This is a genomic window from Ochrobactrum sp. Q0168 (assembly GCF_016427605.1).
Taxonomy (GTDB): Bacteria; Pseudomonadota; Alphaproteobacteria; order Rhizobiales; family Rhizobiaceae; genus Brucella.
On sequence record NZ_JAELXQ010000005.1, the window covers coordinates 230687 to 285919 of the forward strand.

The window sequence follows — 55233 nt, forward strand, 5'->3', positions numbered from 1 at the left end:
ACCGACCGGTCGGTCCAGCGCCCCGGATCGGTATCGGCACTAACGCCTGAACTCACATTGGGTCACGGCATCGACAATATGCGCACTCGCGCGCGGCTGATTTCAGCAGGTTTCGCCATCCGAAAAAATGCTACAGGCCCGGGAACCAGTGTAACGGTGCTTTTGCCACCGGAAATGTGCAAACCGATGAATGGAGAGAGTGATGCAGGTTCTGATCGTTGAGGATGACCCGCTGCATCGCACTTATCTGGGCGAGGCGGTGCGCGCGGCACTGCCGGAATGCAGCGATATATTCGAGGCTGGAAACGGAACGGCGGGCGAGAAGCTGGCGCGCCAGCATCGCGACGCGCATATCGTGATGGATTTGCAGATGAACGGTCGCAACGGTATCGAGGCGGCGCGTACCATCTGGAAGGAAAATCCCGAAACCCGCATCCTGTTCTGGTCGAACTATGCCGATGAGGCCTATGTGCGCGGCGTGTCGCGCATCGTGCCGGAAGGTGCGGCCTATGGCTATGTGCTGAAATCGGCTTCCGACGACAAGCTACGGCTGGCGCTGCGCAGTATTTTCGTCGAGGCGCAATGCGTCGTCGACCGGGAAGTGCGCGGCCTGCAGCAGAAGAGCCTCAGCCATGCCAGTGGCTTCACCGAGAGCGAATATGAAATCCTGATCGATATCGCGCTCGGCCTGACGGACAAGGTGATTGCGCGCCGCCGCAATCTGTCGCTGCGCAGCGTGCAGAACCGCCTGCAGCAGCTTTATGAAAAGCTCGGCGTCTATCAGGAAAAAAGCGATACCGACGAGGGACGGTTTAATTTTCGCGCCCGCGCCGTGACCGTGGCGCTGTTGCGCAAATTGTTGAATTACAGCGCGCTGGAGCGCGCGGAAGCGGAGCTCAACGAATGGCTGAGCCGGCAATCTGCTTAGCGTGAGTTACGTCCAGAAATAACGTACGAAGTGGAAGAACACTGGCGCTGAAAAGACCAGGCTATCGGCGCGGTCGAGCATGCCGCCATGGCCTTCGATCATATGGCCCCAATCCTTGACGCCCCGGTCGCGCTTGATGGCCGAAGCCACCAGCCCACCAAAAAAGCCCATGACGCAAGAGACCGCCGCCAGTGCACCCGCCTGAAGCGGTGAGAAAGGCGTAAGCCAGGCAAGTCCTGCGCCCAGCAGCGATGCACTGGCCACACCGCCGACAAAGCCTTCCCAGGTTTTGGAGGGCGAAATATTCGGCGCGATGCGATGCTTGCCGAACAGTTTGCCGAACACATATTGCAGCACGTCGCTGCCCTGCACCGTCGCAACCAGAAATGCGATCAGCAGCAGTTTTTCGCTGTCATAGCCGGGGATATCCAGCGTCATCAGCGCCGGAACATGGCTGATGCAATAGACCGACAGCATGATGCCCCATTGCTGTTCGCTGATGCGTTCGAGAAAGCGCGATGTATCGCCGGAAAGCGCGGTCAGCACCGGCATGGCGAGGAAGCAATAGACCGGGATGAAGATCGAATAGAGCCCATACCATTCGATCCAGATCAGATAATATTGCACCGGAATGACCAGCAGAAACATGCCGAGCAGGATGCGGTGGTCGCTGCGGCGGGTCTGGGTCAGCGTCACATATTCGCGCAGCGATGCGAAGGAGACGAGCGCGAACAGAATGATCACGCCGCCTTTGCCGAACAGGAAGGCGATGCACAGGGCCGCGACCATGATCCACCAGGCCTTGATGCGGGCATTGAGGTTGACCAGTGTGGATGAAAGCGGCTTCGGCGCGCGCCAGGACAAAATGGCGGCGACGAGGCTCGCCGTTCCCAGAACGCCCATGAGGCCGATGAATAATTGGGTGGTTTCGCTCATGGGCGGTTCCCGTTTATGGGCTGTATATCGAGAAGTTGCTGGCGGGCTCGCGTCAGAAATTCCTTGCGGCCCTCGCCGTCGCCAAGTTGCACCGGCGCACCGAACACGACGCGGCACAGCAATGGCACCGGTAGGGCGGCGCCTTTCGGCAACACGCGCGACATGTTCTCGATCCAGCAAGGGATGAGTTCGACATCGGGCCGTGCCAGCGCGAGATTGTAGAGACCGGAGCGGAAACGCAGCAGCGGCTCGTCCGTCATGTTGCGGGTCCCTTCCGGGAAGATGATCAGCGAATGCCCATCGGCCAGCGCGGTCAGCATCACTTCCATCGGGTCCTGCGTGCGCTCTACCCAGTTGCGTTCAACCAGAACCGTGCGCAGCAGCACTTCCGCCATGAATTGCCGCACGCGATTGGCGCGCCAATAGTCCGCGCCCGCCACGGCGCGGGTGCGCGCCCGTTCTTCCTGATTGAGACAGGAGGCGAGCAGGATGAAATCGCCATGGCTGGTGTGGTTGGCATAATAGATGCGCTGGTTGCGCGATGGCCCCGTGCCGCTCCAGATCGGACGCACGCCGGTGATGCCCCGTGACAGGATGGCGAGCAATGAGCCGAACAATGATTGGACCTGATGGCGAATGATGGTGCGCATGTCAGAACTCCGCGCCCGGCGGCAAAAGCGCCAGCAGGCCGAACAGGACAATAGCCAGTCCGAGAAAAAGACAGAGACGGCGGGCAACCCGGCGCGATCCCGCAATGCGGTCGCAGAGCGGGCGCAGGGTCGGTTGTTTTGCACGCAGGCCCATTCGATCGAGAATGGAATCGACTTCGACAAGGGCTGCCTTTTCATCGTCACCAGCGGCGATCATCCGAAACAAGGCGGCGTCGAACAGAAGATGCGCGGCAATGCCAAGCGCAATCAGGGTGCTTGCCAGCAGCGCCGGCCAGAACAGCCAGAAGGCAAGGTCGTGCTGCGCGCGCACAAACGGCGCGACACCGATCAGAACAATCGCTACGCCAAGCCCGATAAAGGCGCGGCTGCGCAGGGCTTTGGCGACATGGGCGGCTGGAGAGGTCATTCCGGCACCTCATGCGAGTGCAGGCGGAGCGGCCAGCCCTTGGCGCGGATGAGGTTTTCGGCCTCACGGGCGCTGGTCGCCTGTCCAGATTGCACCAGCCAGTCGATAGCGACGGTTGCGCTTCGCTGAAAACCAAGCGCACAGCAGATCAGGACCGGGCCTGTATGACGGGCGGCCTCGACAGCATCGGCTGCAAGCCGAACCTTTTCCGGCGATGGCGGCAGCAGGTCCATGGAGCCGAAGCTTTTCCAGTCTTCCACACCACGCGGCGCGACCAGTTCGGCAGTCAAGTCGATGACGGTTGTGAAGGCGCGGGCTTCGCTCTTCGACGGGAAGCGACCGAGAAACACAGTGTCGGTCACGGCGACATAAGGCGCCAATTTACGCGTCCAGAAACGGATATTGAGCCGTGCAAACAGCCGATACGGCGCGAGCAGCCAGCGGCTTGCAAGGCTGACGGTTCCGTCGGTCCGTTTCTGGAAAACCTCTGGACCGGCACCGAAATAGCCTGCCGCAACGATGGCGAGAGCAAGGGCTGGCCAGAACCAGAAAATCGCATAGCCGGTCAGACTGAGACCATGAATGCCAAGCGCCAGCAACAAAAGCGCGCCCGCCAGATAATAACTGCCGAGACGCCGCGCTTTCGGGTTGTCTGTCAGATGAAACCCGGCAAGCGGCGATGGGCCTGTGCGCGGAAACAGCCAGAGCACGAAAAAGCCAAGCAATGCACCCGCCGGAATATCGACCGCATGGTGCTGATAGGTCGTCAGCACCGATAGGCCGATCAGCAGGCACCAGATATGCCAGACAATACGGACGCCGCTGCTCATGATGCGGCGCATCTGGTCCCAGATGACGATCAACAGCGCGATATGCAGCGAAGGGGCCTGATTGAACGGCTTATCGAAACCGCCCAGCACATCGAACATGAAGCCCGGCAGGCCGGAGGTCTCGGGCTTTACAAAAGTCGCGGTCAGCGGAAAGGCGACGAAGCAGATAATGGCGATGATCTGCGCCGTCAGATAACGCCTTGCCAGACGATCCACCTGTTCGGGGCTTTCATTGACGAAAAGCGCAATGGCATAGAACAGGTTGACCGACCAATAGGGCACGATGCTCCATGCAATGAACGGCACATGGCTTTCCCAGCCAAGCGCCAGATTGGGAACGTCTCCGCGCAGCGAAGCGAGCCAGTTGGCGGTGCCATAGGTCAGGTAGAAAAAGGGACCGAGAAACAACAGCCATAGAACGGCGCGCCGGATAACCGGTCGCCGTGGTGAACCGTCGATTCCCCCCAATGCTGCTGTCACGCTTCCGGCTCTCCGATGCGCTCGGCGATTGAAACGGTGAAAATGCCCCATTGGTCGACGCGCTGTTCCAGCTTGCGATAACCGGCTTTCTCCACAAGCTGGTCCATTTCGCCCTGCGTGCGGCGGCGCATGATCCAGGCTTCACCGCCGCGATGGGAGGTCAGCGCGCGGGCGATCATTTCAAGCTGCGGATGCCATGGCTGGTTGGTATAGATCAGCAATGAGCCGGGCTTTTGCGCCCGCGCCAGTCCCGATAGCGAACGATCAATCAGCGCATTGTCGGCAAAAAGCTCATAGAGGCCCGACACGATAGCCAGATTTGGCCGTGGGTCGAGGTTGGCGAGGCTTTCCGCATCGAAGGCGTCGCCTTCTTCCATGCGGGCAATGGCTTGCAGCCCACGATCGGCGATCAGCTTGCGCCCGGCAACCACATTGATCGGCGAATAATCGCGCAAATGAATGCTGTCGGGCATGATGCCCGCACGCGCCACCGCATCTATCACATAGCGACCATGGCCGCAGGCAATATCGAGGATATTGGTGGGGCGGCCTTCGCTTTTGAGACGAGCCAGCGCCTTGCCGATCAGCTCTTCCAGATGCACCTTGCGCTGGCGGATGCCGCGCCAGCCAATGGCGTCGAGGAACTGCCGGTCGATCAGTTTGCCGCCGGGGCCAAACCCGCGCGTTTCGTTTTCATAGACATAATCGAGCGTGGAACCGGAATCGAAACCGGTGCGCCGCCCCACCTTCAGCCCTTCGGAGAAAAGCGCGCCGAAGGCGATGGATGAGCGGGTCGACGCCCAGTAAAGCCCGCGCGGTGACAACAGCGGCAACGGGCTTGAAAGCCTGTCGGCTTCGTCGCGCGTATAGCCCGCAACATGCGCTTCGGTCAGGTCTGCGCGCTGCGGCTCTTCGGCAAAGCGCTGGTCGATGAAGGTCTTGATCTTGTCGATAGCCTGCTTGCGGTCCTTTTCGCCCAGCGTGTCGTGATAGAAGCCCTTCAGCACATGCCGCTCCTTGATGCGGCTGCCGAGATTTTCAAAGAAGCGATGCTGTGGCGTGGGGCGCACCACGAAATCGCTGCCGGAAATCAGAAGCTGCGTCGGCACGGTGATGGCGCGCGCGTCGTCCACCACGCGCTTTGCCGCTTCATAAAGTTGCAGCAGAATATGCGAGGCGATGGGGCGGGTGATCAGCGGGTCGGTGCGATAGGATTCTATCCGCTCGGGATCATGGGTCAAAAACTGCGGCTTGACGTAGGAATTGACGTAGAACGTGCCCTTCAGCTTCTGCCACAGTGCAATGCCTTCCTTGGCGAAAGGCACGTAGAGCTTGATGTCGAAAGCAGGCGAGGCCAGCACCAGCGCGCGGATATTCGGCGCATAGTCATGCACCCATGCGGCGGCAAGCACCGCGCCAACGCTTTGCGCTACAATCGCGACGTCTTCAATGGCCATGCCGGTTTCTTCGCGTATATGCGCGACGAAGCTGTCGAGATCGCGGATCGACGCGCCGAAGGACGGCGAGAAACCGCGCTCGCCGGGGGACTTTCCGTGGCCGCGCGCATCCCAAGCATAGAAAGCGAAATCATCAAGGCCGAGTTCATCGACCAGATGCGCGACACGTCCGCTATGTTCATGGCCGCGATGCAATAGGACGATCACACCCTTTGGCTTGGCGGAAGCAGCAGGCCAGACACGATAGAACAGCGATGTACCGTCATGGGTTGTAAACTGGGCTTCAGTCGCTTCGCGATGTGCCGTCTTGTGCGTCGGCATTTCAGCGTGCTGGCTCATCCGGTTCCTCCCCAATTGCCGAGAGCGCTTTTCGATCTGATTGGATCAGATCGGCGCTCTAATTCTCTATTTTAACGCGCATCTTTTCCGAAAACCGTTTCACACTTTTCGTGATGCGCTCCAAGCTACCCGCACGCAATTAACCCCAATTAGTATTGAGTGCAGTAGAATGTTTGAATAAACGAGCAAATGCGAACCGCAAATAGCTGTTTGTCCGATATTGTTCATTTCCCAAGAGATTCTCGATGTCCGTCTATCAGCTTAAGTCACAATTCCAGAATTTACTGCGGCCTCTGGTCGTGCGACTTGCCCGTGCCGGAGTAACGGCCAATCAGGTCACGATAGGCGCGGCGTTGGGGTCGATCATACTTGGCGGGCTGCTTTTCTGGAATGGCAGTGCGCTCTGGTTTGCGCTGGTGCCGGTCTGGCTTTTCCTGCGCATGGCGCTCAATGCGGTGGACGGTATGCTGGCGCGGGAACACAACCAGAAGAGTATACTCGGGGCTTATCTGAACGAGGTAGGCGACGTCGTTTCCGATGCCGCACTCTATGCGCCATTCGCTGTTGTCGCGCCATTCTCCGACGGTTGGATGTTCGCCATCGTCCTGCTGGCGGTTCTAACCGAGTTCGTCGGTGTCGCAGGCGCTTCTTTGGGCGCGAGCCGCCGCTATGACGGGCCGATGGGCAAGAGCGACCGCGCCGTGGTATTCGGGGTTCTCGGCGCGTGGATCGCCATTGACGGCGGATTGCCGGGCTGGGCCTTCTGGGTTCAGCCGTTGCTGTGCCTGCTTCTGGCAGTGACAGTCGTCAAGCGCATTCGCGGCGGGCTTGGCGAAGCTAAGCCCTAGGCTCCAGGCCCTTGAAGCCACTCAGCAGCACCAAAGGTTATGATAGCAATCAGAATGCAAAAACCCCGCTTGCGCGGGGTTTATTGTTCAGTCCGCTAGCACGAGAAGATCGTGTGCCGCGAAATGCACGGTCACCTTGTCGCCGCGCTGGGGCGGCGGCTGGGTCGGATCGTTGAACGTGTCGAAGGACAGGCGGTTTTTGCCCAGCATGACGCGTGTGCGGATAACGGAACCGAGAAAATGCACATCTTCGATGGTCGCATCCAGCGATGTGTCATGGCTCTTGCGCGCTTCGAGGCTGACAGCTTCCGGGCGCAGCGCCAGCGTCACCGGCTTGCCCTTCGGATGATGGCCGAGCGTGTCGCGCACGGTGATCATGCGGCCGTCGAGGTCGATGCTGTTCTTCTCCGGTTCGCTGACCGAAGCTTCCAGCATATTGAGCGTGCCCACGAAGGAGGCCACAAAACGCGAGGCAGGACGGTTGTAGATGTCGAAAGGCGAGCCGATCTGGTCGGCGCGGCCTTCATGCATGACCACGATACGGTCGGAAATCGACAGCGCTTCTTCCTGATCATGCGTCACGAAAACCGTGGTGATGCCGAGCTTTTGCTGGATAGTGCGGATTTCCTCACGCAGGCTGATGCGGATCTTGGCATCAAGCGCCGAGAGAGGCTCATCGAGCAGCAGCACCTGCGGCTTGGTGGCGAGCGCGCGGGCCAGCGCCACGCGCTGCTGCTGGCCGCCGGACATCTGATACGGATAGCGGTCGGCCAGATGGTCGAGCCGGATGAGGCCGAGCATTTCCTTCACCGTGGCGTCGATTTCCGCCTTCGGCTTGCCCGCAACGCGCAGGCCGAACGAGACGTTCTGCGCAACCGTCATGTTGGGGAACAGCGCATAGGCCTGAAACACCATGCCGATATTGCGCTGGTTCGGCTTGAGGTCCACCACGTCGGTGCCATTGATCTCGATGGAACCGTTATCCGGGTCTTCGAAACCCGCGATCATGCGCAGCACGGTGGTCTTGCCGCAGCCCGACGGCCCGAGGAAGGAGACGAATTCGCCCTTTTCCACTGCGAGGTTGAAGTCGTGGACGACGGTATTGGCGCCGAAGCTCTTTTTCAGGTTCTTAATATTGAGAAAAGCCATGAAGGTTACCCGGCGTTTGTCTTGAATTTATTGAGGCGCGAAACGAGCTGCAACATGATGATCGCCAGCCACGTAATGCCAAACGAAATGATCGCCAGCGCGGACGGTTCGTAAGCGCGGTTGGCGCCGACCAGCTGGAGATAAGGCCCGAAAGCCGGACGGTTCAAAAGCGAAGCCAGCGTGAACTCGCCGATGACGATGGCAAAGGTGATGAAAGCGCCGCTCATCACGCCCGAAATCACATTCGGGAAGATGACCTTGAACATGATGGTGGGCCAGCTTGCGCCAAGGCTCTGGGCGGCTTCCGTCAGCGTGCGGACATCAATGGTGCGCATGGCGGTATCGACGGCGCGATACATGTAAGGCAGCGACAAGGTCATGTAGCCGAACATCAAAAGCACGTCGGTTGCGCGCGTCGATGCCGTGAACGGCAGCCACGAAGACGAGTTGTAGATGCGCAGATAGCCGAACACGATGACGATGGCCGGGATGACCAGCGGCATCAGCGTGATGAACTCCATCACCGGGCGCAATTGCGGCAGGCGCAGGCGCACCCAATAGGCGGTCGGCACAACCAGCAGCACACCGAAGATGATGGTCAGGATGCCCAGCAGGATTGAATAGCCGAAGGTTGCCTGAAAGTTCGGGTCTGTGAAGACGACACGATAGGCGTCGAAGGAATATTCGCCGCGCCGCATGCGCAGCGAAAACTCGAACGTGCCGACCAACGGCACGAGGAAATAGACCGCGCCGATGAAAAAGGCGATCCATGCTCCGATCTTTTGAGCCGTCGAGCCTTTCATCGCTGCCACCTTTCGGCGCGGATACGCAGCCAGATATAGATCAGGTTGGAAATGCCGGTGATGACGATCATGCCGAGCGCCAGCGCATAGCCGAGATTCTGGTTATGCAGAACATCGCCGCGGATCTGCGCGTAGAGCAGGATCGGCACGATGTTGAGCGAAGAGCCGGTCAGCGCATAGGCGGTTGCAATCGCGCCAAACGCATTGGCGAAAAGCAGCAGCGTCGTGCCGAGCAGGCTTGGCCAGAGGATCGGGAAGGCCACCATGCGCCAGTATTGCGCATTGGTTGCGCCGAGGATCGAGGAGGCCTCGCGCCATTCCTTCTTCAGACCGTCCAGCGCTGGCGTCAGGATGAGCACCATCAGCGGGATCTGGAAGAAGAGATAGGTCAGCGTCAGGCCGAAGAAGCTGAGGAGATTAAAGCCGGTCGAATAGAGATTGAAGCCGAACCACTCGCGCAGCAGGATCGTTACGAAGCCGGTGCGCCCCAGCGTCGCCAGAAAGGCGAAGGCGAGCGGCACGCCCGCAAAGTTGGACGCCACGCCGGAGAAGGTCAGAACGGTCGGGCGCAGCCAGGGCGGCAGATTGCCCAACACCACGGCCCAGGCCAGAAAGAAGCCGATGATCGCGCCGCCAATGGCCGATGCAAGGCTGACCTTGATCGAGATCCAGTAGGCGCTCATGATTTGCGGCTGGAACAGGTCGTGAATGTTCTGGAGCGTGAAATTGCCCGCCGGGTCCTGAAACGCGCCGATGATGAGATACATCGTCGGCCAGATCAGGAAGAGAATGGCAAAGAGGAAAAACGGCGCCACGCCAAGCCATGTCAGCGGTAGTCGGCGTTTGCGAACGCTGCCGACCGGACTGGCTGGGGCTGCTGTATCGGCTACTGAACTCATGCGCTCTTTCTTCGGCTGTTCGTTTCGCACGCGCTGCATGCAAAAACAGGCAAGATACACGACAGATCCGTCGAGTAGAGGCCAACAAAATGGGAAAACCGGAATTGGACCAACCGGAAACGTCCGGCTGGTCCAACACCTTTTTCACAGGTCCATCGTCAAAAACGAACGAAGTCGCTTACTTGACGTTGGCGCCGACGACGCTGTCCCATTCCTTGGTGATCGTTGCCTGCGCGGCGTCAATCTGTTCCAGGGTCGGGAAGATTGCCTTTTCATAGGCGGCGGCGTCCGGCAGCTTGTCGAGCAGTTCCTTCGGGATCTTGCCAGCCTTGCTCATCGCGTTGAAGCGGATCGGGTGGCAGTAGCCCTTCAGATAGCCGATCTGGCCTTCATCCGAATAGATGTGTTCCATCCAGAGCTTGGCCGCGTTTGGATGTGGTGCGTAGGCGCTGATGGCCTGCACATAGACGCCGGCGATCACACCCGTTTTCGGGATGATGGTGTCGACTTCCGGGTTGCCCTTCAGCGTGTCGCGGTCGGCGAGCGCATTATAGTCCCAGCGGATGACGATTGGCGTCGAGCCCTGCGCCAGCGAAGCGGCCTTGCCGATGACCGGAACGAAGTTGCCTTTCGCATTCAGGTCCTTGAAGAATTCCAGGCCCTTCTTGCCAGCGGCTTCGCCCGGCTCTGCGCCAGCTGCGATACCGGCAGCGTGAACGCCGAGAATGGCCTGTGCCGAAACGCGCGGATCGCCAGCGAGCGAAACGGCATTGGCATAATCGCTCTTCAGGAGGTCAGCCCAATCCTGCGGCGCATCCTTGATGATGTCCTTGTTCACTTCGAAGGCCAGAACGCCGTAATAGTCGCCATACCAGTAGCCTTCGGCATCCTTGGCGCTATCGGGAATTTCGTCCCAGGTCGAAACCTTATAAGGCTGGATCAGGCCGTCTTTCTTGGCCGAGGTGCCGAAAGCAAAGCCGACGTCGATCACGTCCGGAGCCTGCGGGCCCTTATTGTCCTTGTTGGCCTTGATGGCTTCGACTTCATCGCCCGAACCGGCGTCCGGGTTCAGTTCGTTGACCTTGAGGCCATACTTGTCCTTGAAGCTCTTGATGATTTCGCCATAGCCGCACCAGTCGTGCGGCAGTGCGATGGTGGTCAGTTCGCCCTCTGCCTTGGCTGCAGCGATCAATTCGGCTGACGGCTCGGCAGCGGCGATGGAAACTCCGGCAACGGCGATAGCGGTCGAAAGCGACAGCAGACGCGCTGTATAGCTAAGCATTGTTTGACTCCCCTAATATAGGTCGACGAAAGCCCCCGGCCAATTCCGGAGCCTGCGCCTACCCGTTACCCGCCCGACATGACGGTTGGATGACAGTTTGCTGCTTGTCACAAATTGCCAACAGCAGAAAGTGAAACACGTTTTCAGTAGCTTAGCAATTCATCCCTGTGGGGAAGGGCCATTTTTATGACAAGAAATGTGACAGACGTTTCGCCGTTGTCACATTTTGAAGGGAAGCTGTTCCCGCTACGACAAGGATTTGCCTGCGCGCGGCGCGGTCCTGTTTTTCTTGCCCGCAAACGAAAAAACCCGAAAGGCTTATGAACCTTTCAGGTTTCGTTTGAAAGCCTGGGAGGATGCTTTCAGGGATCAATGCCCGCCACCGCCACCGCCGGCCATCGGCTTTGGCTTGCGCAACAGGATGGCGCAGACCGCCAGCGCGCAGAACATCACCGTCAGGATGAAGAACACGTCGATGAAAGACAGAAGCGTCGCCTGTCGCCGGACCATGCCGGACAATTTGGCAATTGCGACGGTCGCTCCGTCGAGACCCGCAGCATTGTATTTCGCGGTCAGGTTGGCGACCATTTTCTCGGCTTCCGCATTGCCCCAGCGCACATGTTCGGCAAGCCGGTCATAATGCATGTCACCGCGGCGCGTCAAAATGGTGTTGATGACCGCAAGGCCCACAGCGCCGCCCAGGTTACGCGTCAGGTTGAAGAGACCGGAGGCGTTCTTCAGCAGGGCAGGCGGCAGCGTGCCCAGCGCCAGATTGTTGATCGGCACCATGCAGAGCATCAGCGAACAGCCACGCAGGATCTGCGGGATCAGCAATTCGTAGAAATCCCAGTCGGCGGTCAGGCCGGTGACCATCCACGTTCCGGCGGCAAAGCCGAGGAAGCCGATCATCATCATCAGGCGTGGGTCCATGCGGCTGGACAGGAAACCCGCGACCGGCGCGGTCATGAACATGGCAAGACCGCTGACGAACAGCGCTTCGCCGATCTGCAACGCATCATAGCCGCGCACGCGGGCGAGATAGAGCGGATAGAGATAGGTCAGGCCATAAAGTCCGACGCCCATGACGAAGGAAAACAGCGAGCCGAACGCGAAATTGACATTCTTGAAAGCGCGCAAATCCACGATGGGTTCTTCCGACGTGAAGGCGCGATAGAAGAACAGGATACCGCCGACGGTCATGACGATGGAAAGAATCAGGATGGCTTCATCCTGCAACCAGTCATTACGCGGGCCTTCTTCCAGCACATATTCCATGGAGCCGAGGAAGGCTGCCATGCCGAGAAGACCCCACCAGTCGAACTTGCTGAGAAGCGAGCTGTCGCCTTCGTCGAAATCGATCAGGTTCCAGGCGGCGATGGTGACCAGAATACCGGGGCCGACATTGACCAGAAACAGCCAGTGCCAGGAAAAGGCGTGGCTGAGATAGCCGCCGACCGTCGGGCCAATGGTGGGCGCAAGCGTCGCCACGAGGCCGATCATCGGCGAGACGATGGAACGCTTGGACGGCGGGAAGATGGTGAAGGCGGCCGCGAAGACACTCGGGATCATGCCGCCGCCGATGAAGCCCTGAATGGCGCGATAGACGATCATCTGATCGATATTCGTCGCGGTGGCGCAGAGCATGCTGGCGAGCGTGAAGCCCGCCGCCGAAAGCGTAAACAGCACGCGCGTCGACAAGAGCCGCCCGAGAAAGCCGGACAGCGGGATCATGATGACTTCCGCGATCAGATAGGATGTCTGTACCCACGAGATTTCGTCGGAACTGGCGCTCAGGCCTGCCTGAATTTCGGACAGCGATGCCGAGACGATCTGAATGTCGAGGATCGCCATGAACATGCCGAAGACCATGGCCAGAAAGGCGATAGCCTTTTTGGGGTCGATGCGGTCATCTGCCGGGGTCATAGCCCCCATCGTGGTGTCTGCGGCCATGACGGCGCACTCCGGAATGAAGCATTTCCAGCAAAAGTGCGAAGCGGTTTTGCGTTGGATAATGCGTAAAAATAAAGAGAGCGGTTCCGACGATTCCGTAAAACAGGAACCGCTCTGGAAGAAAAGACGGCGCGGAACACAAAAGCCGCGCCGCTGCTTATTCTTGCGACAGTCCTATCGCCGAACGGTTAGTTCGACTTGTCTTCAGGCGCAGTACGCGTATCGACGTTCACGACAACGCTCAGACCGGCACGGATTTTGCCAGAGTCCAGCGCATCCTGCGGAATGGCGATACGAACCGGCACGCGCTGCACGACCTTGGTGAAGTTGCCGGTCGCGTTTTCGGGCGGCAGAAGCGAGAAGACCGCGCCCGAAGCCGGAGCGACTGAAACAACCTTGCCGTCAAACTTGGCGCCATCGATGGCGTCGACATAGATATGCGCCGTCTCACCGGTCTTGATATGGGCGAGCTGCGTTTCCTTGTAATTGGCGTCGATATAGAGCTGACCGACCGGCACAAGTGCTGCGATCTTCTGACCGGCGGATACGAGGTCGCCCTTCTTGCCGGAAAGATTGCCCACCACGCCATCGAACGGTGCGCGTAATGTCGTGAAAGCCAAATCACGGGCCGCTTTATCACGAGCAAGTTCTAGCGATTTCGTGGCGCTGTCCGTTTCTTTATACTGCGCGTTGAGAACATCGATATTCGCCTTGGCGGAAGCGATCTGCGCATCGGCGCTGGCGACATTCGCGCGCGCCTGGTCGAGTGACGACTGGGCCGTGTCGAGATCGGCCTGCGCGACAAAACGCGTGTCGTGCAGTTTCTGTACGCGCGTCAAGGTGGCTTGTGCATTTGTCAGGACGGCAACCGCCGCCTGTTTCTGTGCTTCGGCCTGCTGTTGGGTTGCCTGTGCAGCAGTCGTCTGCGCGACGATGCGGGCCAGCGTTTGCTTTTGGGTGGAAAGCTTGGCTTCCGCTTCATCAAGGGCGATCTGATAGTCGCCAGAATCAAGCTGGAAGATCACATCGCCAGCCTTGATGTGCTGGTTTGCGACGACCGGAATATTGTCGATATAGCCCGTCACCTTCGGCGCGATGGATGCGATATCGCCCTGTACATAGGCGTCGTCTGTCGAAACCATGAAGCGGCCAACAGTCCAATAATCATAGCCATACCAAAGGCCCGCAGCCACAGCGACGATCAAAACGCCCGGCAGCACAACGCGTTTGCCAAAACCCTTTTTCTCGCCACCTTTCGCGGTGTCCTTATGCGGCGTTTCCTGCGGACGCGCATTGGGTACAGCATGGGGCTGCGTTCTCTCGTTCTGCGGTGCATCGTTTGTCGCCGGAGCTTCGTCCGGCGTGAAGGTTTTGGCCGTCGGAAACTGGCGAATATCGGCCTGATCTACAGACTTCTTGGCAGTCATAGGAGAAACTTTCTGCACATCCAGTGGATTGAACCGCTCGGTTCGATGTTGACATAATCCAATAAGATGCGCATATCAAGCGATATCGAACCGCTCGGTTCGAAAAATAAGTAAGAGTTTTGTGATATGAAACCCGAACGGCATACCGAAGGAAGCCCCGATACGCTCACCGCGCCTGATCTGGATCGGCATGATGCGGGCGAGGTTGCGGCCAATTTCGCCGTGATGGGCAAAAAGACGGAAAAGCTGCCAAAATCCGAAAAGGTGAAAGCCGGTTCGTTTGCATGCGCACCCGAAACCGAATGTGGACGCACAAGGCTTGGCGCTGGGCAGGACCCGGCAAAGCGCCGCCAAATATTGGAAGGCGCGCAAAGCGTGTTCCTGCGTATGGGCTTCGATGCCGCCTGCATGAATGATATTACCCGCGAGGCGGGCGTGTCGAAGGGCACGATCTACGTCTATTTCAACAGCAAGGAAGACCTGTTCGTCGCCCTATGCGAGCATTATCGTCAAACCATGTTCAGCACCCTGATCGGCAAGCTGGACAACGGTTTCTCCAATCGTGAAGAGCTGACGGAGTTTGGCGTCGCACTGGTGACGTTGATTACGTCTTCAACCGCCATTCGTGCCCAGCGCATCGTTCTGGGTGTCAGCGAGCGCAAGCCGGAACTTTCGGCGCGATTCTATGATCGGGGTCCGAAGCGCAGTCTGGTCGCCATGGCCGAATATCTGAAAAAGATGATCGAGAACGGTGTCCTGGAGCCGTTCGAGGTTGACCGGGTGGCCTATCAGCTCTCCGATCTGTTTCTGGCAGGGCTTTATCGCCCGCGTCTGTTCGGCGTCATTGCCGATGAACCAACAGAAGAAGCTATCCGCAAGAATGTGGAAACAGCAGTCGATTTCTTCTTCAGAGCTTACGGCAAGAGAAGCTGACGTCACGTATTTGTTCCGATTGGGAACAAGCTTTTCGAAACTGTGCCTTATTTTCACTCTGTTCTTGTGTGTAACAACTTGCGGCACAATAATTGCGAGTTGCCATGAGGCGTATTTTTTTTGTCACTTATAAACAATTAAGCAGTTTGTCGGGCGCGATTCGAAACATGGTCGCCAGCAGGACATAAGGCGACAGAACGAAAGCTTAAGCGGCTTGATTCTTAAGGATATTTCGCATGACTCTTGACCTGATTCATTTTCCAAATTTCAAGAAAACTTTTTTTGGAGCAGCATTTCAGAGCGATACGCTCGCACTATTAACCCGCATCCGCGATGAAATCGGCTGCCGGCACATCATGCACGCCTATCGTGGCCGCATGAATGAGTGCGCCAAGCTCAATTCCAACGATCTGACGCTGGTGATGACCGTTCCGACCGCTTGGTCGACACGCTATTCGACGAAGAATTACTTCGCCATCGATCCGATCTTCCAGGAAGATGCGCCGTATTTCTCCAACGACGGCAGCGGCATCGTGCGCGATCTGCAAGAAGATGCCAATATCTGCCCCTCGGTTGCGGAACTGCTGCAGGATGCGGAAAAGCACGGGCTGGGCAATATTTTCATTGCCGTTTCCGCCCGCAATCCGAAAGGCGCTTCCGGCTGCACGCTGTTCTCTTTCGAGATCGACAAGGACGAGGATCGCGAACAATTCGTAGCCAAGCTTCGTCCGCGTCTCTTGAGCGTATCGGGCGTTATTCACAACGCTTTATGCGGCCACAAGGACGCCAGTTCGGTGGCAAGCCTGCTCACCCCGCGTGAGGTGGATTGCCTGCGTTGGGCAGCCAATGGCAAGACCGACGGGGAGATTGCTGATATTCTCAGCATCGCCCGCTGGACCGTGGTGACCTATCTGCAAAACGCGAAAATCAAGCTGAATTGCTCCAACCGCACTTCGGCTGTGGCGACAGCTTTGTCACTTGGCATTATCGAAATGCCGGGCACCGAACATCTTATGTAATTCAGTATTTACCGGCTCGGTGACGGGCCGGTCATGATGCTTACGGATAGACCGGAAGCGCAGACTGTTTTGATTTATTCTGTTTTATTGATTGCATTTTCGAACGCGGGGCGTTCAGCCCCGCTGGAAATACACTAGCCGCTTGAACTGCTTGATGGCACCGGAGGCGTTTGCTCGCCTCCGGTGTCATTTTTCAAGCCCGCATTGTCCCGCGCAAAACCGCGTCGCACTTTTGCTGGAAATGCTTTAAGCCCGCTTCTTCAGGGGCAGTCTGGCCTCGCGGAAAGCGTTGCGCAAACGCGCCGTGTTCTTCGCCGGGTCCTGATCGGCTTCCTCGAAGGTGATGTGGTTCAACTCCACGCCAGCCGTCTTGTCGCTGAGGATCAGACGGAAATAGGCGTAGACACCTTGATTACGGAATTCCATGTCCAGCACCACCAAAGGCGGCGATTGCCAGTCGCAGCGATAGTCACCGCCATGGCCGAGCTCCAGCGTGCCGGGAAAGAAGTAAAGCTCAGTCGCGGAGCTCACGACATCGGCAATATTGGCAAACAGCTCGCAGCGGATGAAGGCGATGTAGTCAGCCGGATCGACGAGACGCAGCTCCGCCGCCACCTCGTGCAGGTTCTCGGCGATGATCGCTTCGCGTTCGTTGGAAAATTGCAGACTCTTCATCGCGTCACCATCGAGCTTTGAGAACGGGTCAATAATATTTGGGAATATAATGAAATCATAGTACTACCATTAGGCTCAGGACCTACCAATTTGATGGAAATGGTGTGAGGCCATCCGTTCGGATACGAGGAGAAAAGGCGATGGAAATGTGGTTCATTTTCGAGACTTTTCGACAAAGTAGCCGGGCGGATGGACCACATCCTTCGGACACCGAAATGACCGGCGATCTGCCGCGTCGAGCCGCTTGACCGGGGAACCACCCCGTTCTTCACATCTCTCCTTGCAGCTCTTGTCATTTCAGGTGCCATTTCCATCAAATTTGCAGGTCCTGAGCCTAGTGTACTGCATGCCGCGTATTGATGATGCGGATGAGTTCGGCAACGGCTTTATAGAATTCCGGTGCGATCATCTGGTCGACATTCACCTGCTTATAAAGTGCACGCGCCAGGGGCACGTCCTCGAAGACTGGGATCGAGTGCTGGGCGGCCACTTCTCTTATCTTGAGCGCGATCAGATCCTGCCCCTTTGCAACGACGACCGGTGCGGCGTCTTCATTCGGCTTGTAGCGCAGTGCTACGGAAAAATGCGTCGGATTTGCGACAATCAGCGTGGCGGTCGGCACGGCGCTGATCATACGGCGGCGAGCGCGGTCGCGTCCGAGCGAGCGCAGGCGCGATTTGACCAGCGGATCGCCTTCCGACTGCTTTAGCTCGTCTTTGACTTCCTGTCGCGTCATACGCAGTTCCTGACGCCAGTGAATACGCGACCAGGCAAGGTCGAAGGCTGCGATGGCTGTAATCGCCAGCACATTGGCGACCAGAAGGCGCACCATGTTCTCGCGCAGGAATTCCGGCAGGGCGCTGGGCTCGGTCGCGACCGCGTCCGTGAACAGGCTGTTGCCCTGAAAGAAGACGATGAAAACGATGAGGCTGGCGGCGAGAAACTTCGCGACCGATTTCAGGAATTCCACCTGGCCGCTACGCCCGAAAATGCGCTGCCAGCCCTTGAGCGGCGATATGCGCGAAGCCTGCGGTCGAATGCGCTCGCCGACGATGCGCGGCGCGTTCTGAAACGTCGATGAGGCGATGCCCGCCAGCGGGATGATGATGAAAACCGGCACAAGGGCTGCGCCGATTGCCAGCGCCAGCACGCTGAACAGGCGGCTTGCATCTTCGGCGCTGTTGAGAACCCAGTCCTCGGGACGGTCGATCAGTTCGCGCAGGAACATGGCGAGCTTTGCCGTGGCGGGGGCGGCGACAAAGACGGCGATGACCAGAAACGAGGCGACGCCAGCGAGGATCGGCGTTTCGCGGGAGAAGGGCATATTGCCCTTATCCAGGGCGTCGCGAATCTTCTGCTCGGACGCTTCTTCTGTTTTGCTTTCCTTATCGGTATCGTCCGCCATGCGTCACACGCGCGCTCACGCAGAGGCTTCGTTGGCGTCGAGGGTGATGATGCCGCGCTCGGAAAGATCGATGGCGATGCGCGAAATCGTGCGGCGTGCGTCTGTGATATTCTGCGCGGTGATATTGCCCTGCTCGGCGCCAAGCTCCGTTTCCACCATGCGGCGGCCACGGGTGGAAAGCGAGGACAGGACGAGTTCCTGAAGCCTGGCGTCTGCGCCACGCAGCGCCGTTGCGATCTGTTCGGTCTGCACTTCATCGAAGAGCAGCAGGCGCGCGCGCTGCGACAGGCGCTCGATATCTTCGAAGGTGAAGAGCTTGGCCTTGATGCGGTTGAGGTCGTCGCGGTTGAGATCCTCAAGGCTTGCCATCAGTTCTTCCATCTCGTTCTTGTCGAGCTGGTTGAAGATATTGGCAATCTGGCCGTGATGGGCTTTGACCGGTCCGGCGTCGCTGCGGCCCAGAAGGTCGCGGCGCAGCACATCTTCCAGAAGTTCGGCTGCGGCAGGCGCTACATTGCCGATATGCAGCGAGCGCTGCACGACGGCATTGCGCAGCTGCGGCGGCAGGGCGACGAACAGGCGCGCGGCAAGGTCTGATGGCAGTTTGGAGACGATATAGGCGATGATCTGCGGATGCTGATCGGCCAGATAGGCTTGCAGGCTGTCGACGGGGAGGCGACCGAGCTGCACCCAGACCGATTCCTGCACCAGCTGCGGCTGCACGCGTTCCTCGAACACGGCATCCACTTCTTCCTGCGGCAGCGTATCGCGCAGCAGCCCTTCGAAGCGCTGGGCGGCTTCCGAAACCGGCGCGCCCTCCGCAAACGAATCCTCGAACTCCTTCACCAGCTGTTCGAAATCGAGCGGCGAGATCGGGTCCAGCGTGCGGGCATGACCGGCAAGCTTGCGCAGATCCTCGGCGCTGAAATGCTTGAGAAGGCGCGACGCAGCCGGACGGCCGATGGCCACAAGAATGGCTGCCGCCTTTTGCGCGCCGCTCAGCGTATCGATGATGCCGCTGGCGCTTTCTTCAGCGAGGTTTTGCTGCTCTTTTTCGGTCATGGAAATATCCGGGCCGTTCCGTTACTTGCCGATGATTTCGGTGAGGCTGACGCCGAAACGCGAAGAATCGTCTTCAAGCACGATGACTTCACCGCGCGCGATCACGCGACCGTTCACGACGATATCGACCGGATCGCCGATCTGCTTGTCAAGGGTGATCACCGCGCCGCGACCGAGCTTCATCAGATTGGCCACCGGCATGGTCGTACCGCCGAGAACCACCTGCACATCGACGGGAATGCCCATGATGAGTTCGAGATTGGGCTTTGAAGCGCCTTTCTGTGCGCTGCGCGGCTTTTCCTCGCGCAGTTCCTCGATGGCTTCGTCCAGTTCCTGCTGCATGTTCTTGTCCTTGTTGTCAGCGCTCATGCCTGCCCCGCAATATCAACGGTTGCCTTGCGGACCGCGCGATGCACGAACACCGGCAGCGCATTCTTTTCTTTCTGCTCGACGGCGGGCTCGCGGGTGCGAACGGCGCTGTCGGTCATGGTGCGCGCTTCGCGCATGTCGCGGGTCAGCGCCTTGCGCAGGCGGTTCAGCTCCTCGATGGCTTCTTCCATCTCGCGGCGCACGCGCTGGGTTTCGCCAAGCCGGGCTTCGAGCTTCACATTTTCATCGACCAGATCGGAACGCTCGCTCTGGATCGCTTTCACCGCGCGTTCCAGACCGTTGGAGGCAGCCGCGACGCGCAGCGCCAGCACCTTGCCGAGCTTGATCGTTTCGTTGGCCTTGCGCCCGACCACGATCAGCGCGCCCAGCGAAGCAAGAGCCATCAGCGTGGAAAGAATATTAGCCAGCAACAAGCTCATCGATGAAATCCTCTTCCTGATTGACGGGGTCGCCGACCTTGACGGTGAAATGAATGCCCGACTTGCCGAGCGAACATTTGAAAAGCTGCTGGTTGCCCGCGCGCAGACGCACCTGTTCCATGGCGTCGGCAGGCAGCTTCAGCACCTGTCCGATCTCCAGTTTCGACAGCGCATCCAGCGTCATCGATCCTTGCTGGATGAAGCCTTCAAGCTCGATACGGGCGCGGCTGACTTCCTGACGCAGTTTCTTGGCCCAGGTCGGATCGGCCTGATTCATGGGGCGACGCAGAAAAGCCGCGACCGCATCCTGCATCGGCTTGTGGGTGCTGCGCGGCAGGAGAAGATGCACCTGTCCGGTCTTGCCCGCCGCCGTCACATCGATCCGGCAGGCGAAAAGCCGCGACCGTTCGAAATTGGTGCGGTCGAATTCTGCGATGTCGATACATTCACCGGCCACGAACATCGACTGCGCGTTCCCCGCCCAGCCCGACAGGGAGCCGGCGTTGAACACCTGATCCAGCGCACCGGCCAGATGACCGGCGAGCAGGGCGGAAATCTTGTGCTCGACCATGCCGAACGGGCGCTCGACATCGACATGGCCCAGATTGCCTTGCGCGCCATACATGGCTTCGATGATCGAGAAGACGAGCGGCGCATCGACGGTCAGATAGAGCGTCGATCCCCAGCGTTCGGCCTTGAGCGGCGCAATGACGGCGGCGCTGTCGAGAATGGCGGCGAAGCCTGCGTCATCGGCGCTTTCCACCGCACCGGCGTCCACTTCGAAAGCCGCCGCGCAGCCATGCTTCAGCCGCTCGCAGAAATGCGTGGAGGCATCCTTGAACACATGGGCAAGCGACTTCAGATCGTCGCCGGACAATCCGGCTGCGCGCAGCAGATTGTCGGCCAGCACGTCATTCTTCCGGTGTTGTTCCGCCATGGTCGATTCAACTGTGGTGTCGGACGTCGTCATTTTATGCGGCCTGCTGTGTCGGCGCGCTCGCCATGGTTTCCTGCTCGACCACATCGATGGTCGGGCGGTCGTAAGCGGAGATGGTCTTGCGTCCGTATTCCACGGCGATCTGCGGCAGCGAGCCGTTCATATAGGCAAGGAGCGTCTGCTTCACGACGACATAGAGACGGTTCTTCTTCTCGCGGGTCGATTTGATCTTGGTCGCGATGGGGCCGACAACGCCATAGGAAAAGAAGATACCGGCGAAGGTGCCGACAAGGGCCGCACCGATCAGGTGGCCGAGCACTTCCGGCGACTGGTCGAGCGCGCCCATGGCCTTGATGACGCCGAGAACGGCGGCGACGATGCCGAGCGCGGGCAGGGCTTCCGAGATCGTGACCATGGCCTGATAGGGCTTGAGCTTGTCGCGGGCGATGGTGTGGATTTCCTCGTCCATCAGCGCTTCGATTTCGTGCGAGCGCACATTGCCGACGATGATGAGGCGGCAATAATCGCAGATGAAATGGGTAAGGTCTTCGTTCTTCAGAACGCTCGGATAGGCCTGAAAGATCGATGATTCCTTGGGATTGTCGATATGGACCTCGACTTCATTGCGCGACTTGGCGCGCAATTCGCGCATCAGGCTGTAGAGCAGGCCCAGAAGATCGAGATAATCGCGCTGCTTGGGCACGGCGTTGCTGAACGCCTCCAGGCAGGCGCGGCCGGTATCTTTCACGAGCGAAAACGGATTGGCGACGAAGAACGTGCCGAGCGCCGCGCCCAGAATGATGACGAATTCCCACGGCTGGATGAGCACGCTGACATGTCCGCCCATGGCGATGAAACCGCCCAGCATACAGCCCAGTGTGATGGCGAGACCAATGATAATGCCCAAAGCCCGAGACTCCCGCAGAATAGTTCTTTGAGCCAAACATAGGGAGCGCGGCTTGCGCGAAGCTTGCCAAGGAACGCCCGGCTGCATCAGCTTCGGACAAGCTTGGTTGCGCATAAAGGATGCAACTATCAGCAGGGGGTCATGCCTATGGTCGATACGATGACGAGCTATCGCCTGATCGCGTCGGATATGACGCGGTCTTTGCAGCGCGTTTCGAAAGAACCGTTGGTTTCGCGGGAAACAGCCTATTTCCAGGAAAACATCGGCAATGTGAAATCAATCGACGATTTCATGTCGGACAGCCGCCTGTACAATTATGCGATGAAGGCGTTCGGTCTGGAAGACATGGCCTATGCCAAGGCCTTCGTGCGCAAAATCCTGACGGAAGGCGTCACGAGCGACGACGCCATGGCCAACAAGCTGACCGACAAGCGCTACAAGGAATTCGCAACCGTTTTCGACTTTGCGGGCAAGGGCGCCGAGGCGACCCAAAGCACCGATGTGCAGCAGGGCGTGGTGGACAAATATCTGCGCCAGACGCTTGAGACCGAAGCGGGCGGCCAGAATGAAGGCGTGCGCCTGGCGCTCTATTTCGAGCGCAAGGCTTCCAAAATCACCAATGCCTATGAAATCCTTGGCGACAAGGCGCTTCTCACCACCGTACAGACGATATTCGGCTGGCCGTCCACCATGTCGAACGCTGATATCGACAAACAGGCGAAGATGCTTGAGGCCAAGATCGACTTTTCCAAAATGTCCGATCCTGATTATGTGTCGAAACTCATTTCGCGCTTCACGGCCATGTATGAAATGAACAACCCGACCGCTAGCAGCCCGGCATCCATCGCCTCGCTGCTGCTCGGCAGCGCGTCGTCGGTCGGCATCTCGACCGATATTCTCACCACCTTGCAGAGCTTCAAGCCGGGCGGTCGCTGATCCATGCAGAACAATTCGATCTATGTCGGGCTTTCCTCGCTCATCACGCTTGAACGGCGGATGGATTCGATTGCCCAGAATGTGGCCAATGTCTCGACCGTCGGTTTCCGGGGCGAGGGCACCAAGTTCGATTCGATTGTCTCGAAAAAGGCAAGCGACGATGTGAGCTTTGCCAGCGCCGGCAAGAGCTATATCCGCACCGAGCCCGGCCCGCTGGTCAAGACGGACAATCCGCTCGACATCGCGGTCAAGGGCGATGCGTGGCTGTCGCTCAACACGCCGCAGGGCCAGATTTACACTCGCGACGGGCGCATGAAGATGCTGGCGACCGGGGAGCTCGTTTCGATGATGGGCTATTCGGTGCTCGATGTCGGGGGTGCGCCGATCATGCTCAATCCGGATGGCGGCGCGCCGAAGATTTCCGCCGATGGCGCTGTCTATCAGAATGGCGCGCAGATCGGCGCTCTCGGTCTTTATTCCATTCCCGCCGATGCCGAGTTGAAATATGCGGGCAATTCCGGCGTGATACCGAACAAGGCTGCGACGCCGGTTTTCGACGATAACAGCGTCGGCGTGGTGCAGGGCATGATCGAAGGCTCGAATGTCGACGCCATGACGGAGATGACGCGTCTCATCAGCGTCAGCCGCGCCTTCGAACAGGTCAATAATCTTTTGACCCAGCAGGAAAACACCGTCTCTGACGCCATCAAGACGCTGGGCTCCAAAAACGGATGACGCCGGACCTACCGCTCGCGCGGCTTGCCGCCTTTGCCCGTCAACAGGCCCTGGAACCGAAGCCCCTATCCGGCATCGGCGGCACGGTCAGCGACGTGTCGCGCTCGGCGATTGCCGTGCGCGGGCTGTCGCGCGATGCGCGGCTCGGCGATGCGGTGGCAATAAGGGCTGCGGGCGGTGCCAGTCTGGCGGAAATCATCCGCGTCGCCGACAGGCAGGTTCTCGTCAAGCCCTTCGACGACCGGATCATTCCCTCATTGGGGGCAGCGGTCTTTGAGGAAGGCCCGCTCAGCATCCGTCCGGCGCTCGAATGGCGCGGGCGGGTGATCAATGCGCTGGGGCAGGCGATTGACGGCAGGGGCGCGCTTCTGCCCGGCCCGCGCCCGATGGCGTCCGAAAATCTGGCGCCAGCGGCGCTGCGCCGGGGGCGTGTGGATCGCGGGCTTCGCACGGGCGTTGATGTGATCGACATTTTCACCCCGCTTTGCTTTGGCCAGCGCATCGGCATTTTTGCCGGTTCCGGCGTCGGCAAATCCACGCTTTTGGCCATGATGACGCGCGCCGCCGATTTCGACACGGTGGTGCTGGCGCTGACCGGCGAGCGCGGACGCGAAGTGCGCGAGATGCTGGAAGAAACCATGGCCGGTCATCTCGACAAGACCGTCACTGTCGTAGCCACAGGTGATGAAAGCCCGATGATGCGCCGCCTCGCGCCCAATACGGCGACGGCCATTGCGGAATATTTCCGCGATCTCGGTCAGAATGTCCTGCTGATTGTCGATTCCGTCACGCGCTTTGCCCATGCGGCGCGCGAGGTGGCGATTGCGGCGGAAGAGCCGCCGGTTTCGCGCGGCTATCCGCCGAGCGTGTTCAGCCAGCTGCCGCGCCTTCTGGAGCGCGCAGGGCCGGGAAGTGCCGATACAGGCGGCAGCATTACCGGCATCTATTCGGTGCTCGTTGATGGCGACGACCATAACGACCCGGTCTCCGACACTATTCGCGGCACGCTGGACGGCCATATCGTGCTCGAACGGACGATTGCGGCGCTGGGGCGCTTTCCGGCGGTCGATGTGCCGGGTTCGGTTTCGCGTCTCGCCAAGCATAACTGGACGGCGGAGCAGCGCAAGCTTGTCGTCCAGCTTCGCAGCATGGTGGCCCGCTTCGAAGAAACCCGCGATCTGCGCGCCATCGGCGCATATCAGAAGGGGCATGACGGGCTTCTCGATCAGGCGGTGGATCTCGTTCCGCGCATCTATGACGCCTTGCAGCAGTCCCCGGAGACACCGCGTTCCGACGATCCCTATCAGAAACTCGCCGCCGCATTGCGCGGCGAAAAACAGGCATCCAATCCATGATGACGGGCAACAAGAACCGACGCAAAACCGCTGAAGAAAAGTTACTGGCCGATCTGGAAGCGGAAGTGAGCGCCGCCGCCGCGCAGGAAGGCGGCAAGAAACCCCATAGCCAGGTTGACCGCTATCTGAAGATTGCGGCGGTCACGCTGGCGGCTGGCTGCGCGATGCTGCCCTTCATCACCTATCTCCAGCGCATGGAGCTTGCGCCCGCCGAAAAGGCGGAACGCAAGATCATCGACCCGCTGGACCGTTCGCAGCAGAAGACGGTGCGCCGCTTTCCGTCGTTCCGCCCCTCGGATCGCGTGGCGCCCAGTGCGGATATCGATAACACCATGACCGGCTCGGTCATGTCCAACGGCAAGGGCCTGCCGGGCACCGGCGCTGGCACTGACGGGGAAGGCGGCGGCGACGGACAGGCTTTCCCGAAGCCGGTCTTTGCGCTGCGCGAAGTCGTCGGCGGCATGGCGATGATCGAGGATACGTCCGGTTACTGGTTTGTGGAAAAAGGATCGCTGCTGCCCGATGGCAGCCGCCTCGTTTCCATCGGTCGGGGCGCGGGAACCTGGCAATTGACCACATCGTCGGGCGACGTGATTGAAATGCGGCGGTAGGGGAATAGGGCAGTAAGGGAATAGGGGAGTATGTTTGTCTCGCGCTATCAGCGCTCGTCCTCACACAACGATATATCGTTTCTAAAAAACATATTCCCTTACTCCCCTATTCCCTTACTCCCTTAACCTCCGCAAGCTTGACGCAAGTTCCGCCCCGTAAATTAACAAACGGTAAAGGCGGGGAAATTCCATGAGCTCCATTCATCTTTTCGATCTGGCCGCAAGGCAAGTGCAGTGGCTGTCGGTGCGGCAGGCGACTGTCGCTGGCAATGTCGCCAATGCGAACACGCCGGATTTCAAGGCGCGCGACGTTCAGCCCTTCGCCGATGTACTGGACAAGACGCAGCTGACCATGGCGGCGACCAATCCGCAGCATTTGGAAGTTGAAGCAAACGGCATCGCGGGCGCACGCCTGCGCCCCGACGACATCACCGAGGAAACCCATTCCGGCAATACCGTCGATGTCGAGCAGGAAATGATGAAGGCAGGCGAGATCTCCCGCGAATATTCGCTCAACACAAGCATCGTCAAAGCGTTTCATCGCATGATGCTGTCGGTCGCGAAGGGATAATCCATGTCGTCCGACGCCTTGCAGAATTCCCTGAAGATCGCAGCCTCGGGCCTTTCGGCCCAGTCGACACGTCTGCGCATCGTTTCGGAAAACATCGCCAACGCCCAGTCGACGGGCAAGACGGCGACCGACGATCCCTATCGCCGCAAGACCGTTTCCTTCCGCACCGAGCTGGAACATGGCACGGGTGCCGCAGAAGTGCGCGTGGCCGAAGTGGGCAAGGATACCTCGCCCTTCGTCGAACAATACGATCCGAGCCATCCCGCCGCCGACGAGCGCGGCTATGTCCGTTACCCGAACGTCAACATGGTCGTCGAAATGGCGGACATGCGTGAAGCCAACCGTTCCTATGAAGCCAATTTGCAGGTCGTCAAGCAGGCGCGTGAGCTGATCTCGATGACCATCGATCTCCTGAGGAGCACATAATGTACGACTCGATCATGAGCATTTCGGCGCGCAATGCCCTGTCGCGCCTTTCCGAAACCGTAGCCGAGAATAGCGTCGGTTCTGCCGCTTCCACGACTGCGCCGCAGCCTGTTCCCGTAACGCCGGGCGCATCCTTTGGTGAAGTCCTGTCGCAGATGACGGATTCGGTCGGCCAGAAATTGCAGGCGGCGGAAGCCACCTCCATTCAGGGCATCAAGGGCGATGCGCCGGTCAACGAGGTGGTGAGCTCCGTCATGGAAGCAGAACAATCGCTCCAGACGGCAATCGCGATCCGCGACAAGATCGTGCAGGCCTATCTCGAGATCAGCCGTATGTCGATCTAGGTGTCTGTTCCAAAAGTCGCCATGCCAGCTGCCGCTTTTTAATTCAGACACCAACCCCATTCCTGCCTTTTTCAGCTCCGCTGGAAATCTCGCATTAAGGAAGCGCAATGAAAGCCCTGACGATTGCCGCAACCGGCATGAACGCCCAGCAGCTCAATCTGGAAGTGATCGCCAACAATATCGCCAATATCAATACAACGGGCTTCAAGCGCGCGCGTGCCGAATTTTCGGATCTGCTCTACCAGTCCGAGCGCACGGCAGGCATCCCCAATCAGGCCAATGAGAGCATCGTGCCCGAAGGCGCGCTGGTCGGCCTCGGCGTCCAGACGGCAGCCGTTCGCAACCTGCATATTCAGGGCAGCTTCAACCAGACCGGCAACCCGTTCGATCTGGCGTTGACCGGGCAGGGCTGGTTCCAGATTCAGAGCCCGACGGGCGAAACGCTCTATACCCGCGCTGGCGCATTCAACAAGAATGCCGACGGCCAGATTGTGACGCTCGACGGCAATATCGTGCAGCCGGGCATCGTGGTTCCGGAAAATGCGCTTGAAGTCACCGTCAGCGACACCGGACAGGTCTTCGCGAAGGTGCAGGAGCAGAACGGCATCCAGATCAACCAGATCGGCCAGCTTCAGCTTGCGAATTTCACCAATGAAGCCGGTCTCGAACCGCTGGGCGACAATCTCTATCGCGAAACGGAAGCCTCCGGCGGACCGCTGGTCGGCGATCCGGGCGATCCGGGCTTCGGTTCGATCAAGCAGGGCTATCTGGAAGCATCGAATGTCGATCCGGTGAAGGAAATCACCGATCTGATTACGGCGCAGCGCGCCTATGAGATGAACTCCAAGGTCATTCAGGCCGCCGACGAAATGGCGGCGACCGTATCGAAGAACATGCGCTGACGGTGATCGCCATGAAACGCGCCCAAGGAAATGACATCAAGGCCCGGCCCCGGTTCAAACGCGCCGCGCTTGCCGCTGCCGGAGCGGCCGGTCTTGCCGCTGCTGCGGTTTCGGGGGCTTCCGCCACCGACCGCATTGCTTTCGTCGTGCCTTCGGCCACCGTTTATCCCGGTCAGGTCGTCAGCAATGTCGCGCTGGTCGAGAAGAAGTTCTACATCAGCGCCCCCGCCGCACAGCAATATGTGCTGTCGGTGGATCAGGCTGACGGCAAGGTGGCGCGCAAGACGCTGATCGCCGGCAAGCCGATCCTCGTCGCCGCCCTTTCAGAGCCCTCGCTAGTCAAGCGCGGCGAGCCGGTGACGATGGTGTTTTCCACCGGTGTCATGACGATCACAGCCGTCGGCATTCCGCTGGAATCCGGCGCGGCAGGCGATTTCATCAAGGTACGCAACAGCGACAGCGGCGTCATCGTGCCCGGCACGGTGCTGGCCGATGGCCGTGTTCAAGTGGGGATGCGGTGAGAAAAACCTGGGCAACGCTGATCGCCATTCTGGCTCTGGCACTCCAACCCGTTGCGGTTCTGGCGGATGAATCGGCCAAGAACGTGAAGGATTTCGGCACCGCCGTGGAAGCGGATGCCGACTGGCTGGGTGCTGGCGGCGATCCGTCCAAGATGGCCTATGCGGAGCTTGGCCGCGGCAGCGCTGTCGCGCGCCTCAAGGACATCGCGACTATTCAGGGCGTGCGCGAAAACCAGCTTGTGGGTTACGGTCTGGTGATCGGTCTCAAGGGCACGGGCGACAGCCTGCGCAATTCGCCTTTCACCGAACAGTCGATGCGCGCCATGCTCGATAATCTCGGCATCAATGCGCCGCGCAATTCCACGCGTTCTAAGAATACGGCTGCGGTCATCGTGACCGCCAATCTGCCCGCATTCGCCGGTTCAGGCTCGCGCATCGATGTGACGGTTTCGTCCATCGGCGATTCCACCTCATTGCAGGGCGGTACGCTGGTCATGACGCAGCTGATGGGCGCGGACAATCAGATTTATGCGGTTGCACAGGGCAATATGATCGTCTCCGGCTTTACCGCTGAAGGTGATGCCGCCTCTATCACGCAGGGCGTGCCGACATCGGGCCGCATTCCAAACGGCGCGCTGGTCGAGCGCGAGGTTGCCGGAAATTTCGGCAAGGACAGCGAGATGATCGTCGAGCTGCGCGACCCCGATTTCACGACGGCCGTGCGCACTGCCGATACGATCAATATCTTTGCCAAGCGTCGTTATGGACGCGGCGTTGCGCTGGCGCGTGATGCCAAGACGATCCGCCTGTCGCGTCCGAAAAATGTGCCTGCCGCCCGCTTCCTTGCGGAGCTGGAGGGCCTGCCGATCACCACGGATGAAGTGGCGCGTGTGGTGGTGGATGAGCGCACCGGAACCGTGGTCATCGGTGCGAAGGTGCGCATTTCCAAAGTGGCGATCAGCCATGGCAGCCTGACTGTGCGCGTGACAGAAACGCCGATGGTCGTGCAGCCTGAACCCTTCAGCGACGGCGTGACGGCGGTGGAGCCGAACACCGATATTTCGGTCAACCAACCCAATGCCAAGATCGGGATTTTGACCGGCGCCAATCTGGAAAATCTGGTCAAGGGTCTCAATCAGATGGGCGTGAAGCCGACGGGCATCATCGCCATCCTTCAGGCGATCAAGTCGTCCGGCGCGCTTCACGCAGAACTGGTGGTGCAATGATGGGGCCGGGGATGAGAGCGGACATGATGGTCAAACAGGCAATCCGTACCGGTTCGGCTCTGGCGCTGCTTTTTGCGAGCGCCTTGCCGGTCTTGGCTCAGGAAGCGACACAAGCTGCTGCACAGCCAGCAGTGCAGGCGGGCGCACAGCCTTCCGCAACACCAGCCTCCATACCGCCCGCAAATCTCGGCAATCTGGATGAAATCCGCAAATATTGCGGCAATATCGACAATCAGGCGGCCGATGCGCGCTATTCGTTACAGGCCAAGCAGCTTACCGACCTCAAGGCCGAGGTGGACGAGCGGATGCAGGCGCTGGAAGAAAAGCGCAAGGAATATGAGATGTGGCTGAAGCGCCGCGACGAGTTCGTCAGCAAGGCACAGGATTCGCTGGTCGATATCATTTCCAAGATGAAGCCGGATGCAGCCGCGGCCCAGATGGGGATGATCGGCGACGAGGCCGCAGCCGCTCTGATCCTCAAACTCAATCCCCGCGTTTCGAGCATAATCTTGAATGAAATGCCGCCGGACAAGGCGGCGAAGCTGGCGCGCATCATCGTCGGCTCGCAGCGCACAACGACTCCGCCGCCAGCAGCGAAGGACCAGCGCGCCCAGGCGCAAACCGGGAATACGGTGCAATGACAGGACGCATGAACAAGACTATTTTCGCTACCGCCGCTCTGGCGCTTCTGGCCGGTTGCGCCATGAAGCCGGAAGAAGTCGGTCGCGCGCCGGACCTGTCGCCGGTCGCCGCCAATCTTGGCATGAACAACAATCCGCAATATAGCGGCTATCCATCGCGTCCGGCCAAGCCGGATTATTCGCTGTGGAACCAGCGCTCGACCAATTTCTTCAAGGATCCGCGCGCTGCCGAGCCGGGCGATGTGCTGACTGTGATCATCTCGATCAATGATCGCGCCAATCTCGACAACAAGACCGACCGCGAGCGCGTGTCGAAGGGTATTTATGGCGCGGGCGGTTCGTTCGCCACCAGCAGCAGCACCGGTGCCGGTGCGGGCGGCGACATGGATGGTTCCATCAACACCCATTCCGACAGCTCGTCCAAGGGCAAGGGCACGATCAAGCGCAGCGAGGATATCAGCCTTCAGGTTGCGGCTATCGTCACCAACACGCTGCCTAACGGCAATATGATTATTCGCGGTTCGCAGGAAGTGCGCGTCAACAACGAGCTGCGTGTGCTGAATGTCGCCGGTGTCGTGCGTCCGCGCGATATTTCCGGCTCCAACACCATTTCCTACGACAAGATCGCCGAAGCCCGCATTTCCTATGGTGGTCGCGGACGGTTGAGCGAGGTGCAGCAGCCGCCATATGGCCAGCAGATCCTCGATCAGGTTTCGCCTTTTTAAAGCTGAGTATCGATGAGCGACACGGCACTGGACAAGAATGACGGCAAGGCGAAGGGCTCCATGATGGGGCTTCTGGCGGCTGTCGTTGCTCTCACCGCTATCGCCGCTGGCGGCGGCTGGTATCTGGGCGGCATGATTTCCGCCGATCAGCAGGCAGCCGCCAAGACCACGGCCAAGGAAGACAAGCCGAAGCCCGGCGATTTCGAATCGCGTTCCATCGGCGCGGTCGTGCCGTTGAAGCCGATTGTCACCAATCTGGGTATTCCGCAGAACACCTGGGTACGGCTGGAGGCGTCTCTGGTCGCCAAGCCTGGCCATGAAATACCGGCGGCCATGGCGGCCAATGTCGGCGATGATTTCCTGAGCTTCCTGCGCAGCGTCAATCTCATGCAATTGCAAGGCGCGGCAGGACTTGCCTATCTGCGCGCCGATCTCGAAGAACGCGCCCGCCTGCGCTCGGAAGGCGCGGTGGACCGGGTCTTTATTTCGGCACTGGTCGTAGAATGAAAAAACTCCTTGGTCTCGGCGTTTTTCTGACGCTCGCATTCACTGTTTCGGCACAGGCCCAACAGGCCTTAACGCTGGAAAACCTGCTGCCCGCAGGCAGCGGCGCGGCCAGCGGCCAGATCGTTCAGCTCTTCGGCCTGTTGACGGTGCTTTCCATCGCGCCGGGCATCTTGATTATGGTGACGAGTTTTACGCGTTTTGCCATCGCGTTTTCGCTTCTGCGTTCGGGCCTCGGTCTCCAGACCGCGCCTGCCAGCATGGTGATGATCTCGCTTGCGCTGTTCATGACTTTCTATGTCATGGCGCCCGCCTTCGACCGCGCCTGGAACAACGGCGTGCAGCCCCTGATGCGTAACGAGATAACGCAACAGGCAGCACTGACGGAGATTTCGCAGCCATTCCGCGAATTCATGATGGGCCAGGTGCGCGACAAGGATCTGCGCCTGTTCGAAGACCTCGCCGATCCGTCGTTCCGCACCGGCGAGGACGGCATCGTGGATTTCCGCGTGCTGGTTCCAGCCTTCATGATTTCGGAACTGCGCCGCGGCTTTGAAATCGGCTTCCTGATCGTGCTGCCGTTTCTGGTGATCGATCTGGTCGTGGCCACGCTCACCATGTCCATGGGCATGATGATGTTGCCGCCAACGGTGATCTCGCTGCCGTTCAAGATTCTGTTCTTCGTGCTGATCGATGGGTGGAATATTCTGGTCGGAAGCCTGATCCGTTCCTTCTCCTGATCCGATTTGGAACAGTTGCGAAAGCGCCCGAGGAAAATCGGCGTCAAAATCTGAGAGATCGGTAAAATTCGGCAGAATAAATTAGCATTACTTTAATATTTGGGTTTTAAACGTCGGCACATGGTGGGTCTCTGCGTCAGCGGAGACAGGCATGATGCCGCTCCACTATGCCGGTAAGTCCGGCCTGTCCCTCAGTTTGATTTTTCCCAAGGGGCAAAATAATGGCTAGCATTCTGACCAACTCGGCAGCTCTGACCGCTCTTCAGACCCTTTCTTCGACCAACAAGTCGCTGGAAGCAACGCAGAACCGCATTTCGACCGGTCTGCGCATCGGTGAAGCTTCCGACAACGCTTCGTACTGGTCCATCGCTACGTCGATGAAGTCCGACAACAAGGCCAACTCGGCTGTTCAGGACGCTCTCGGCCTCGGCGCTGGTAAGGTTGACACCGCTTATTCCGCGATCAACAAGATCCGTGAATCCGTTGACGATATCAAGACCAAGCTCGTTTCGGCTCTCGGCGCAAGCACCGAAGACAAGGGCAAGATCGAAACCGAAATCAAGTCGATCGTTGCCAACATCAACTCGGCGCTCAGCAACGCCAACTACGCTGGTTCCAACCTGCTGAACGGCCCGACGGACGATCTCGCAGTTGTTGCTTCGTACAACCGTTCCGGCGCCACCGTCACGGTCGACAAGATCACCGTTACAGCTGCTGACACCGATGCGAAGACGATGGTTGCCACGATCGTTGGCACGGGCTTCTTCACGTCCGGTTCGGACGACGCTGCCATCGGCACCGCACTGAACACGGTTGAAACGGCTCTGGCGAGCCTTGCAACCGGCGCAGCAACGCTGGGTGCAGCTAAGTCGCAGATCGACAGCCAGAAGAGCTTCCTGTCCGGTCTTCAGGACTCCATCGAAAAGGGCGTTGGCACGCTCGTCGATGCTGACATGAACAAGGAATCGGCTCGTCTGTCGGCTCTCCAGGTTCAGCAGCAGCTCGGCGTTCAGGCTCTGTCGATCGCCAACTCGTCGAACCAGTCGATCCTGTCGCTGTTCCGCGGCTAATCGATAACTGAGTAAAGCGCGCCCCGAAATGAGGCGCGCTTGAAAAAAAGAGCGCCGGGTCACCGGCTCTCGCGAGTTCTCAGGCAAATCAGGGGTTCGCATCCGGACCGACCTGATCGGACCGGATGTCTTTGGGCGGAAAAGGGGCGCGGGATCAATTCCGCGCCCCACTTCGTTATTGGACTTCTCACTTCGGTTATCAGCCGCCACTTTCGCGCAAGCTTCGCAGTCTAGTTTGCATCCATCATGATGGCGGTGGTGTCGATGCAGCAGAATATCCAGCAATTGATCGAACAACTGAAGCGAACGCTTGGCACGCTCGGCATGCGCAAGCTTGTTGCGCTCGGGCTTGTGGGCGCGGCCTTGATGGGTGCGATCCTCTACACGAGCTTCTATCTCAGCCGTCCTTCCTATGAGACGCTTTATGTCGGTCTGTCGCGCGATGACGTGAACCGCATGGGTCTGGCGCTCGGCGAAGCCGGTATTCCCTTCGATGTGAAGTCGGACGGTTCCTCCATTCTGGTGCCAATCGGCAAGGCGGAAACCGCGCGCATGTATCTGGCCGAAAAAGGTCTGCCGACTTCGAACAATGCTGGTTACGAGCTGTTCGACAATATGGGGTCGCTCGGCCTCACCTCCTTCATGCAGGAAATCACCCGCGTTCGCGCGCTTGAAGGCGAAATCGCCCGCACCATTCAGGCGATTCGCGGCGTGAAGGCGGCGCGCGTGCATATCGTTCTGGCTGAAAAGGGCTCCTTCCGCCGCGGCGACCAGAAGCCGTCTGCTTCGGTGGTCATCCGCGCAGAAGGCGGCTTTGCCGCCGAATCGGCGCAGTCGATCCGCCAGCTCGTCGCCGCCGCCGTGCCGTCGCTCGATGCATCGTCCGTCACCGTTCTCGACACCAATGGCCGTCTGCTCGCTTCCGCTGGCGAAGCTGCCAACGGCGCTGCTCTCATGACCGCCTCGCTGGAACAGCAGGTTGCCGGTAATGTGGATGACAGCATCCGCAAGGCGCTGGCCCCTTATCTTGGTCTTGGCCATTTCCAGACCAGCGTGCAGGCAACGCTCGACACCGATCGCCGCCAGATCAACGAAACGACCTTCGATCCCGAATCGCGTGTCGAACGTTCGGTCCGCGTGGTGCGTGAAAGCGGTGATTCCCGCAACAATCGCGATAACAACGCGACCGGTGTGGAACAGAACATTCCGCAGGAAGAAATCCAGAACCGCAATGGCGAAACCTCGTCGGAAAAGACCGACCGCCGTGAGGAACTGACCAACTACGAAATGAACAGCAAGACGATTGCGACCGTCAGCGATGGTTACGCTGTCAAGCGCCTGTCGATTGCCGTCGTCATCGATCAGGCCCGCCTGCTGCAAACCGCTGGAACCACACCGCCGCCCGCCAATTTCGTCGATCAGCAGATCACCAAGATCCGCGATCTCGTTGCAACGGCTGCCGGTCTCAATGCGGATCGCGGCGACGTCATCAACGTCACCGCGGTCAATTTCCTGGATCCGGCAGGTGCCGATATGGAGCCGGTTTCGGCGCCTTGGACCGATACGCTGCTGCGCCAAAGCGGAAGCTATATCAATGCGCTGGCCATTCTCGCCGCCGTCGGTCTCCTGATCTGGTTTGGCCTGCGTCCGCTGCTGCGTGACCAGACCGCCAAGCCAGCGGGCACGGAAGTTGCCATCCGCGAAGCGGGTGAAATCGCCGCGCCGAATTTCGTCGGCACACAGGCAGGTAGTGATGGCCATCAGGCTGTCATCGGCGGGCCGGAAGCCTATGCCGATCAGATGAAGACCAGTCTCAGCGATCTGCGCCAGCGTATGCGTATGCCCGCCAAGCTTCGTCTGGAACAGATGATCGAGATGGATGAAGAACGCGTCGCCGCCGTTCTCAAGCAGTGGATCAACGGAAGCGCCGTCAAGCAGCCAGTCCATGCCGAACGGGTCGATGCACCGGAGCTTGAGGCTGCCTGATAATGAGCGCGCTCCCTCTCAGCCGGTATCTCCCTGATTTTTCAACCCATCGCATAGCCGATGAGGCGGTGGAGATCATTGCCGCTCCGGTGCAGCCGCAGCCATTGAAGCAGGAACCGGTCCAGCCTGCGCGTTCAGCCGCGCAGCCAAAGGAAACCAGGGCTCCCCATTTCGCCGACAAGCTGAATACCGCCGAACAGGCGGAAGTGGCCGCAATTATTGCCGTCGAGGAAGAAAAGCGCACCGCCTTCGAGACCGGTCATGCGGAAGGCCATGCGCTTGGCCGCGAGGAAGGCCATAAAGAAGCCGAGGCGCTTTACGAAGCCGAGAAAGCCCGGCTTCTGCGTGAACACGAAACGGAGATCGAAAGTCTCCGCGCTGCCTTTTCGCGGGAGCAGGCGTTGTTGCTGGCGCGCAGCCTGACGGAAGCGCTGACTGCACTGGAACAGAGTTTTTCTGGCCAGATCGCGGAGGTTCTGGCGCCGCTCCTTGTCGGGAAGCTTGAGCGCGACGCGATTGCGGAATTTGCCCATCGCATTGCAGCCCTGGCGCTGGAAGGCGAAGCGCCGGAAATCGCAGGCCCGGCAAGGCTGCTGGCTCCGCTGCGCGATCATGCGGCGCTGCTGCCATCCGGCTGTCGGTTTGCCGAAAACGCGTCGGATGAATTGTCCTTTTCCTTTGGCGAACGGGTGCTGGAAACGCGCATCGCGCCGCTTCTTGAAGAATTGAAGGCTGCGGTCCAATGAGCATCGATCCCGAAACCAAGCGCGAAATCATCATTGTTCGCCGGGGCGGGCATGACGACCATGACAGCCACCATGGCGGCGTTTGGAAGATCGCCTATGCCGATTTCATGACCGCCATGATGGCGTTCTTCCTCGTCATGTGGCTGATCAATGCCGCCAATGAGGAAACCAAGGCGGCTGTCGCCAGCTATTTCAACCCCGTCAAGCTGATGGACCGGCACTCCAGCCCGAAGGGCGTGCAGGATGTCGACGAGAAAGATGGCAAGGTTCGCTATGAAAGCGACCAGAAGGTCGAAAACAGCACCAAGGTTATCAACGACACCACGACCGTCCCGCCGAGCGAACAGGAGGAGCGCCAGCTTTTCCGCGAGCCCTATGCGGTCTTGTCGGAACTGGCGCACGAAACCGGCGTGTTGCAGAATCAGTCTGCCAAGGGCGATGGCGGCACATCGCAATCGGGCCCGGCGACAGGTGCGGATGGCGGCGATGCCTATCGCGATCCTTTCAGCCCAGATTACTGGTCGAGCAAGGCTGCCGACGAACTGACCCCGCCAAATGCCGCCCCCTCCACGCCGCCCATGCCGGAAAAGGCGGAGACAAAGCCGGAAGAAGCTGCCAAGCCTGTCGAAGCGCCTGCAAAAGATCAGGACCAGCTCATTGCGGAACTGAAAAAGGCTGCGGAAGGCGAAAAGTCGACGGCGGCCAAGCAGGGCAGCAAGGCTGAACCCATGCCGGATGTGACGGTGGTGCCGGTCGATGGCGGGGTGATGATCCAGCTCACCGACAAAATCGATTATGGCATGTTCACCATCGGCTCTGCCAAGCCCGATGCGCGCGTGGTCCAGATGCTGGAACGCATAGCGAAGGTGATTTCCCGCCAGCCGGGCGAGGTCATCATCAGCGGCCATACCGATTCGCGTCCGTTTAAAAGCGCGAGTTACGACAACTGGCGTCTGTCTTCCGCGCGTGCGCAGATGGCCTATTACATGCTGGTGCGCGGCGGGCTGGACGAAAAACGCGTGCTGCGCGTCGAAGGCTATGCCGACCGCCAGCCGAAAATCGCCAACGATCCGAATGCGGCTGAAAACCGCCGCATCGATATTTTCCTCAAGTCCGCCCCATGAAGCGGCTTGTTCAGCGCTCCCTGATGTTTGCCTTGACCGTGAGCCTGCCACTGGCGGGAACGCCGATGCCTGTCTTCGCGCAGGCGCAGCAGAACGGCAGCACGGGCGCACCCTTGCCGGTGCTTGAACCATACAAGCTTGTGCGTTCATTGCGCATGTTGCAGGATCAGGTGGTGGCCGGAAAGCCGGAAGCCGTAGTCATGCTAAACAAGCTTCTGGCTTTCATCAGCGCCGATATGGCGCGCGCGCCAAAGGAAGCCTGGGATAATCCCGACAATATCTATGCGGCGATTATCTACCTCTTCAATGGCGGCAATCCCGAGGCGGTGCGCAAGGTTCTGGCCGATTTCAACTCGGATGTCGTGCCGCAGGAGCTGGTCAAGGGCGCTTTGGCCTATGCCTCCGGGCAGATGATCGAAGTGGTAAAACTTTTCTCGGTTCCGCTGTCGCCGGATGTGCCTTCGGAGCTGAAGGCTTCCATCGTGCTGGTGACCGCCAGCCAGATGACGGCGTTCGACCCGGCGACCGCACTGCTGCGGCTCGATCAGGTGCGGCTCGAAGCGCCGGGCACGCTGTTTGAGGAAGCGGCGATCCGCCGCTCGATGCCGATTGCCGCCAGGCTTGGCGATGCCGAAAAGATCAGGATGCTGGCGCGCAACTATCTGCAGCGCTTTCCCCGCTCGCCCTATATGCGTGATTTCATGGGACAATTCGTCAGCGCCGCGCTCAAGCTCAATGACCGCATCGGCAATGCCGAACTCGTAAAGCTAATCGCCGCCGCCGATCCAGTGATGCAATATTCGCTCTATCTCCAGATTGCGCGCGGCGCTCTGGTGGACGGCCAGACCGAGCGCGCGCGCTTCATGTCTGCGGAGGCGCGCAAGCTCGCCGACCGGCTCAAAGCCGATCCGACTCGCGCCAATCTCTATGCGGCGGCAAGCGGTGTCGCTTCCGATTCGGCGGGGAGCGCCTTGCGTGAACTGTCGCAGATTTCGCCCGACCGCTTGCAGGAACCGGACCGCAAGCTGTTGAAGGCCGCCGAGACGGTGGGATCGGTCGTGACCCGTGCGCCGGAAGCCCTGCCGCCAGCCAAAGCAGCGCCAGAACCCGCTGCGGAGGACCGCAAGGTGCCAGCGATGGCAGTGGCGGATGCACCGGTTGCAGCACCTGAGGCAACGCCTGTTGCGGCAGCAGGCTCGTCGCCCGTTACTACTGGCTGGAAACCGACACCGGCGCAGCCTGAAGACGATTTGCAGAAGACCATGGACGATGCCCGGCGCAAGCTTGCCGAGATCGACGCTTTGCTAGGGGAGACCATTCAATGAGCGTGGATATTTTGCTCAGTCAGGCCGGACGGATGGCTTCGCCCACCCGCAGCCTGGCGCCCCAGCAAGCCAACGGACAAGGCAAGGCGGCGGTGGATGGGCAGGAAAATTCCGACCCGTCGCAGCTGTTCGGCGCGCTTCTGGAAAAGCCGCACGGCAAGCCGGTCGCCAAGGGCGACGATGCCGACACTGCACAGGCCGATGAGCAGGACGAGCAGAAAGCCGATGCGTCCATGCAAGGTCCAAATTGGGCTGTGACACAGAATGTGCTTTCTTTGGCCGCAAATCTGCCCAATTTGAACGGCGAAAGCCATAATTTCGCCACAGGAAATCCCGCGAAAACGACCGGAAAAGCCGGATCTGTGCAAGCAGACGGCAAGGATGCGGACGCTATCGATGGCAAGGACGCGCTGCTTGGGAAAGACGTCGCGAACGATGTGAAACGCAAGGGCGAGACCGCACAGAATCTTGCGGCTGCAGTCAACGCAAAGCCGTCTTCCAAATCCGGTCAGGGCTTGTCCGGAGATGCAACCGGCACGCAACAGGATGCAGTGGCGGAAAAGCCAAAAGCGGATCTTTCCGATCTATTGAACGCTGAAAAGCCAGCGGGTAATCAGCCGGCTAATTCCAGCGTTGCGGATCGCGGTGCTTTCCAGCCGCAGCAGGCCGCTGGCAAGTCTGTCGGCTCGACGGGAGGTAAGGCAACTGATGCCACACCGCAGGCTGTGCGGGTGGCGGATGTGCAGGTGGTTTCCGAACGCAGCTTCGGCTCGGTGAAGACACTGCAAATTCGCCTCGACCCGGCCGAGCTGGGGCAGGTGACAGCGCGTATCCGCGTCGTGCCAGATGGCGTGGAAGTGCACCTCGTCGCGGAGAAGGTGCAGGCTGCCGAAGCGCTTTCCGCCGACCGCTCGATCATCGAAAAAGCCTTGAAAACTGCCGGTATCGCGGACGATGCCCGCATTTCCGTAACGGTTACAGACCGCAATGCGGCAAGCGCGGTACAGCACACTGCTGCAAGCCAGAACGCTGGCCAGCAGCAGGCAGGTGCGCAACAGCAATCATCCGGCCAACAGCAGGCCTTCAACATGCAAGGCGGCTTCGATGGCCGCAATGGCGCGCAATCTCAGGCACAGTTTGCAAGCGGCGAGGGCAGGCAGAATGGTGATTCCAGCCAAACGGGACACGACCGGTCGGGCAAGCAGACAGGGTCCGAAAACGCGGCGCGCGACGCTGTTGCAGGCACTGCTGGCCGCAGTCGCGGTCTGGTTGTGTAATACCAGCATCGCGGCAGCCGAAAATATCTGCGAGCGCGAAATGCATCGCGCTTCCGCGCGCTATGACGTGCCGCTCGGAATTCTCTATGCGGTCGGGCTGACGGAAACCGGACGCAAGAATTCGCTGCAACCCTATGCGATGAATATCGAAGGCCGGGCGGAATTTCTGCCGTCGCAAGGGGCGGCCCTGAAGCGCTTTAGCGAGGTGCGCGCCGGGGGAGCCAAGCTCATCGATCTCGGTTGCATGCAGATCAACTACTACTATCACGGGCAGGAATTTCCATCGGTCGCGGCCATGCTGATACCGAGTCTCAATGTCGATTACGCTGCCCGATTTCTGAAGCAGCTTCATAGCCGGGAAGGCAACTGGACCATGGCCGTTGCACGCTATCATGCAGGCCCGAACAACAACCCTGCGCAGAAGCGATATGTCTGCCGGGTGATGGCAAATATGGTCGCGACTGGCTTCGGAAACTGGACCAGCGACGCGAAAATTTTCTGCGGTGTCTGAGAATCGTCCTTCCTGAATCATTAAATTTTTAACGGTTGTAAATCGGCGTTCGGTACACGCCGTTTACAACCATGCAATCAGTGATTGTCATCACGATTGGGGACTAATTTAGGTTAGCGATAATTAACCCCTTGTAATGAATCGTAAAAGATCGTGAGCCATTAACCTCTCGTTAAGGTTCCGGTCGCTATTCTACCCCGGTGCAATGCAATCTGTACGATTCCTCTAAAATTAGATAATGCTAAAATGCCTCCCAATTTATTGCGGGCAATTTCTTGCCATTGTCGCCGAGTCGTTCCGCCAGTTACCTCTGTCTTGCTTGGGCTAACATATTGATTCGGAAGGCGGGCCGATGATTGTCGTCGTGGATGACAGAGATATTGTCACTGAAGGCTATACCTCCTGGTTTGGCCGGGAAGGTATCACCACGACGGGCTTCACACCGGCAGATTTCGACGAATGGGTAGAGACCGTTCCGCGGCAGGATATTATGGCCGTCGAAGCGTTCCTCATCGGGGAATGCGCAGCCCAGCATCGTCTTCCCGCCCGTATTCGTGAACGCTGCAAGGCCCCCGTCATCGCGCTCAATGATCGTCCCTCGCTCGAGCATACGCTTGAGCTTTTTCAATCCGGGGTTGACGATGTTGTGCGTAAGCCCATTCATGTTCGCGAGATCCTGGCGCGCATCAATGCGATCCGCCGCCGCGCGGCTGGCGCGCAGAGCGTTGCAGAAGCTGGCACCGAACTTGGCCCCATCCGTGTTTTTTCCGATGGGCGCGATCCGCAGATCAACGGCGTCGATTTTCCGCTGCCGCGCCGCGAGCGCCGCATTCTGGAATATCTGATTGCCAATCGCGGACGCCGCATCAACAAGGCGCAGATTTTTGGTGCGATCTATGGCATCTTCGACAGTGAAGTCGAAGAAAACGTCGTGGAGAGCCACATCAGCAAGCTGCGCAAGAAGTTGCGCGAGCAGCTTGGTTTCGATCCCATCGATTCCAAGCGTTTCCTGGGCTACTGCATCAGCATAGAGTAGTGTCGCTATTCAATTTTGAATGGCTGCTTGCGTTCCAAGTTCAAAGTTTCGGGCAGTTTCAAAACGGATCTCCGTCTTTCAGAAGCTGCGCTGCATCTCCGGTAAAAAACCAAAATCACGCAAAGCTACAGCTTCACGCAAGCATGGCACGTTAGAATCATAACAAGTTCTAAAATTCTCGACTAGAAATGTCAGGAGCTGGCAATGAGTCTCTACGGTATGATGCGGACGGGTGTTTCGGGCATGAATGCTCAGGCAAACCGTCTCTCGGCTGTCGCGGACAATATCGCGAATGCGAGCACGATCGGCTACAAGCGCGCCGAAACGCAGTTCTCATCGCTGGTTCTGCCAAGCAGTGGCGGCCAGTACAATTCCGGCAGCGTGCTGACCTCGGTGCGTTACGGTATTTCGGATCAGGGCGGCATCCGCTCCACATCATCGACAACCGATCTCGCCATTGATGGCAACGGCTATTTCCTCGTGCAGGGTGCGGATGGCGCAACCTATCTGACGCGCGCGGGCTCGTTCGTACCGGACAAGGATGGCAATCTGGTCAATACGGCTGGCTATTATCTGCTCGGTTCGGCTGACGGCAATGTCGCGCCGGATTTGAACGGCCTTTCGATCGTCAATGTCAACGCGCCCGATCTGACGGCTATCGGCAGCACGGCGGGCACGTTTACGGTCAACCTGCCGACGACCGATACGCCGCCAGCCACCGCAGGCGACTATAACCACAAGACGTCGCTGATCTCTTACAACAATGCCGGCGAGGCGGTGAAGCTCGACGTCTATTTCACCAAGAATGCAGATGATACCTGGTCGGTCTCGGTCAAGAACGCTGCCGACAATGTTGAAATCGGCACCGGCACACTGACCTTCGATCCGGCAACGGGCGCAGTGGTTTCCGGCGGCAATATCTCTGTCGATTTGACCGGCTATAACGGCGGGACGCTCGATCTCAATCTCGGCGCATCGACGGCGCGCACAGGCAACTACACGATCTCGCAGGCTACCATCAACGGTCAGGCGCCATCGTCGCTGCAAAGCGTCGATGTGGGCGCGGACGGTTCTGTCGTCGCGATTTACGAAAACGGCTCGCAGCAGGTGCTCTATCGTCTGCCGCTGGCGACCGTGCCAAGCCCCGACCGCATGACGGTGGTGAGCGGCAACGTCTTTTCGCCAAGCGCCGCATCCGGCGCGGTCAGGGTCGGCTATCCGCAGAGCGACGGCATGGGCAAGATCATGTCCGGTTCGCTTGAAGAATCGAACGCCGATATCGCGCAGGAGCTGACGGATATGATCGAAGCCCAGCGCAGCTATACGGCCAATTCCAAAGTCTTCCAGACCGGCTCCGAACTGATGGATGTTCTGGTCAATCTGAAGAGATAGTTTGAGCGTTTGCGGGAAGGGCGACCATCCCGCAAACGTTGTATTTCAAGTTACGGGTCGCGGTTCGCGATTTGGATGAGGGGAAAAGGATGTCACTCAGTTCTGCTCTTTCGACGGCCAAGAGTTCGCTTGCGGCGACGTCCAAGCAGACATCGGTCGTTTCGCGCAACATTGCCGGCGTGAACGATCCCGACTATTCGCGGCGCACCGCTTCTCTCGTTTCAGGGCCTTATGGCTCTCTTTATGTGAATGTCACCCGCTCGGCGGATGAGGCGCTGTTCAATCGCTACATCCAGTCCAACAGCACGGCGGCCTCCTCTTCGGCTCTCGCAAGCGGTCTTGACCGCCTTTCGTCGATTTATTCCGCAGATAATTATTCGGGCTCGCCATCGGCTCTGATGGGCGATCTGCGCGATGCGCTCCAGACCTATGCGGCATCGCCCTCCAACGCGTCGCTCGGTGACAGCGTCGTGTCGACGGCGCAGGCGCTCGCCAATGCGCTGAATGACGGCACCAAACAGGTGCAGACGCTGCGCGAGGATGCCGATAGCGAAATTGCCGTGTCGGTCGCCAATATCAACGATCTTCTGTCGAAATTTGAACAGGTCAACAAGGATGTCGTCAGCGGCACGCGCGCGGGGCGCGACGTGTCCGATGCGCTGGATCAGCGCGATGCGCTCCTCAAGCAGATTTCGGGTGAGCTCGGCATCACCACCATGACGCGCGGCGACAATGATATGGTCATTTTCGCCGATAATGGCGTGACGCTGTTTGAGACCACGGCGCGCGCCGTCACCTTCGCGCCATCGGGCAGCCTGACACCTGGCACGCCGGGCGGTGTAGTGAGTGTTGATGGCGTGCCGCTCAGCCACGACACATTCGACCAGCCTTATGGCACGGGGCGTCTCAGCGGGCTTCTGCAATTGCGCGATCAGATTGCGCCGCAATATCAGATGCAGCTCGACGAGATTGCGCGCGGCCTCGTCTCCATGTTTTCCGAATCGGACCAGTCCGGCAGCGGCGGCGCCGATCAAACCGGTCTTTTCAGCTGGTCCGGTTCGCCGGCGGTGCCGGGCGCGAGCCTGACATCGGGAATTGCGGGATCGATCAAGGTTTCGTCGGCCTTCGTTTCATCGGAAGGCGGCAATCCGGGCTATCTGCGGGACGGCGGCGCCAATGGCGCCAACTATGTCTATAATTCGGAAAACGCTGCCGGTTTCACCGGCCGTCTGCTGGCGCTCAATGAAGCGTTTTCGACGCCATTCAGCTTCGACGCGGCAGCTGGGCTGAAGACCGGTACGGGCCTGATCGACTATGGTTCGTCGTCGGTGAGCTGGCTTGAGGGCAAGCGCAAGACGGCCAACAATGAATATACCTATAACCAGACGGTAGCGACCCAGGCCGATCAGGCCATGTCCAACGCCAACGGTGTCAATATCGATACCGAAATGGCGCTGCTTCTCGATCTGGAACATTCCTATCAGGCATCGAGCCGCGTGCTGACGACGGTTAATTCGATGCTCGACGATTTGCTCAACGCGGTGTGAGTCTCATGAAAGCGCAATCAGTTTCCAACTATGGTGCAGCTTCCGCCCTCCGGGCGCTTGTCAGCAAGAGCAAGGCCGATCTGGTCAAGGCCCAGCAGGAAGCGACGACGGGAACCGTCTTCGATGTCGGGCTGGCGCTTGGCACGAAATCCGGCCAGAGCGTTTCCCTGCGCAAGGAATATGACCGGCTGACCGTGTTGCTGGACATGAACAATCTCGTGCAGCAGCGGATGACGACAACGCAGACCGCGACAAGCTCGATCATCGAGAATACGCAGAATTTCCTCGCCAACCTCACCGGCGCGACCAGCACCAGCGAAAGCGGCGCGACGATTGCCGCCTCGGCGCGGTCGATCCTGAACAGCGTCACAGGCCTGCTCAATACGAGCTATAATGGCGAATATATCTTCTCCGGCGTCAATACCGATGTGAAGCCCATCGCCGATTATACGGATGGGGGCGCGGCGCAGACGGCTATCCGCGACGCTTTCCAGGCGCATTTCGGTTTTGGTGTAGACGACCCGCAGGTCGCCAACATCACGGCTGACCAGATGTCGGCATTTCTGGAAGGCGATTATGCCGACCAGTTCAACGATGCCAATTGGGACGCCAACTGGTCCGACGCATCGGACACGGTGATCAAGAGCCGCATTTCGCCGACCGAGACTGCCGACACGTCGATCAGCGCCAATGCGGACGGCTTCCGCAAGACGGTGATGTCGCTTGCGATGATGGCCGAGGTTTCGACCATTGGTCTCAACAATTCCGCCTTTCAGGCGCTGACCACCCACGCTATGCAGACGACGACCGAGGCTATCGCCAAGACCACGTCCGAGCAGACGGCGCTCGGCCTTGCGCAGTCGCGCACCTCGCAGGCGGTGACGCGCATCACGGCGCAGCAGAAGATCCTCAACCAGTCGGTGCTCAATCTGGAGGAAGTCGATCCATATGAGGCGGCAACCCGCGTCAACAATCTGAAGACGCAGATCGAAACCTCCTATCAGCTGACGGTTCAGCTCCAGAGCATGAGCCTGCTCAATTATTTGAAGTAAAGCGGGCAGCATCATATCGGCGGTAGCATGAGGCGACCCGCGCAGATGATGCCGATAAGAGCACATCCCGAAAACTGTGAACGGTTTTCGGATAAGATGTGCGTAAGAACAACCATTTAGAGCGCCGATCCGGTTTAATCAGATCAAAAGGCGCTCTAGCGGAGACGACATGTATCAGTTGCGCTACGAAGATGTCATGAATGACGATATGGCGAGCGCCAAGGAACGCGAACGGATGCTTTTCGACCGTTCGATCGACATGCTCGCAGCAGCCAAGGCCAATGGCGCCGGTTCGCGCGAGGCCATCGATGCCGGTTATTTCACAATGCGCCTCTGGACCACGATCATCGACGATCTGGGGTCGGAAGAAAACGCGCTGCCGAAGGAGCTGAAGGCCGCAATAATCTCCGTTGGCATTTTCGTGCTCAAGGAAATCGAGCGCATTCGCCAGGGCGAGAGCAATGATTACGATACGCTGATCGAGATCACGCGGTCGATCCGGGACGGACTTTAAGATGGCGGCCAACGGTAAATCGGCAATCCGCCTGTCGCTTCGGGCTGGCGAGAAGATCTATATCAACGGCGCGGTGCTGAAGGCCGACCGCAAGGTATCGCTGGAACTGCTCAACGATGCGACATTCCTGCTGGAAAACCACGTGCTGCAGCCGGACCAGACAACGACGCCGCTGCGCCAGCTTTATTTCGCCGCGCAGATGATGCTGATAGAGCCGGGCTTGCGCGAGCAGGCGCGCCAGACTTTTGCGCAAATGCTGAAAGGCATGTTCAAGGCGTTTTCCGATCCGGAAATCCTGAACGCGCTGAAGATCGTCGACGAGCTGGTGCATAACGGGCGCGTTTTCGAAGCATTGAAAACCATCCGCGCGCAATATCCGCGCGAGGCGGAGCTGATGCCGGAACAGAGCGTCACGCCGCCAGTTGGGAATGCCGCACGGGCGAGGGAGACAAGCCTATGACCACGACACCACCGGTCACCAACACCACGACCAACACCAATAATTCGTCAAGCTCCAGCGCGGCGGCGAAGGCGGACGTCGATTACAACTCGTTTCTGAAACTGCTCGTCGCCCAGATGAAGAATCAGGACCCGACGCAGCCGATGGACGCGACGCAATATGTGTCGCAGCTTGCGACCTTTTCCGGCGTCGAGCAGTCCGTGCAGATGAATTCCAAGCTGGAAACGCTGATCGCCAACTCGTCGCTGACACAGGCAGAGGGCTGGATCGGCCGCACGCTGACCAGTGCTGACGGCAAAATCACAGGCGTGGTGAAATCGGTCACGATCCAGCAGTCGGGCATGCTCGCCGAACTGGAAGACGGGCAGACCGTCACCATCGGCCAGGGCGTCAAGGTCAGCTAAGGACGATCCCGGTGAACGAAGCTGATGCGCTGGATATCGTCAACTCGGCGGTTTGGACCGTGCTGATGGCCAGCGGCCCGGCGGTTCTCGCCGCCATGCTTGTCGGCATCAGCATCGCGCTGTTTCAGGCATTGACGCAGGTGCAGGAAATGACCCTGACCTTCGTTCCGAAGATCGTCGTCATTTTCGTCGTGCTGGCCGTCACCGCGCCGTTTGTCGGCGCGCAGATCAATTCCTTCACGCTGCTCGTTTATTCGCGCATCGAAAAGGGATTTTGATCATCCTCATAAGTCACAGGACATGACCACCGAAAGCGATTGGAAGCCCAGGCGATGAAACAGCGCATGCGCCCGCTTGTTATCCAGATTGCTTTCGAGGAACATTTTCCTGATGCCACCCACACGGCATTCATCGCGGACCCAGTTCAGCATAGCCGAACCTATTCCCTGATTGCGAACGCTTTGGCCGATCAGTAAATCTTCCAATATGGCGTAGGGACAAGCGCCATCGCGCCTGACGGTGACGAAAGCGATACCCACCAAAGCTGCATCCTGCATGGCGATGGCGAGCCGTGTTTCCGAACGCTCCCGTTGCCCGCTCCCTTTGGTTTGAATGACCAGTCCCATAATTTTCTCATGCAGATCAGGACTCCACTGCCCCACGCCCGATGCGCGTCCCCACTGAATGTCGGTATGGGAAATATAGGTCGGGCTGACATTGGAAGCGAAGAACCCGGCAATATGTTTCGGATCAGGTTTACCGTCATACCAGCCGAAATCGACGTCCTCCGCCCTTAAAAGCATGCTTTTGCCATTCGAAATCATGTTGTTCTCTTGAAAATGAGCAGCATCGATTGGAAAGAACGCAGTCGTCAATACCGAGAAATTGCCCCGGCAATTGCCGTTGCGAAGTCCTCGCGCAAGCTTCGCAAGCTAAGGTCCGCTTCGTAACAGGAGACGGACGTGCAGCAGGCAGCGGCTAAACCCTTCATAAAGAGCGGATTTCTGACCGGGAGCGATATGGGGCTGGCGGCAGGCATCATCATCATTCTGACGGTGCTGTTCCTGCCCGTGCCAGCTGTCGTGCTGGATATCGGTCTGGCCTTTTCCATCGCCTTTTCGGTGCTTATCCTGATGGTGGCGCTGTGGATCCAGCGACCGCTCGATTTCTCAGCCTTTCCGACCGTCCTGCTGATCGCGACCATGATGCGCCTCTCGCTCAATATCGCGACGACGCGCGTGATTCTCACCCATGGCAATGAGGGCTATCTCGCCGCCGGCCATGTGATTCACGGCTTCTCGCAATTCGTGATGGGCGGCGATTTCGTCATCGGTCTGGTCGTCTTCTGTATCCTGATCATCGTCAATTTCCTCGTCATCACCAAGGGCGCGACGCGTATCGCAGAAGTGGGCGCGCGCTTCACCCTCGACGCCATTCCCGGCAAGCAGATGGCCATCGACGCCGATCTTTCGTCGGGCCTGATCGATGAAAAGGAAGCGCAGCGCCGCCGCCGCGAACTGGAAGAAGAAAGCTCCTTCTTCGGTTCCATGGACGGCGCGTCGAAATTCGTGCGCGGCGACGCTATTGCCGGTCTCATCATTACCGCCGTCAATATTTTCGGCGGTATCATCATCGGCGTTACCCGCCATGACATGAACATTTCCCACGCCGCCGACGTCTTCACCAAGCTGTCGGTCGGTGACGGTCTGGTTACGCAGATTCCAGCCCTGATCGTTTCGCTCGCCGCCGGTCTTCTGGTGTCGAAGGGCGGAACCCGCGGCTCCGCCGATCAGGCGATTTTCGGCCAGCTTGGCGCCTATCCAAAGGCGCTTCTGGTCGCGTCGATGCTGCTGTTCGTGCTCGGCATCATGCCGGGTCTTCCGGCATTTCCGTTCTTCATGCTGGGTGGCGCAATGGCTTTTGTCGGTATCGCTGTGCCCCGCCGTCAGGCGCGCCAGCGCGAAGCGGAAGCCACGGAGGCGGACAAGAAGCAGCGCGAGGCCGAGGATCAGGAGCGCAATTCCGTCAAGGCGTCGCTGGAAACCAGCCAGATCGAGCTGTGCCTGGGCAAGCAGCTTTCCGCGCGCCTGATGGCCTCGCAGCAAGAGCTGGCGCATCGCGTCAACAAGATGCGCCGCAAATTCGCTCAAGAGTACGGTTTCGTCATTCCTGAAATCAAGGTGACGGACGACCTTGCTTTGCCGCCGAAAAGCTATCGCATCAAGATGCATGGCACGTCGGTGGCAAGCTACGAATTGCGCGTCGGGGAAATTCTGGTGGTGCTGGGCGAGCGCCCTATACCGTCGATCCCCGGCGAGGAAATGCGCGAGCCGGCCTTCGGCATGCGCGCCTATTCGGTGCCGGAAACTTTTGCCTCCGATCTGCGCCGCGACGGTTACATGACGGTCGATAATCTTTCCGTCCTTCTCACCCATCTTAGCGAAATCGTGCGCAACAATCTGGCGCAGCTCCTGTCCTACAAGGATATGCGTATTCTGCTGGATCGTCTGGGACCGGAATATCGCAAGCTGGTCGAGGATATCACCCCGGCGCATATTTCCTATTCCGGTTTGCAGGCCGTGCTGAAGCTGCTGCTAGCCGAACGGGTATCGATCCGCAACCTGCATCTCATTCTCGAAGCCATTGCGGAAATCGCGCCGCTGGTGCGCCGTCCGGAAATGATTGTCGAGCATGTGCGTATGCGCATGGCGCAGCAAATCTGCGGCGACCTTTCCGACAATGGCGTGCTCAACGTGCTGCGCCTTGGCAACCGCTGGGATCTGGTGTTCCACCAGAGCCTCAAGCGTGATGCCAAGGGTGAAATCGTCGAGTTCGATATCGACCCGCGCCTGCTGGAACAGTTCGGCACGGAAGCATCGACGGTTATTCGCAAGCATTTCGACAATGGCGAGCGATTCGTCCTCGTATCGTCGCCGGAAGCGCGGCCCTATATCCGGATGATCATCGAGCGCCTGTTCGCAACCTTGCCGGTGCTGTCGCATGTTGAAATTGCGCGCGGCGTGGAGGTGAAATCTCTCGGCGCGATTTCATAGGTTGGGTTCTTCGATTCCCCTTCACCCTCGATCCTTCGAGACGGTTCCCTTCGCTGCGCTCAGGGTACCTCCTCAGGATGAGGGGAAGTCTGGCGCCCTCCGCCCCTCATCCTGAGGAGACCCTCCGAGCATAGCGAAGGAGGGGCGTCTCGAAGGATCGAAGGACGAGGGGATCAAAAGGACGGTGATATGATTCATATGCGGAAAGGGGCCTGAGTGCCGATCGCGCAACTGCCGCTCAACGACATCATTCTGGCAGCCGTTCTGGCGTTCTGCCGGGTCGGCGCATGTCTGATGCTGATGCCGGGGATCTCCAGTGCGCGCATTCCGTTGCAGGTCCGGCTCTTCATCGCGCTGGCGTGCTCTTTCGCGGTGCTGCCGCTGGTTTTGCCGCGCATTGTCACGGCGGTTGACGGCGGCGCGCCCTGGACGCTGTTTCGCCTGATGGCGAGCGAGATGTTCGTCGGCGCGGTGATCGGCATTCTGGCGCATATCTATTTCTGGGCGCTGCAATTCATGGCCAACACCATGGCGATGGCCGTTGGCTTTAGCGGCTCGCCAGCCGATGCGATTACCGAATCGGAACCGCAGGCAACGCTTGCCACCATCGTGACCTTCAGCGCGCTGTTGCTGTTTTTCGTCACCGACATGCATCTGGAAATTCTGCGCGCGCTGCTCAATTCCTATACGGCCATCCCGGTCGACGGGCGATTCCGGCCCGATGCGGCGATGATCGATTTTACCGATGCGCTGTCATCGGCCTTCATGGCGACACTGCGGATCGCAGCGCCATTCATCGTCTTTGCGATTCTGGTCAATTTCGCGGTCGGTCTGGTCAATAAACTGACGCCATCGATCCCGATCTACTTCGTGTCGATGCCTTTCGTGCTGGGGGGCGGGCTGCTGGTGATCTATTTCATCCTGCCGGAACTCCTGCGCTTCTTCACGAACGAAGCTGCCACGCAAATGCGCGCTTTGTATTGAGGTGGCCATGGCTCCGACCAACACACGCAATCTGAAAAAGCTGATCGATTTGCAGAAACTGGGCAGCGCCCGGCTCGAATCAGCCCTTGCCGTTTCCAATGCGCGCAAGCTTGCGCTGGAAGAGGAGCGTCAGGCGCTCATCGCCATGCAGGACCGGCGCTATGACGGCGCTGTCTTCGATATCGATCCGTCGCTGCTCATCAGGCGACTTGGCGCGAATGCGGTCGAATCGCTGACGCTCGAATCACAGCTCGAATCCGAGCGCAACGCGCTTTTGAAGGAACAACGGCGGGTTGAATTGCTGGAAGATCGGCTGAAAGAGGCCAGAAACGAGCTGGACCGGCACGAACTGGCGAGCCTGATCGAAGAATTTGTTAGCCGGAAAACCACGAAAACCCCGTCCGGGCCACGCTGAAATCGCCCACAAGTTTCAGTCAAGTTTGACCCATTATGGTGCACCCATAGGATGAAGAAGGAAATTTTGCATGGCGATCAATCCGCCGTCAGATCTGGTGATGGATGTGGCCCGCGCGGCCGATCCGCAGGCCTATCGCATGGCGGCGGAACGGTTGAAGTCGGTCTCCGGCACCATGCAGGCGACGGCGACTTCCGTGACAGGACTGACGCGGGATAATTTCGCAAGCTTTTCCGACAGTCTTTCGGCGGGCGTGACCATGCGGCCCGACGCGCAGAATACGATCAATCCGGCCTATCGCAAATTCGAGGCCTTCATGCTGCAATCCTTTGTCCAGTCGATGTTCACCACAGACACGAGAGCCACTTTCGGCAAGGGGATAGCAGGGGACTACTGGAAGTCGATGATGGCGGAAGCCATGGCGAACAAGATGGCGGATGCCGGCGGTGTCGGCATTGCCAGACTGCTTGAGGAGCAGGCGGCGCGCAAAGGGCGGGCAGCCGCGCCGACCACCGCAGCATTAGGAGATGTGATCAACAATCTGGGAGAAACTATGAGCACCAATGCGGTTTCGAAGGACATTGTCCATGGCTTCGAACGCACGCTCATCCAAAAGCAGCTTGAGAAAAACGACGACGCGGAGAGCGCGCGCGGCTGAACGATAAATACCGCAGCGCGCGACGTGACGTCCCCCGAAATTGAGGAACCCTTGAAATGACCGAGACAAGCTCTGAAACCAGCCTGCCGCCGGAAGAATCGCTGGTTCTCGCCCAGGCGAGCGAACAGGCGCATGATTTGGCGAAGCCGGAACTGGCCATGGAACCGGTGCAAAATCCGACTTTAAAGCCGGTGGTTCGCGCCATCCAGCGTCTTGAGGACGTCATCGAGACCGAAACGCGCCTTCTGATGGAAGGTGGCAATCCCGATCTCGCGGAAATCAATTCGCGCAAAAGCCGCGGTCTCTACGATTTCAACAAGGCGATCAAGAAGGCTTCTGGTCTGGCCGAGCCTGCAACGCTGAAAGGCTTGCAGCCGCTGCTCGACAGCCTCAAGCAGAAGCTTGAGAAGAACTGCGAAGCGTTGCAGCTGCATCTGCGCGCCGTCGGCGAGCTTGCCGATATCATTCGCGGCGCATTGGAAACACAGGAAGCCGACGGCACCTATTCCATGCAGAGTGCGAGGCTCGGTCACGCGCGATGATCCGCATTTTCGTCATTGGCCTGTGGATTTGCGCTGTCGCCTTCGGGTCGCTGTTCATGGCGACCCGACAGAATGCGTCATCGTCCAGTGAGACGCAGGCCGCTGTTGGCGGCTTCGGCGGCGTGGATTACGTCAAGACGGACGTGATGAGCGTGCCGATCATTTCGAACGGCGCCGTTGCCGGCTATGTGGTGACGCAGCTCGTCTATACGGTCGATTCGAATATCCGCAAGAAGCTGAGCGTACCGCTGGAGCTGTTCATCAGCGACGAGATTTTCCGCAAGTTCTATGGCAGCTATTCGGATACGAAAGAGGTCGAGAAAGTGCAGTTTGAGGACGTGCGCGCCTCGATCATCTCAGACCTGAACGGGCGATTCCCCGAGCCGGTGATCAAGGATCTGCTGGTTGAGCAGTTCAACTATATTTCGGCTGAAGAAATCCGCGCCATGAACATGCGCGGCGAGCCGACCTCGACAGCCCCGGCCAACCAGACGCCCGGAAAGCAGGCCAATGCCAATATCGATAATGGGCAGGCCGCTCACAGCGAATAATATTTTCCGCCAAGCTGGGCGAGCCGTTCACCATCCAGCGGTGTGACTGCCGGATCGGTGATCAGTTCGACGCCGATTTCTCGCCCGTTGCGCCAGGCGATGCGGGCGAGAAGCGCGCGCTTGTAATAATCGTCGAACAGCCAGAACCTGTCGGGCAAGGTCGGGGTTTCGATGGTTCTCAGCTTAGCGCCATGAGGGGACAAATCGCTGAACTGGCACTCAACGATAAACTGTCCGTCCAGGTCTATCAGTTTTCCCGAACGTAGCCTTGTCCTTTGTCGTTCTTCCTTGCGCCGCTCTTGCGGCGACTTCATGCGCGCCATATGAAAATCTTACCCACTAATCCCCTGAATAGGTATTTTTAGCAGATTTCGATTTCCGAAGCGTTACTTTTAAAGTCTGTTCGCAGGAATTACGTACTTCCAAAGGGTTAGGTGCAAGAGCCTAATGATCGCCGCAGGCGTGGCACAAGCCCCGAAGTTCGAGCGTCGTCTTGCGCGACTTGAAACCGTTCTGCAGGCTCCATGCACTGACGAGATTTTCGATGGCCGCATCGGAAAATTCCGTCACCTGACCGCACTTCTCGCAGATTGCAAAGGCGACAAGACCTTGCTCATGGCATTGCGGATGCGCGCAGGCGACGAAGGCGTTCAGGCTTTCGAGGCGATGAATGAGCCCGTAATCGAGCAGCTTTTCCAGCGCGCGATAGACCTGAAGCGGTGCGCGAAAGCCGTCATCCCGCAGCTGGTCGAGAATTGTATAGGCGCTGAGCGGCCCGTCCGCCTTGGACAGAACATCGAAAACCAGTGTCTGGTTGCGGGTCAGATCCTGTTGCGGGTGGTGGTGATGGTGATGCGTGCTCATTGTTCAGCAGTCCGTTTCGATGTGGCCTCAGCTCTCTTATGTAAGGGCAGAAGGCTGAAAATGAAAATGGCAAGCGCCGCGACCACGATGGACGGGCCTGATGGTGTGTCGAAATGAATGGAGCCATAGAGCCCGCCAACCACGCCCGCCGCGCCGATGAGCGATGACAGCACCGCCATTTGCTCCGGCGTGGATGCAAAACGGCGCGACGTTGCAGCCGGTATGATCAGCAGCGATGTGATGAGCAGAATGCCGACGATCTTCATCGCAATGGCGATGACGATAGCCAGCAGCAGCATGAAGATGACGCGCGAGACGGCAGGGTTCATGCCTTCGGCGCGCGCGATATCCTCGCTGACGGTCGCAGCCAGCATGGGCCGCCACAACCAGGCCAGCACAGCCAGCACGAATGCGCCGCCCGCGTAGATATAGACGATATCCATCCGCGAAACGGCCAGAAGATCGCCGAACAGGAAGGAAAGAAGATCGACGCGCACCCATGTCATGAAGGCGACGATCACCAGACCGAGCGACAAAGTGGCATGGGACAGGATGCCGAGCAGCGAATCCGCCGACAAGGTGTGGCGGCGCTGCAGGAGAAGCAGGATCGCGGAAATCGCCACCGCCACGGCGAAGACGCCGATCATCAGGTTGATGTCGAAAATCAGAGCCAGCGCGACGCCGAGCAAGGCGGAATGGGCCATGGTGTCGCCAAAATAGGCCATGCGTCGCCAGAGGATGAAGCAGCCGAGAGGCCCGGTCGTCAGCGCCAGCCCGATACCGGCAATCAAGGCGCGGGTGAAGAAATCGTCAAGCACGGTGTACACCTTCCCCATGATGATGTTGGTGATGCTCATGCCCATGCTCATGCTCGTGATGATGGCCGTCATCGGCATGGCAATGATCCGTCACCGAACCGTCGCTGTGCAGCACGCGCCCGTCGGGCAGATGCGTGTGATCATGATGATGTTCATAGACGGCGAGCGGCCCAACGGCGCGACTGCCGAACAGGCGCATATATTCCGGGCTGGCCGTCACGTCGCGCGGGGTGCCGCTGCAACAGACGTGACCGTTGAGGCAGATGACGCGGTCGGTCGCCGCCATGACGAGATGCAGATCGTGCGAGATCAGCAGCACACCGCAGCCGGTTTCGTCGCGCAGCCGCGCAATCAGCTCATAAAGCGCGGCCTCCCCGGAAAAATCCACGCCCTGCACGGGTTCGTCCAGCACCATGATATCCGGCTTTCGCGCCAGTGCCCGCGCCATCAAGGCCCGCTGGAATTCACCGCCGGAAAGATGAGCCGTCTCCGCTTTTTGAAGATGCGCGATGCCG

General features: G+C 59.1%; 63 protein-coding genes (2 of these 63 only partly in view). 40 read left to right on the forward strand and 23 right to left on the reverse strand.

From position 1 onward, the window contains the following. Together JAU75_RS12075 and JAU75_RS12080 are read left to right on the forward strand one after the other, a co-directional pair. Nucleotides 1-222 carry the 3' end of a GAF domain-containing sensor histidine kinase gene (locus JAU75_RS12075; protein WP_371836162.1) on the forward strand. The gene continues 1107 nt to the left of window position 1, outside the view, so only the last 222 of its 1329 coding nucleotides appear in the window; the start codon falls outside the window, past its left edge; its stop codon occupies nucleotides 220-222. After that, a complete protein-coding gene (locus JAU75_RS12080; protein WP_199056757.1) occupies nucleotides 203-928 on the forward strand; it encodes a response regulator transcription factor in 726 nt (241 codons plus the stop codon). Before JAU75_RS12075 ends, JAU75_RS12080 begins: the two co-directional genes overlap by 20 nt. 6 nt (nucleotides 929-934) lie before the next feature. Here JAU75_RS12080 and JAU75_RS12085 read toward each other — a convergent pair whose 3' ends face one another. From JAU75_RS12085 to JAU75_RS12105, 5 genes are read right to left on the reverse strand one after another with little or no spacing between them, the layout of a single operon-like run. After that, the gene (locus tag JAU75_RS12085; protein ID WP_199056758.1) at nucleotides 935-1864 is read right to left on the reverse strand and encodes a phosphatidate cytidylyltransferase; all 930 of its coding nucleotides are present in this window, start codon (nucleotides 1862-1864) and stop codon (nucleotides 935-937) included. Further along, nucleotides 1861-2514 (reverse strand): lysophospholipid acyltransferase family protein, encoded by a 654-nt coding sequence (locus tag JAU75_RS12090; RefSeq protein WP_199056759.1) that lies wholly within the window; start codon nucleotides 2512-2514, stop codon nucleotides 1861-1863. The genes JAU75_RS12085 and JAU75_RS12090 overlap by 4 nt, the downstream gene beginning before the upstream one ends. A 1-nt stretch (nucleotide 2515) precedes the next feature. After that, nucleotides 2516-2941 carry a hypothetical protein gene (locus JAU75_RS12095; RefSeq protein WP_199056760.1) on the reverse strand — a complete coding sequence of 142 codons (426 nt, stop codon included), beginning with the start codon at nucleotides 2939-2941 and terminating at the stop codon, nucleotides 2516-2518. Further along, on the reverse strand, nucleotides 2938-4251 hold the full coding sequence (locus JAU75_RS12100) for a phosphatase PAP2/dual specificity phosphatase family protein (RefSeq protein ID WP_371836163.1): 1314 nt from the start codon (nucleotides 4249-4251) through the stop codon (nucleotides 2938-2940). The genes JAU75_RS12095 and JAU75_RS12100 overlap by 4 nt, the downstream gene beginning before the upstream one ends. After that, the gene (locus tag JAU75_RS12105; protein ID WP_371836166.1) at nucleotides 4248-6029 is read right to left on the reverse strand and encodes a bifunctional alpha/beta hydrolase/class I SAM-dependent methyltransferase; all 1782 of its coding nucleotides are present in this window, start codon (nucleotides 6027-6029) and stop codon (nucleotides 4248-4250) included. Before JAU75_RS12105 ends, JAU75_RS12100 begins: the two co-directional genes overlap by 4 nt. A gap of 263 nt (nucleotides 6030-6292) precedes the next feature. On the opposite strand from JAU75_RS12105, the gene JAU75_RS12110 reads away from it, so the two are divergent. After that, on the forward strand, nucleotides 6293-6895 hold the full coding sequence (locus tag JAU75_RS12110; RefSeq protein ID WP_199056763.1) for a CDP-alcohol phosphatidyltransferase family protein: 603 nt from the start codon (nucleotides 6293-6295) through the stop codon (nucleotides 6893-6895). Nucleotides 6896-6982: 87 nt separating this feature from the next. Here the strand turns inward: JAU75_RS12110 and JAU75_RS12115 are convergent, their stop codons facing one another. From JAU75_RS12115 to JAU75_RS12145, 6 genes are all read right to left on the reverse strand, one after another. Continuing rightward, entirely contained in the window at nucleotides 6983-8044 is a 1062-nt protein-coding gene (locus JAU75_RS12115) for an ABC transporter ATP-binding protein (RefSeq protein ID WP_199056764.1), read from the reverse strand. 5 nt (nucleotides 8045-8049) lie between these two features. Continuing rightward, a complete protein-coding gene (locus tag JAU75_RS12120; RefSeq protein ID WP_199056765.1) occupies nucleotides 8050-8847 on the reverse strand; it encodes an ABC transporter permease in 798 nt (265 codons plus the stop codon). After that, a complete protein-coding gene (locus JAU75_RS12125; RefSeq protein WP_199056766.1) occupies nucleotides 8844-9746 on the reverse strand; it encodes an ABC transporter permease subunit in 903 nt (300 codons plus the stop codon). Before JAU75_RS12125 ends, JAU75_RS12120 begins: the two co-directional genes overlap by 4 nt. Nucleotides 9747-9924: 178 nt before the next feature. Next, nucleotides 9925-11028, reverse strand: a complete 1104-nt coding sequence (locus JAU75_RS12130; protein WP_199056767.1) for an ABC transporter substrate-binding protein — start codon at nucleotides 11026-11028, stop codon at nucleotides 9925-9927. A gap of 369 nt (nucleotides 11029-11397) precedes the next feature. Next, nucleotides 11398-12978 carry a DHA2 family efflux MFS transporter permease subunit gene (locus tag JAU75_RS12135; RefSeq protein ID WP_199056768.1) on the reverse strand — a complete coding sequence of 527 codons (1581 nt, stop codon included), beginning with the start codon at nucleotides 12976-12978 and terminating at the stop codon, nucleotides 11398-11400. A gap of 188 nt (nucleotides 12979-13166) precedes the next feature. After that, a complete protein-coding gene (locus JAU75_RS12145; protein ID WP_199056769.1) occupies nucleotides 13167-14405 on the reverse strand; it encodes an HlyD family secretion protein in 1239 nt (412 codons plus the stop codon). A 225-nt stretch (nucleotides 14406-14630) separates the two neighbouring features. Between JAU75_RS12145 and JAU75_RS12150 the strand changes: the two genes are divergently transcribed. Next, nucleotides 14631-15338, forward strand: a complete 708-nt coding sequence (locus tag JAU75_RS12150) for a TetR/AcrR family transcriptional regulator (RefSeq protein ID WP_199056832.1) — start codon at nucleotides 14631-14633, stop codon at nucleotides 15336-15338. A 236-nt stretch (nucleotides 15339-15574) separates the two neighbouring features. After that, nucleotides 15575-16357: a LuxR family transcriptional regulator gene (locus JAU75_RS12155; protein WP_199056770.1), complete on the forward strand. Its 783-nt coding sequence runs from the start codon at nucleotides 15575-15577 to the stop codon at nucleotides 16355-16357. Between the two features lie 246 nt (nucleotides 16358-16603). Here the strand turns inward: JAU75_RS12155 and JAU75_RS12160 are convergent, their stop codons facing one another. The 7 genes from JAU75_RS12160 to motA all read right to left on the reverse strand — a co-directional run bounded on the left by JAU75_RS12160 (nucleotide 16604) and on the right by motA (nucleotide 22152). Beyond that, the gene (locus JAU75_RS12160; RefSeq protein ID WP_199056771.1) at nucleotides 16604-17032 is read right to left on the reverse strand and encodes a hypothetical protein; all 429 of its coding nucleotides are present in this window, start codon (nucleotides 17030-17032) and stop codon (nucleotides 16604-16606) included. A gap of 334 nt (nucleotides 17033-17366) precedes the next feature. After that, a complete protein-coding gene (flhB, locus tag JAU75_RS12165; RefSeq protein ID WP_199056772.1) occupies nucleotides 17367-18437 on the reverse strand; it encodes a flagellar biosynthesis protein FlhB in 1071 nt (356 codons plus the stop codon). 15 nt (nucleotides 18438-18452) lie between these two features. Then, on the reverse strand, nucleotides 18453-19499 hold the full coding sequence (locus JAU75_RS12170; RefSeq protein WP_199056773.1) for a flagellar motor switch protein FliG: 1047 nt from the start codon (nucleotides 19497-19499) through the stop codon (nucleotides 18453-18455). A 21-nt stretch (nucleotides 19500-19520) separates the two neighbouring features. After that, complete coding sequence (gene fliN, locus JAU75_RS12175) at nucleotides 19521-19868, reverse strand: flagellar motor switch protein FliN (RefSeq protein ID WP_109367901.1); 348 nt, start codon at nucleotides 19866-19868, stop codon at nucleotides 19521-19523. Continuing rightward, nucleotides 19865-20308 carry a BAB2_0123 family type IV secretion system effector gene (locus tag JAU75_RS12180; protein ID WP_199056774.1) on the reverse strand — a complete coding sequence of 148 codons (444 nt, stop codon included), beginning with the start codon at nucleotides 20306-20308 and terminating at the stop codon, nucleotides 19865-19867. Before JAU75_RS12180 ends, fliN begins: the two co-directional genes overlap by 4 nt. After that, nucleotides 20289-21278 (reverse strand): FliM/FliN family flagellar motor switch protein, encoded by a 990-nt coding sequence (locus tag JAU75_RS12185; protein ID WP_199056775.1) that lies wholly within the window; start codon nucleotides 21276-21278, stop codon nucleotides 20289-20291. Before JAU75_RS12185 ends, JAU75_RS12180 begins: the two co-directional genes overlap by 20 nt. A gap of 1 nt (nucleotide 21279) precedes the next feature. Then, complete coding sequence (gene motA, locus JAU75_RS12190) at nucleotides 21280-22152, reverse strand: flagellar motor stator protein MotA (RefSeq protein WP_371836164.1); 873 nt, start codon at nucleotides 22150-22152, stop codon at nucleotides 21280-21282. A gap of 147 nt (nucleotides 22153-22299) precedes the next feature. Between motA and JAU75_RS12195 the strand changes: the two genes are divergently transcribed. From JAU75_RS12195 to fliQ, 29 genes are all read left to right on the forward strand, one after another. After that, a complete protein-coding gene (locus JAU75_RS12195; protein WP_199056834.1) occupies nucleotides 22300-23088 on the forward strand; it encodes a DUF1217 domain-containing protein in 789 nt (262 codons plus the stop codon). 3 nt (nucleotides 23089-23091) lie between these two features. Then, the gene (gene flgF, locus JAU75_RS12200) at nucleotides 23092-23823 is read left to right on the forward strand and encodes a flagellar basal-body rod protein FlgF (protein ID WP_199056776.1); all 732 of its coding nucleotides are present in this window, start codon (nucleotides 23092-23094) and stop codon (nucleotides 23821-23823) included. Next, on the forward strand, nucleotides 23820-25178 hold the full coding sequence (gene fliI / locus JAU75_RS12205; RefSeq protein WP_199056777.1) for a flagellar protein export ATPase FliI: 1359 nt from the start codon (nucleotides 23820-23822) through the stop codon (nucleotides 25176-25178). Before flgF ends, fliI begins: the two co-directional genes overlap by 4 nt. Beyond that, nucleotides 25175-25789: a hypothetical protein gene (locus tag JAU75_RS12210; RefSeq protein WP_199056778.1), complete on the forward strand. Its 615-nt coding sequence runs from the start codon at nucleotides 25175-25177 to the stop codon at nucleotides 25787-25789. Before fliI ends, JAU75_RS12210 begins: the two co-directional genes overlap by 4 nt. Nucleotides 25790-25979: 190 nt before the next feature. Next, nucleotides 25980-26360: a flagellar basal body rod protein FlgB gene (gene flgB / locus JAU75_RS12215; RefSeq protein ID WP_199056779.1), complete on the forward strand. Its 381-nt coding sequence runs from the start codon at nucleotides 25980-25982 to the stop codon at nucleotides 26358-26360. Between the two features lie 3 nt (nucleotides 26361-26363). Beyond that, on the forward strand, nucleotides 26364-26786 hold the full coding sequence (flgC, locus tag JAU75_RS12220; RefSeq protein ID WP_078340860.1) for a flagellar basal body rod protein FlgC: 423 nt from the start codon (nucleotides 26364-26366) through the stop codon (nucleotides 26784-26786). After that, nucleotides 26786-27130, forward strand: coding sequence for a flagellar hook-basal body complex protein FliE (locus JAU75_RS12225; protein ID WP_199056780.1), 345 nt, complete (start codon nucleotides 26786-26788; stop codon nucleotides 27128-27130). The genes flgC and JAU75_RS12225 overlap by 1 nt, the downstream gene beginning before the upstream one ends. 107 nt (nucleotides 27131-27237) lie before the next feature. After that, on the forward strand, nucleotides 27238-28032 hold the full coding sequence (gene flgG / locus JAU75_RS12230; RefSeq protein WP_078340862.1) for a flagellar basal-body rod protein FlgG: 795 nt from the start codon (nucleotides 27238-27240) through the stop codon (nucleotides 28030-28032). 11 nt (nucleotides 28033-28043) lie between these two features. After that, nucleotides 28044-28553, forward strand: coding sequence for a flagellar basal body P-ring formation chaperone FlgA (gene flgA / locus JAU75_RS12235; RefSeq protein ID WP_199056781.1), 510 nt, complete (start codon nucleotides 28044-28046; stop codon nucleotides 28551-28553). Next, nucleotides 28550-29779 carry a flagellar basal body P-ring protein FlgI gene (locus tag JAU75_RS12240; protein ID WP_199056782.1) on the forward strand — a complete coding sequence of 410 codons (1230 nt, stop codon included), beginning with the start codon at nucleotides 28550-28552 and terminating at the stop codon, nucleotides 29777-29779. The genes flgA and JAU75_RS12240 overlap by 4 nt, the downstream gene beginning before the upstream one ends. 23 nt (nucleotides 29780-29802) lie before the next feature. Next, on the forward strand, nucleotides 29803-30420 hold the full coding sequence (locus tag JAU75_RS12245; protein ID WP_199056783.1) for a MotE family protein: 618 nt from the start codon (nucleotides 29803-29805) through the stop codon (nucleotides 30418-30420). After that, nucleotides 30417-31145, forward strand: a complete 729-nt coding sequence (gene flgH / locus JAU75_RS12250) for a flagellar basal body L-ring protein FlgH (RefSeq protein ID WP_199056784.1) — start codon at nucleotides 30417-30419, stop codon at nucleotides 31143-31145. The genes JAU75_RS12245 and flgH overlap by 4 nt, the downstream gene beginning before the upstream one ends. Before the next feature lie 12 nt (nucleotides 31146-31157). Continuing rightward, on the forward strand, nucleotides 31158-31652 hold the full coding sequence (gene fliL, locus JAU75_RS12255; RefSeq protein WP_199056785.1) for a flagellar basal body-associated FliL family protein: 495 nt from the start codon (nucleotides 31158-31160) through the stop codon (nucleotides 31650-31652). Beyond that, a complete protein-coding gene (gene fliP, locus JAU75_RS12260) occupies nucleotides 31649-32389 on the forward strand; it encodes a flagellar type III secretion system pore protein FliP (RefSeq protein ID WP_199056786.1) in 741 nt (246 codons plus the stop codon). Before fliL ends, fliP begins: the two co-directional genes overlap by 4 nt. Before the next feature lie 221 nt (nucleotides 32390-32610). Continuing rightward, the gene (locus tag JAU75_RS12265) at nucleotides 32611-33459 is read left to right on the forward strand and encodes a flagellin (RefSeq protein ID WP_199056787.1); all 849 of its coding nucleotides are present in this window, start codon (nucleotides 32611-32613) and stop codon (nucleotides 33457-33459) included. A 249-nt stretch (nucleotides 33460-33708) separates the two neighbouring features. Further along, the gene (gene fliF / locus JAU75_RS12270; protein WP_199056835.1) at nucleotides 33709-35445 is read left to right on the forward strand and encodes a flagellar basal-body MS-ring/collar protein FliF; all 1737 of its coding nucleotides are present in this window, start codon (nucleotides 33709-33711) and stop codon (nucleotides 35443-35445) included. Between the two features lie 2 nt (nucleotides 35446-35447). Then, nucleotides 35448-36191, forward strand: a complete 744-nt coding sequence (locus tag JAU75_RS12275) for a hypothetical protein (RefSeq protein WP_199056788.1) — start codon at nucleotides 35448-35450, stop codon at nucleotides 36189-36191. Further along, nucleotides 36188-37315, forward strand: coding sequence for a flagellar motor protein MotB (locus JAU75_RS12280; RefSeq protein ID WP_199056789.1), 1128 nt, complete (start codon nucleotides 36188-36190; stop codon nucleotides 37313-37315). Before JAU75_RS12275 ends, JAU75_RS12280 begins: the two co-directional genes overlap by 4 nt. Beyond that, complete coding sequence (locus JAU75_RS12285; protein ID WP_199056790.1) at nucleotides 37312-38640, forward strand: chemotaxis protein; 1329 nt, start codon at nucleotides 37312-37314, stop codon at nucleotides 38638-38640. The genes JAU75_RS12280 and JAU75_RS12285 overlap by 4 nt, the downstream gene beginning before the upstream one ends. After that, entirely contained in the window at nucleotides 38637-39917 is a 1281-nt protein-coding gene (locus tag JAU75_RS12290) for a flagellar hook-length control protein FliK (protein ID WP_199056791.1), read from the forward strand. Before JAU75_RS12285 ends, JAU75_RS12290 begins: the two co-directional genes overlap by 4 nt. 7 nt (nucleotides 39918-39924) lie before the next feature. Then, complete coding sequence (locus tag JAU75_RS12295) at nucleotides 39925-40428, forward strand: transglycosylase SLT domain-containing protein (RefSeq protein WP_371836167.1); 504 nt, start codon at nucleotides 39925-39927, stop codon at nucleotides 40426-40428. Nucleotides 40429-40780: 352 nt separating this feature from the next. Next, complete coding sequence (ftcR, locus tag JAU75_RS12300; RefSeq protein ID WP_199056793.1) at nucleotides 40781-41464, forward strand: flagellar transcriptional regulator FtcR; 684 nt, start codon at nucleotides 40781-40783, stop codon at nucleotides 41462-41464. 204 nt (nucleotides 41465-41668) lie between these two features. Beyond that, the gene (locus tag JAU75_RS12305) at nucleotides 41669-42856 is read left to right on the forward strand and encodes a flagellar hook protein FlgE (RefSeq protein WP_199056794.1); all 1188 of its coding nucleotides are present in this window, start codon (nucleotides 41669-41671) and stop codon (nucleotides 42854-42856) included. Nucleotides 42857-42945: 89 nt separating this feature from the next. Beyond that, nucleotides 42946-44403, forward strand: a complete 1458-nt coding sequence (flgK, locus tag JAU75_RS12310; protein ID WP_199056795.1) for a flagellar hook-associated protein FlgK — start codon at nucleotides 42946-42948, stop codon at nucleotides 44401-44403. 5 nt (nucleotides 44404-44408) lie between these two features. Continuing rightward, nucleotides 44409-45455, forward strand: coding sequence for a flagellar hook-associated family protein (locus tag JAU75_RS12315; RefSeq protein WP_199056796.1), 1047 nt, complete (start codon nucleotides 44409-44411; stop codon nucleotides 45453-45455). A gap of 169 nt (nucleotides 45456-45624) precedes the next feature. Next, entirely contained in the window at nucleotides 45625-45969 is a 345-nt protein-coding gene (gene flaF, locus JAU75_RS12320; RefSeq protein WP_199056797.1) for a flagellar biosynthesis regulator FlaF, read from the forward strand. Nucleotide 45970: 1 nt separating this feature from the next. Further along, nucleotides 45971-46429, forward strand: a complete 459-nt coding sequence (gene flbT / locus JAU75_RS12325; protein ID WP_199056798.1) for a flagellar biosynthesis repressor FlbT — start codon at nucleotides 45971-45973, stop codon at nucleotides 46427-46429. Then, nucleotides 46426-46833: a flagellar hook assembly protein FlgD gene (flgD, locus tag JAU75_RS12330; protein ID WP_199056799.1), complete on the forward strand. Its 408-nt coding sequence runs from the start codon at nucleotides 46426-46428 to the stop codon at nucleotides 46831-46833. The genes flbT and flgD overlap by 4 nt, the downstream gene beginning before the upstream one ends. A gap of 11 nt (nucleotides 46834-46844) precedes the next feature. After that, nucleotides 46845-47111, forward strand: coding sequence for a flagellar biosynthesis protein FliQ (fliQ, locus tag JAU75_RS12335; RefSeq protein ID WP_182523058.1), 267 nt, complete (start codon nucleotides 46845-46847; stop codon nucleotides 47109-47111). A 6-nt stretch (nucleotides 47112-47117) separates the two neighbouring features. On the opposite strand, the gene JAU75_RS12340 is transcribed toward fliQ, so the two are convergent. Next, nucleotides 47118-47657, reverse strand: coding sequence for a GNAT family N-acetyltransferase (locus tag JAU75_RS12340; RefSeq protein WP_199056800.1), 540 nt, complete (start codon nucleotides 47655-47657; stop codon nucleotides 47118-47120). A 138-nt stretch (nucleotides 47658-47795) separates the two neighbouring features. Between JAU75_RS12340 and flhA the strand changes: the two genes are divergently transcribed. The 6 genes from flhA to JAU75_RS12370 all read left to right on the forward strand — a co-directional run bounded on the left by flhA (nucleotide 47796) and on the right by JAU75_RS12370 (nucleotide 53036). Continuing rightward, nucleotides 47796-49886, forward strand: coding sequence for a flagellar biosynthesis protein FlhA (flhA, locus tag JAU75_RS12345; RefSeq protein ID WP_199056801.1), 2091 nt, complete (start codon nucleotides 47796-47798; stop codon nucleotides 49884-49886). Nucleotides 49887-50102: 216 nt separating this feature from the next. Continuing rightward, nucleotides 50103-50870, forward strand: a complete 768-nt coding sequence (gene fliR / locus JAU75_RS12350) for a flagellar biosynthetic protein FliR (protein WP_199056802.1) — start codon at nucleotides 50103-50105, stop codon at nucleotides 50868-50870. Between the two features lie 7 nt (nucleotides 50871-50877). Further along, nucleotides 50878-51285, forward strand: coding sequence for a hypothetical protein (locus JAU75_RS12355; RefSeq protein WP_199056803.1), 408 nt, complete (start codon nucleotides 50878-50880; stop codon nucleotides 51283-51285). 70 nt (nucleotides 51286-51355) lie between these two features. Continuing rightward, complete coding sequence (locus JAU75_RS12360; protein ID WP_199056804.1) at nucleotides 51356-51943, forward strand: rod-binding protein; 588 nt, start codon at nucleotides 51356-51358, stop codon at nucleotides 51941-51943. A gap of 158 nt (nucleotides 51944-52101) precedes the next feature. Further along, a complete protein-coding gene (locus JAU75_RS12365) occupies nucleotides 52102-52485 on the forward strand; it encodes a flagellar protein FlgN (protein ID WP_371836168.1) in 384 nt (127 codons plus the stop codon). After that, nucleotides 52482-53036, forward strand: coding sequence for a hypothetical protein (locus tag JAU75_RS12370; RefSeq protein ID WP_199056806.1), 555 nt, complete (start codon nucleotides 52482-52484; stop codon nucleotides 53034-53036). The genes JAU75_RS12365 and JAU75_RS12370 overlap by 4 nt, the downstream gene beginning before the upstream one ends. Here JAU75_RS12370 and JAU75_RS12375 read toward each other — a convergent pair. The 4 genes from JAU75_RS12375 to JAU75_RS12390 form a co-directional block, all read right to left on the reverse strand. Then, entirely contained in the window at nucleotides 53024-53359 is a 336-nt protein-coding gene (locus JAU75_RS12375; RefSeq protein WP_199056807.1) for a PilZ domain-containing protein, read from the reverse strand. The two genes, JAU75_RS12370 and JAU75_RS12375, sit on opposite strands and share 13 nt — an antisense overlap. A 121-nt stretch (nucleotides 53360-53480) precedes the next feature. Beyond that, nucleotides 53481-53900, reverse strand: a complete 420-nt coding sequence (locus JAU75_RS12380) for a Fur family transcriptional regulator (RefSeq protein WP_199056808.1) — start codon at nucleotides 53898-53900, stop codon at nucleotides 53481-53483. After that, nucleotides 53897-54757 (reverse strand): zinc ABC transporter permease subunit ZnuB, encoded by an 861-nt coding sequence (znuB, locus tag JAU75_RS12385; protein WP_199056809.1) that lies wholly within the window; start codon nucleotides 54755-54757, stop codon nucleotides 53897-53899. The genes JAU75_RS12380 and znuB overlap by 4 nt, the downstream gene beginning before the upstream one ends. After that, a protein-coding gene (locus JAU75_RS12390; protein ID WP_199056810.1) for a metal ABC transporter ATP-binding protein crosses the window boundary here: on the reverse strand, nucleotides 54711-55233 show its 3' portion. 359 nt of this gene lie beyond the right edge of the window; the window shows 523 of its 882 coding nt (coding positions 360-882); its start codon lies beyond the right edge, outside the window; it ends in the stop codon at nucleotides 54711-54713. Before JAU75_RS12390 ends, znuB begins: the two co-directional genes overlap by 47 nt.

Bases quoted from the DNA above. Each gene is read 5' to 3' on its own strand.
- JAU75_RS12080 (WP_199056757.1), top strand. From the start codon at position 203: ATGCAGGTTCTGATCGTTGAGGATGACCCGCTGCATCGCACTTATCTG.
- JAU75_RS12085 (WP_199056758.1), bottom strand. From the start codon at position 1,864: ATGAGCGAAACCACCCAATTATTCATCGGCCTCATGGGCGTTCTGGGA.
- JAU75_RS12090 (WP_199056759.1), bottom strand. From the start codon at position 2,514: ATGCGCACCATCATTCGCCATCAGGTCCAATCATTGTTCGGCTCATTG.
- JAU75_RS12095 (WP_199056760.1), bottom strand. From the start codon at position 2,941: ATGACCTCTCCAGCCGCCCATGTCGCCAAAGCCCTGCGCAGCCGCGCC.
- JAU75_RS12105 (WP_371836166.1), bottom strand. From the start codon at position 6,029: ATGCCGACGCACAAGACGGCACATCGCGAAGCGACTGAAGCCCAGTTT.
- JAU75_RS12110 (WP_199056763.1), top strand. From the start codon at position 6,293: ATGTCCGTCTATCAGCTTAAGTCACAATTCCAGAATTTACTGCGGCCT.
- JAU75_RS12115 (WP_199056764.1), bottom strand. From the start codon at position 8,044: ATGGCTTTTCTCAATATTAAGAACCTGAAAAAGAGCTTCGGCGCCAAT.
- JAU75_RS12120 (WP_199056765.1), bottom strand. From the start codon at position 8,847: ATGAAAGGCTCGACGGCTCAAAAGATCGGAGCATGGATCGCCTTTTTC.
- JAU75_RS12125 (WP_199056766.1), bottom strand. From the start codon at position 9,746: ATGAGTTCAGTAGCCGATACAGCAGCCCCAGCCAGTCCGGTCGGCAGC.
- JAU75_RS12130 (WP_199056767.1), bottom strand. From the start codon at position 11,028: ATGCTTAGCTATACAGCGCGTCTGCTGTCGCTTTCGACCGCTATCGCC.
- JAU75_RS12135 (WP_199056768.1), bottom strand. From the start codon at position 12,978: ATGGCCGCAGACACCACGATGGGGGCTATGACCCCGGCAGATGACCGC.
- JAU75_RS12145 (WP_199056769.1), bottom strand. From the start codon at position 14,405: ATGACTGCCAAGAAGTCTGTAGATCAGGCCGATATTCGCCAGTTTCCG.
- JAU75_RS12150 (WP_199056832.1), top strand. From the start codon at position 14,631: ATGGGCAAAAAGACGGAAAAGCTGCCAAAATCCGAAAAGGTGAAAGCC.
- JAU75_RS12155 (WP_199056770.1), top strand. From the start codon at position 15,575: ATGACTCTTGACCTGATTCATTTTCCAAATTTCAAGAAAACTTTTTTT.
- JAU75_RS12160 (WP_199056771.1), bottom strand. From the start codon at position 17,032: ATGAAGAGTCTGCAATTTTCCAACGAACGCGAAGCGATCATCGCCGAG.
- flhB (WP_199056772.1), bottom strand. From the start codon at position 18,437: ATGGCGGACGATACCGATAAGGAAAGCAAAACAGAAGAAGCGTCCGAG.
- JAU75_RS12170 (WP_199056773.1), bottom strand. From the start codon at position 19,499: ATGACCGAAAAAGAGCAGCAAAACCTCGCTGAAGAAAGCGCCAGCGGC.
- fliN (WP_109367901.1), bottom strand. From the start codon at position 19,868: ATGAGCGCTGACAACAAGGACAAGAACATGCAGCAGGAACTGGACGAA.
- JAU75_RS12180 (WP_199056774.1), bottom strand. From the start codon at position 20,308: ATGAGCTTGTTGCTGGCTAATATTCTTTCCACGCTGATGGCTCTTGCT.
- JAU75_RS12185 (WP_199056775.1), bottom strand. From the start codon at position 21,278: ATGACGACGTCCGACACCACAGTTGAATCGACCATGGCGGAACAACAC.
- JAU75_RS12195 (WP_199056834.1), top strand. From the start codon at position 22,300: ATGGTCGATACGATGACGAGCTATCGCCTGATCGCGTCGGATATGACG.
- flgF (WP_199056776.1), top strand. From the start codon at position 23,092: ATGCAGAACAATTCGATCTATGTCGGGCTTTCCTCGCTCATCACGCTT.
- fliI (WP_199056777.1), top strand. From the start codon at position 23,820: ATGACGCCGGACCTACCGCTCGCGCGGCTTGCCGCCTTTGCCCGTCAA.
- JAU75_RS12210 (WP_199056778.1), top strand. From the start codon at position 25,175: ATGATGACGGGCAACAAGAACCGACGCAAAACCGCTGAAGAAAAGTTA.
- flgB (WP_199056779.1), top strand. From the start codon at position 25,980: ATGAGCTCCATTCATCTTTTCGATCTGGCCGCAAGGCAAGTGCAGTGG.
- flgC (WP_078340860.1), top strand. From the start codon at position 26,364: ATGTCGTCCGACGCCTTGCAGAATTCCCTGAAGATCGCAGCCTCGGGC.
- JAU75_RS12225 (WP_199056780.1), top strand. From the start codon at position 26,786: ATGTACGACTCGATCATGAGCATTTCGGCGCGCAATGCCCTGTCGCGC.
- flgG (WP_078340862.1), top strand. From the start codon at position 27,238: ATGAAAGCCCTGACGATTGCCGCAACCGGCATGAACGCCCAGCAGCTC.
- flgA (WP_199056781.1), top strand. From the start codon at position 28,044: ATGAAACGCGCCCAAGGAAATGACATCAAGGCCCGGCCCCGGTTCAAA.
- JAU75_RS12245 (WP_199056783.1), top strand. From the start codon at position 29,803: ATGATGGTCAAACAGGCAATCCGTACCGGTTCGGCTCTGGCGCTGCTT.
- flgH (WP_199056784.1), top strand. From the start codon at position 30,417: ATGACAGGACGCATGAACAAGACTATTTTCGCTACCGCCGCTCTGGCG.
- fliL (WP_199056785.1), top strand. From the start codon at position 31,158: ATGAGCGACACGGCACTGGACAAGAATGACGGCAAGGCGAAGGGCTCC.
- fliP (WP_199056786.1), top strand. From the start codon at position 31,649: ATGAAAAAACTCCTTGGTCTCGGCGTTTTTCTGACGCTCGCATTCACT.
- JAU75_RS12265 (WP_199056787.1), top strand. From the start codon at position 32,611: ATGGCTAGCATTCTGACCAACTCGGCAGCTCTGACCGCTCTTCAGACC.
- fliF (WP_199056835.1), top strand. From the start codon at position 33,709: ATGGCGGTGGTGTCGATGCAGCAGAATATCCAGCAATTGATCGAACAA.
- JAU75_RS12275 (WP_199056788.1), top strand. From the start codon at position 35,448: ATGAGCGCGCTCCCTCTCAGCCGGTATCTCCCTGATTTTTCAACCCAT.
- JAU75_RS12280 (WP_199056789.1), top strand. From the start codon at position 36,188: ATGAGCATCGATCCCGAAACCAAGCGCGAAATCATCATTGTTCGCCGG.
- JAU75_RS12285 (WP_199056790.1), top strand. From the start codon at position 37,312: ATGAAGCGGCTTGTTCAGCGCTCCCTGATGTTTGCCTTGACCGTGAGC.
- JAU75_RS12290 (WP_199056791.1), top strand. From the start codon at position 38,637: ATGAGCGTGGATATTTTGCTCAGTCAGGCCGGACGGATGGCTTCGCCC.
- ftcR (WP_199056793.1), top strand. From the start codon at position 40,781: ATGATTGTCGTCGTGGATGACAGAGATATTGTCACTGAAGGCTATACC.
- JAU75_RS12305 (WP_199056794.1), top strand. From the start codon at position 41,669: ATGAGTCTCTACGGTATGATGCGGACGGGTGTTTCGGGCATGAATGCT.
- flgK (WP_199056795.1), top strand. From the start codon at position 42,946: ATGTCACTCAGTTCTGCTCTTTCGACGGCCAAGAGTTCGCTTGCGGCG.
- JAU75_RS12315 (WP_199056796.1), top strand. From the start codon at position 44,409: ATGAAAGCGCAATCAGTTTCCAACTATGGTGCAGCTTCCGCCCTCCGG.
- flaF (WP_199056797.1), top strand. From the start codon at position 45,625: ATGTATCAGTTGCGCTACGAAGATGTCATGAATGACGATATGGCGAGC.
- flbT (WP_199056798.1), top strand. From the start codon at position 45,971: ATGGCGGCCAACGGTAAATCGGCAATCCGCCTGTCGCTTCGGGCTGGC.
- flgD (WP_199056799.1), top strand. From the start codon at position 46,426: ATGACCACGACACCACCGGTCACCAACACCACGACCAACACCAATAAT.
- JAU75_RS12340 (WP_199056800.1), bottom strand. From the start codon at position 47,657: ATGATTTCGAATGGCAAAAGCATGCTTTTAAGGGCGGAGGACGTCGAT.
- JAU75_RS12355 (WP_199056803.1), top strand. From the start codon at position 50,878: ATGGCTCCGACCAACACACGCAATCTGAAAAAGCTGATCGATTTGCAG.
- JAU75_RS12360 (WP_199056804.1), top strand. From the start codon at position 51,356: ATGGCGATCAATCCGCCGTCAGATCTGGTGATGGATGTGGCCCGCGCG.
- JAU75_RS12365 (WP_371836168.1), top strand. From the start codon at position 52,102: ATGGAACCGGTGCAAAATCCGACTTTAAAGCCGGTGGTTCGCGCCATC.
- JAU75_RS12370 (WP_199056806.1), top strand. From the start codon at position 52,482: ATGATCCGCATTTTCGTCATTGGCCTGTGGATTTGCGCTGTCGCCTTC.
- JAU75_RS12375 (WP_199056807.1), bottom strand. From the start codon at position 53,359: ATGGCGCGCATGAAGTCGCCGCAAGAGCGGCGCAAGGAAGAACGACAA.
- JAU75_RS12380 (WP_199056808.1), bottom strand. From the start codon at position 53,900: ATGAGCACGCATCACCATCACCACCACCCGCAACAGGATCTGACCCGC.
- znuB (WP_199056809.1), bottom strand. From the start codon at position 54,757: ATGAGCATCACCAACATCATCATGGGGAAGGTGTACACCGTGCTTGAC.